Raw genomic sequence first — 57,671 nt, 5'->3', positions numbered from 1 at the left:
TAGGAGGGATCGGGCCGGTAGAAGTCGCATCCGGCGCACTGGAAGCGGATGCGGCAGTGCCCGCCGCCGGCCTTGACGTTGCTCGGCTCGGTGCAGCCGCCATAGGGAACCCCGACGCTTTCCACCTCGTAGGCGAGGGGATCGCTGAACCCGCGGGCGGCTCCGTGCCGGTCGACGGCGAGTGCCGCGACCGTGCGCACGGCCTCCTGCTTTCGACCGAGGGAAACCTTGTAGTAGCCCATGGTGACGTCCAGTGAACGATGGTCCATGAGTTCCCGCAGGACGTCGGGGCGGGTGCCCGCGTCCGCATGGCGTTGGGCGTACGCGTGGCGGAAGCCGTACGGGACGATCTGGGTGCGGTCGTGGGCGAGCCGGGCGCCGTCCTCGTCGAGACGGTCGTCCACAAGGTCAGGGATCAGTTCGTCGACCCAGTTCCGGAAGATCCGGTTGCAGAAATGCGAGGTGTTCAGATGCCCGCGGCGTGGACGATTGCGCTGTCCTGGAGAGGGAAACAGCCACTGGGCGCAAGCCGGTACGGCCGGTAGCGCATCGAGCTCCTTCTGCCAGGCTTCGATCAGTTGGGCGATGCTCTCCGAGATGGGCAGACGACGGCCGTGTCGTCGCCGCTTGTGGTTGTCGTAGATCAGCGTCGGTTTGCCGTCGACCCGCTCCAGGCAGTCGCGGCGCAGGCTGGTGACTTCGCCTGGACGTCGGCCGGTGTCCCGGAGGACCGCGTAGACCACCTGATACATCCGCGCGAAGTCGGCGGCCGTCCAGCCGCCGCTCGTGTACCCCGTCGAGGTGCCCAGCAGACCCAGGTGTGCGTCGAGTTGGACGATGATGTGCTCGGGGATCGCACGGCCGAGATCGTCCTCGGTCACCTCCACGGCGGCGATGCTGTGGAAGCGGGGGTTGAGTGCGAAGCCGCCGGGCACGTGATCCATCATCCCGGCCTGACGGGCGTAGTCCAGGAACGTGCGCCAGTGGCGGAGCAGGGCTCTGCGGTGGCTGGTGGAGTAGTCGTGACCGTCCTCGGGACGCTTGGTGATGCGGAACATGTCCACTACGGCGTTCATGTCAGCCATGGCGAGGAGCCCGGGCTCATCCCCGTGGGGGCGGCCTGCCAGCGCGGAGGACGCGATGGTCGCCGCGTAGACGGTCTGCTGTAGATCCATGACGTTGGGGCGTGCCGTGCGGCCGTACTCCTTGACCAGCTCCCGCAGCCAACGCTGCCGTACCGGACGGAAGTCGATCTCGCCGTGGACAGCGGCGTACTTGCGACCGCGTCCGGCCGTCAGCCCGATGAGAGCGCACTCCCATACATCGCCCGAGGTCGGATCGGTGCCCTCGAACTCGACGCGTGCCCGTCGGACGTGCTGGAGAACACCGTTCAGGACGCCGGAGGCCGCGGCTGGAAGCCCGGAGGAGAAGGAGGCGTCCAGGTCGAGGAGCGAGTCGAGTCCGGCGGGGAGGCCGGCCACAATGCGGCGTACCCGCTGGGGGACCAGGCTGATTCCGGCGTCGTCGCGCTGCTGTAGCCCGTACAAGAGCTCCTGGCGGACCGCGGGGCTCACACCCGCGAGCGAGAACTGGGAGACGCCGGGCATCGCCCCGTTCGCGGCGGCGTTGGGCCTGCGGCGAGACGGATCCGGGGTGTGCGTCGTGTCGAAGTCCGCAGGGTTTCTCAGGAGATATCGGGCTTTCCGGCAGGCGTCGCACCGGGAGCCGTTGCTCGCCACATGGGTGGTGCAGGAGGCCACGGAGCAGACGAACACGCTGGTCATCGGATTACCGGGATCGGCAGTGAACAGTGCCTGAACGGGGTCCCACTCATCTGCCCGCCAGCTCGACGGAATGCGCGCCGCGAGCCATGACGGCCACTCCGGTTCAGCGGAGACGGAGGCGACGACAGCCGAGCGGAGAGGTGCAACGGTCATCGCAGCAGCTCCGAGGTGAGGCTGTCGACGGCCGCGACGGCTGCGCGGAGATCCTCGTCCTGGGCGTGCAGGTATACGGCGGTGCTGGCCGAGGAGGTGTGGCCCAGGAGCGTCTGTACGACGTCCGGAGCAACTCCGTTACGGATCCAGCGGGTGGCGGCAGTGTGCCGCATCATGTGCGGCCGGGCGGTCAGACCGCAGCGCCTCCCGATCCGTTCGACCACTTGCTTGGCGTTCGAATATGACAGAGGGCGTCCCGCGTGGACGCCGACGAGGTTGACGAAGACGTAGTCACAGCCGGCGGAGCCGGCCGCCTGTTCACGCTCGGCGAGGTGATCGCGATACCGATGCACCACCTCTGGCGTCAAGGGAACCATGCGAGGGCGCCCGGCTTTGGCCCGTGCCCCGTTGACGTTGTCCTGTCGTGGCCTGACGTGCAGGTGCGCGCCACCGGTCCGGCAGCCGAGGTGGGTGGAGTCGGGGAGCAGATGCATGTCCTCGCGCCGCAGTCCGAGGGCTTCGCCGATGCGGAGGCCTGCCTCCAGGAGGACGGTCAGCAGCAGCCGGTCACGGGCGGTGCGAGCGGCGTCGAGAATCTGATCCGACTGGGCGCGGGTGAGCGTCTGGGGCGCTCGCTCGATCTCCGGCGCCTTCAGGACGCGGGCTTTGACCATCAAGTGCTGGCCGCCCTCGCCGGGATCGAAACCGGCCGGGGCGTGTGCGAGGAAGCGGGGCTCGCTGAGACGCGCGGCGACTTCGTGGGCCACGTGTCCCTGGACGGCGCAGAAGCGGAGGAACTCGCAGACCGCGGTGAGCGTGGCGTTCACCGTCTTGCCGGTCGGAGGCCGCCCGTACCGGGTCGGTGTCCGTTCGACGTGGAACTTGAACAGGCTCATGTCCCCGAGCCGGGCGGTCTTCCAGTTGGTGCCCCGTTCTGCGCACCAATTGAGGAAGCGGCCGATTCTGGGGATGTACGCGCGCTGTGTCTGCGGTGACCGCCCGGCTCCGCGCAGGTACAGGGAGAACTCACGGGCTTCGGGGTGGGGCGCGTACGTCTCTTCGTCGACCAGGAGCCAGGTGGTCTCGCCGGTGGTGGGCGAGACGGCTTTCTCCGTGCATAACGTCATGGATCTGCTTCCTGTCTCCGTTGTCACTCATGTGCCTCATGGCATGACTGATAACGGTGAGGGACAGGAGTGGGTTACGGCTGTGCCTCATGTGCATCGCGATCAGGAGAGGGATAGAGATAACCCGCAACGATCTCCTCGCCAGGGACGGCAAGGACGTGAAGTTCCGGTCCGGTTCGGACTGCGTGGTCGTGTCGATGACCCTCAAGGACCCGTACACCGGCTCGACCATCGACTGGACCAAGCAGCGGCCCACCAGGGTCCAGATCGACCACGTCATGCCGCTCTCGTACGACTGGCAGATGGGGGCCTCGCGCTGGGACCGGGACAAGCGGCAGCGGATCGCCAACGACCCGCTCAACCTCCTCCCGGTGGACGGCCCGGCCAACAGCGCCAAGCGGGACTCGGGGCCGGCTTCCTGGCTGCCGCCGTACAAGCCGATCCGCTGCTCCTACGCGGTGCGGTTCGCGCAGGTCTCGCTGAAGTACGAACTGCCCGTCACCGTCGCCGACAAGAGGGCGATGCTGGAGCAGTGCGGCGGGTGAGCCGGGGCGGGCGGCGGACGCGCGGAACCCGCCCCGGGCGGGGCGGGTTCCGGTGGTGCGGGCCGTGGGGGAGGGCGGGTCAGGGCTTTGGCTGCCGCGCCGTGAACGGCTTGCCGAACTCCGAGAACTCCACCGTCACGGGGGCCGCGCCGTGCCCCGTGCCGTCGGGGCCGGGTGCGGCGCGCAGCTCCAGGAGGTAGGGGCGGCCCTCGGTGGCGATGCTCACCGACCACTTCCGGCCGTCCGCCCCACCGGTGACGGTCAGGGCGGGTGTACCGGGGGCGGGACCGGCCGAGGAGGGTCCGGCGGGGGCGGGTGCGCCGGCGGCGGGTTCTTCGTCGGAGGGTTCGTCGGGGGAGAGCGCCGTCGCCCTTCCCTTGCGGGCCGTTCCGCTCGTCGGTGCGAGGAGGCCGAGGAACGTCTCCCGGTCGCAGTAGCGCTCGGCCGTCCTCGCCTGCCGGTCGCCGTCGGCGGGCTCCACCCAGCGGCCGGTGAGCCTTTCGACCTCGGCGTCCCCGCGCGGGCCCCGTCCGGTGGAGGTCGCCCGCAGCATCGCGGCGTCGGAGCGGGTGCGGACCGTGCCGCCCGCCCGGACCAGCTCCAGGGTGCCCGCCGCGCCCATGGAGAGCGTGACCGTGCACACGCCCCCGACGTCCGTGGCGACGTACGCCTCGACCGGGCCCTCGGGTGTCGTCGTCCGCACCGTCATGCGCACCGCCTTGGCGGCCCGGGTCGCCGCGAGGGCCTTGTCGACGACCTCGGGGCCGGTCAGCCGGGCGTAGGGGGCGGCGGCGGGTGCGTCGTCCGGAAGCAGGTCGCAGGCCGTCGCGAGGGCGAGGGCGGTCGCGGCGCTCAGGGCGGCCGCCGAGACGCGGGCGGGAAGGCGCATGGTGGATCGGCTCCGGTCGGGGCGGGAGGGGGCGGGCCCGGCGGACAGGGGACGGGGGACGGAGCCCCGGGAGGGTCAGCCCCGGGAGGGTCAGAGCTTCAGGTCCCACTGGGAGGCGTCGTACGTGAAGCCGGGGTTGACCTCGACCGTCAGGTTCTTGGCGTCGGCGGGGGCGTCGAAGGCGAACTGGACAGTGACCTTCTTGCCCGGCAGGACCGTGCCGCTGAAGCCCGCGCCGACCTTGTCGTCGAAGATCTGCTCGGCGTCCACGCCCTCCTTGCCGGCGCGGGCCGTGACGCCGACGAGCGCGGAGTCGAACTTCTCCTTGCCGGCGTTCTCGATGACGACGGCGACCCGGTAGGCCTTGTTGCCCTCGGTGTGACCGACGGCGTACTCGGCCGGGGTGTACGAGGTGGCGTCGCCGACCGTGACCGTCAGGTCGTCGTCGTACACGGCCGAGTCCCCGGCCCCCAGCGCCCCGGCGGTGTCCTTCCCCTTGTCCTTCCCGGCCGCGTCGCCGCCCTTGGCGGAGTCCCCGCCGGGCTTCGGCTTCGCGGAGGCCGTGGTCTCCGAGAGCGCCTTGTCGATGTCGTTCACCGCGTCGTCCACGGCCTTGAACGTGATCACCGCGCCCACCACCGCGAGGATCAGCGAGACCAGTCCGAGGACCGCGCCGAAGGTGGTCACGCCCTTGTTGGTGGCCTCACCGCGCTTGGCCCGGCCCCGGCCCGCCAGGCCCAGGATCAGGGCGATGACGCCGAGGATGCCCGCCAGCCAGAACAGCAGGGGGATCAGCCCCGACACGGCGCCGATGACACCCAGGACGAGTGCGGCGATGCCCAGTCCGTTGCGGGCCGGGCGCACGCCCGGCGTCTGGACCGGGCCGTACGGCTGCTGGGGCTGCGGGGACTGCGGCGACTGCGTGAACTGGGACATGGCTGTGCCCTCCGGCAAAAGCAGATGAGTGGTGAGCGGTTCCGTGCATCGCTCTGTTGCAGCGACGGGTCAATAACAGCAGAGCTTGTGAACCGAGTCAACACGGTTCATGATGGAGTGGTTGATGCACGCTGTGAATCGGTGTCTCGTGAACGGGTCGGTATGCTCGCCGACAACGACGAACCGGTGCCGGGACCAGCCGCCGGTACCGGGACGAGCGCCACGACCGACGCCAGGACCAGGGAGACAGCCAGTGCCGGAGAACGCGACAGAGGTGACCGCGGCGGGAATCGCACGGCTCGCCGGGGTGGGGCGTGCCGCAGTCAGCAACTGGCGCCGCCGCCACGCCGACTTCCCCAAGCCCGTCGGCGGCACCGAGACGAGTCCGTCCTTCGCCCTGTCCGAGGTCGAGCAGTGGCTGCGCGACCAGGGGAAACTCGCCGAGGTGCCCCTCCGCGAACGGGTCTGGCAGCAGCTCGCCGGGCACCCCCAGGGCCCCGTCCCCGCCCTCCTCCACGCGGGCTGCGCCCTGCTCCTCCTGCGGACCAGCCCCGCCGCCTGGCGGGAGATCGCCGCCGTGGCGGACGAGCCGATGGCCGGCGTGCTGTCCCTCGCCCTCGACGACCTCCTCACCACCCGCTTCGGACCGGCCTCGGAAGCGGGGCGGGCCGTGCACACCCCCGGCCGCGCCGAACTCCTCCCGTCCGTCCCGCTGCTCCGGGGCGTCGCGGAACTCGCCGCCGAGGGCGGGGCCCCGGAGACCTTCGAGTTCCTGCTCGGCCGCCAGCTGGACGCCAACCCGCGCCAGTACACGCTCACCCCGCCCGGCCTCGCCGGGCTGATGGCCGCCCTGGTGGAGACGGGCGGGCGGCCCGCCCGCACCGTCCTCGACCCCGCCGCGGGCACCGGCGCCCTGCTGCGCGCCGTCACCGGGCCGACCGCCCTGTACGCCCAGGAGAGCGACCCCGACCTCGCCGCGCTCACCGCGCTGCGGCTGGCCCTGCACACCGACACCGGCTGCGCGGTCGCGGCCCGCACCGGCGACACCCTGCGCGCCGACGCCTTCCCGCGGCTCGCCGCCGACGCCGTGCTCTGCCACCCGCCGTTCAACGAACGGAACTGGGGCCACGACGAGCTCGCCTACGACCCGCGCTGGGAGTACGGCTTCCCGGCCCGCACCGAGTCCGAACTCGCCTGGGTCCAGCACGCCCTGGCCCATCTGCGCGAGGGCGGCACCGCCGTGCTGCTGATGCCCCCGGCCGCCGCCTCGCGCCGCTCCGGCCGCCGCATCCGCGCCGATCTGCTGCGCCGCGGCGCCCTGCGCGCCGTCATCGCCCTCCCGGCGGGCGCCGCACCCCCGTACGGCATCCCGCTCCACCTCTGGGTGCTCCGCAAGCCCGGCAACGGCCTGCACCCCTCGCCCGAACTGCTGCTCGTCGACACCGCCGAGCCCGCCGAACCGGCCCCGGCGGGCGCGGGGTCCGCCGCCCCGGCCGGCGGTCGTGACCGGCTCGACTGGCAGGCGGTGCACCGCACCGTCCTCGAGGCCTGGCGATCGTTCGACGGCACAGGCACAGGCACAGGCACAGGCACAGGAACAGGAACAGGCGCAGGCAGCGCCGACACGGGGACCAACACGGCAACGGGCAGGGGGACCGGGGCCGGCCGGGCCCTCCCGGTCATCGAACTCCTCGACGACGACGTGGACCTGGCCCCCGCCCGCCACCTGCCGCCCCCCGCCGCCGCGGGCGGCCCCGCCGAACTGGCCGGCGTACGACAGCGGCTGACCGAGACGCTCGGCCTCACCGGCACCCTCACCCCGCCGGCCGTGACCCTCTCCGCCCCGGCCCACTGGCCGCTCACCACCGTCGGCGAACTCGCCCGCGCCGGCGCGCTCCAGCTCCGTACCGGCGGCTCCGGCACCGGCCCGACGCCCGTCCTCACGGAGCACGACGTCCTCGGCGCCACCGCCCCCTCGGGAAGCCTGCCCCTCGAAGGACCCCCGGAGGAGCCGGTCCTCGTCGAGGCCGGTGACGTCGTCGTCCCCGTGCTCGGCGGCGGCTCCGTCGCCCGCGTCGTCGACGGGGCGACCGCGGGCGCCGCGCTCGGCCGCAACCTCCAGCTGCTGCGCCCCGACCCGGCCGCGCTCGACCCGTGGTTCCTCGCCGGCTTCCTGCGCGGCACCGCCAACAACCGCCAGGCCAGCAGCTACGCCTCCACCGCCACCAGGCTGGACGCCCGCCGCCTCCAGCTGCCTCGCCTGCCACTGGCGGAACAGCGGCGCTACGGGGACCGGTTCCGGGCCCTGGCCGAGTTCGAGGACGCGCTCCGGCTGGCCGGCCGGCTCGGCGGGCAGCTGATCCAGGGCATGTACGACGGGCTGACGGACGGCACGGTCCGTCCGGAGTGATCCGAAGCACAACGGTTCGGTACCACTCGGGGCGGACCGTCGTTGTCGCCCCTTACGCTCGGATCTGCGCGCGCGAGTGCGTGCACGGAATCTTCAACGACCAGGTCTCCAGGAGCAGCCATGTACGCCCCGGGTCATCCGCCGACGCCGCCGCGCCGGGTTCCCAGCAGGGCCTGGATCGTCTCGATGCGCGTGCTGTTCACCGTGCTCCCGGTGTGCTCGCTCGGGCTGCTGCTGTGGACCCCGCTGCTCCGCCTCGCGATCGTGCGCCGCCGGGCCCTCGACTGGTGGCTCACCGGGGCCGGGTTCGTGTTCGTGTGCGTGCTCCTGCCGATCATCGGCAGGGAGGGCAACGACGAGCCCACCACCACCGACGGCATCCTCATCACGCTGCTCATGCTGGTGATGGCGGGCGCGATCACGCACTACTACGTCGGGGACATCCAGTACTACGACCGGCTGACGAAGCAGCACCTCGTGGGCGGGTACGCGGCGCCGGGGTACGCGTACGCGACCACGGTGCCGGCGGGGACGCCGGGCCCGGCGCTCGCCCCGCACCCCGTGCAGTCACCGCCCCCACTCGCCGCGCAGCAGCCACAGCCACAACCGCAATCACCGCCACAGTCGCAGCCGTACGGGCCGCTGCGACCGACCGGGCAGGACCCGAGGATCCATCAGACCCCGGTGGTCCAGCAGGGGCCGGTGGTTCAGCGGCCCCCGCAGCCGCAGCCGAGCCCGAGCCCGACCTCGCAGCCCCACCTCCAGCCCCAGCGCATCGACCAGGTCCGCGCCGAACTGGACGAACTGAGCGACTACCTCCGTAAGGAGGAGGGGCGGTGAACGGACGCCTCATCGGCGGGCGGTACCAACTGGCGACCATCCTCGGCCAGGGCGGCATGGGCCAGGTCTGGACGGCCTACGACCAACGCCTGGACCGCCGCGTCGCGGTGAAGCTGCTCCGCCCCGACCGGGTCACCGGACCCGTCGCCGCCGAGGCCGCGGACGAGCTGCGCCGCCGCTTCGTCCGCGAGTGCCGGGTCACCGCCCAGGTCGACCACCCGGGCCTGGTCACCGTCCACGACGCGGGCAGCGACGGCGAGGACCTGTTCCTCGTCATGCAGTACGTCGAGGGCGCGGACCTCGCCGACCACCTCGCCGAGCACGACCCGTACCCCTGGCAGTGGTCCGTCTCGGTCGCCGCCCAGCTCTGCGCCGTCCTGGGCGCCGTGCACGCGGTGCCGATCGTCCACCGCGACCTCAAGCCCCGCAACGTGATGGTCCGTCCGGACGGCACCGTCACCGTCCTCGACCTCGGCGTCGCCTCGGTCCTGGACACCGACACCACCCGCCTCACCCACACCGGTTCGCCGATCGGCTCCCCGGCCTACATGGCCCCCGAACAGGCGATGGGCGGCGCCGTCGGCCCGTACACCGACCTGTACGCACTTGGCGTGCTCCTCCACGAACTCCTCAGCGGTGACGTGCCGTTCGCGGGTTCCACCGCCCTCGGCGTGCTGCACCGCCACCTCTACGAGCCGCCGGTCCCGGTCCGCCGGATCAGGCCGGACATCCCCGAGCCCCTGGAAACGCTGGTGCTGCGCCTGCTGGCCAAGGACCCGCAGCACCGCCCGTCCGGCGCCCAGGAGGTGTACGAGCACCTCGCCCCGATGCTCCCCTCCTGGAAAACCGGTCCCTGGAACACCGATCCCCGGAACAGTGGTTCCTGGAGCAGTGGTTCCTGGGGCGCCGGCGTTCCCGTCGGGCCGCTCGACCCGACCCGGCCCTTCCTGCGTCCGCACGCCCCGTGGCCCGACCGGGCCGCCGCCCCGCCCCCGCCCCCGGCCCCGCCTGCCCCGGCGACCGGCCGGCCCGATGTGGCCGCCGCCGTCGACGACGTCAAGAAGCTGCTCGGCGAGGGCCGCATCACCCAGGCCGTGGACATCCTCGGCTCGATCCTCCCGGTCGCGGCCGAACAGCACGGCGAGGACTCCGCCGTGGTCCGCATCCTGCGCAAGCAGTACGCGGCCACGCTGATGGACGACGGGCAGTACCGCCGCGCCCTGCCCGAGCTGCGCCGCCTCGCCGATGACCGCGCGGCCGAGGCGGGCCCGGCCGACGCGCAGACGCTCCAGTTCCGCCACGACGCCGCCCAGTGCCTGGAGCAGCTCGGCGAACCGGCCGCCGCGCTCGCGGAGTACCGCGCGGTCCTCCCGTACTACGAGAACCAGTACGTCACGGGCGGCGACCCGGCCCGCGCCTTCGAGATCCGCAACCGCATCGGCCATCTGCTGCTCGCGGTCGGCGACCACGCGGCGGCACGCTCCCAGCTCCAGGCGCTGCTGTACGACACCGAGCGGGTCTACGGCCCGCATCACCCGCTGCCGGTGGAGATCCGCCGCCGGCTGGACCGTCAGGCGGAGGTCGGGGGCGGCTGATCCGAGGCCGCCGGAGATGCCCGGGCCCGCCCCTCCCGCAGCACGGCCGTCAGGAGGCGTGCACGGCCTCCGGCCGCCCGGCGCGCGCCCCGGTGCCGGTCTCCGCCTCCGCACCCGTACCTGTCCCCGTCCCGGTCTCCGCCTCCGCACCCGTACCTGTCCCCGTCCCGGTCTCCGCCTCCGCACCCGTACCTGTCCCCGTCCCGGTCTCCGCCTCCGCACCCGTACCTGTCCCCGTCCCGGTCTCCGCCTCCGCACCCGTACCTGTCCCCGTCCCGGTCTCCGCACCCGCTCCCGCGCCTGCGCCCGTGCCGGTCTCCGCACCTGCACCCGCTCCCGTCCGCCGCCGGTACGCGAGTACCGCCCCGGTGGCCACGAGCACGGCGAGCGAACCCGCCCCCGCCGCCAGGCCGGCCCGCAGGCCGGGGGGCCGGAACGTACAGCTGACGGGGGTGCCGTCGGCGGGCACCGGGACGGCGACCAGGCCCAGGTAGTCGTCGGCGGGCCGGCCCTGGCAGCGCCAGCCCGCGATCCGGGGCGCGGCGAGGACCACCGTTCCCGAGGAGCCGGCCGGCAGTTCCGCCCGGACGCCGTCCGCGGTGACGTGCACGGCGTTCGCGCCGGTGCGCCGCAGTTCCGCGACGGCGGCGGCCAGCCGGGCCCGGTCCAGGCAGCCGACCGCCCCGTGCGGCACGGTCCCCGCGCGCGTGGAGGTCAGCGTCACCCGCACCGCCCCGTCCCCGCCCACCGTGCCCAGCCGCTGCACCGGGGCGCGCTTGGCCGGCAGCTTCCCCTTGAACCAGACCTCCTCCGAACCGCCGCCGGACCGCGCCGAGCCGCTGCCGAGCCGCGCCGAACCGCCGCCGGACCGCGCCGAGTCGAGCTGTGCCGTACCGAGCCGCGCCGAACCGAACAGGCCGGGCGCCCACAGATACGCCTCCGTGCCCGCCGGACAGGTGGCGGTCAGCGTGTACGTCCCGCGCCCCACCCCGTAGTCGTCCGTGCCCCGGTCCGCGACCGCGCCGCCCCCCGCCGCGCGCAGCGCGGTCCCCGGCACCGTGTAGACCCGCGAACCGAGCAGCTTCTCCTGGTTCCGGAACGGCGACCGGCCGTACGGCACCGGCTTCCCCGGCGGACGCACCGTCACCAGCGGCGGCACCGGGGCACGTTCCACCGTCACCGGCCGGTCGTCCGGGGCGTTCCACGCCTGGTACGGGTCGCGCGGCCGGTGCACCCGGGCGCCGACCGAGAAGATCGCGTCCGTGACCGGGTTGTCGAGGCTCTGCACGGCCCGGCCGTTGGACGTCCAGCCCGCGCCGAGCGCCCGCATGGTGTCGGTCAGCACGGCGGGCGTGTGGCTGCTGTAGTACGCGCCGCCCTGTCCGCCCAGCAGCAGCGGGTCGTTGGTGGTGGTCTGCTCCCGGCCCGGGTCCGTGCGGGTGCGCGGCCATTCGTCGGCGCCCGCGACCACGTCCGCCTGCGCCTGCTGCCGCTCGCCCCAGGGCGCGTAGTGGTCCAGCCGGTTCAGCCGCGCCCGGTCGACGAACGCGGTGGTCGTGGCGGCCTGCCCGGCCTGCGCGCCGATCAGCAGCACCACGGCCGGCACCGTCCACCGCCGGCCGCGCCCGGCCAGGAGCAGCGCCCCCAGCGACGCCACCAGCCCGGCCGCGAACAGCGGGTACGTCCACTGCGTGATCAGGGCGCTGAGACCGGCCCCGGCCGCGACCGGCGCCAGTACCGCGCACCCGCCCGCCAGTGCCCGCCGGTCGGGCAGGCCGTGCGCGACCGAGACCCAGGCGGCGATCACCACCAGCCCGGCCAGCACGAACGTCTGCCGGTACGGGCTGCCGTTGGGCGTGGCGAAGGCGTGCCACAGCAGGTGCGTGGGCTCCCACTGCAACGACAGCGCGACGCCCGCCGCCAGCCCCGCCCACGTCCACCGCTCGCGCCCCGGCACGGCCCGCTGGAAGGCCAGGGCGCACGCCAGGAGCAGGGTGCCGGTGCCGAGGAAGAGCGCCGGGGTGAAGAAGGTGTACGTGGCGGGCAGCAGCCGGGCGAGCACGTCGGACCAGCCGGCGGCCGCGAACGGCCGGTCCCAACCGGGGTACGCGTGCTTCGTCCCCAGGTACACGGGGACCAGGACGGGCGCCGAGAGCCCGATGCCCAGTACGACCGCGCGGGCCGCGCGCCCCAGCGCCCGGACCGCCGTCCGCCGGTCGTCCCGCTCGGTGAACAGCCGCGCCGCCAGCACCAGCGCCGCGCCGAGCGTCGCCATGTAGGCGGTGTAGAAGTTGGCCACCCACATCACCGCGACGAGCAGCGGCGCGGCGACGGGCCGCCGTCCCGTGCGCGCCCACTCGGCGGCCAGACAGAGGACGGGCAGCGCGATCAGGCCGTCCAGCCACATCGGGTTGTACGACGCCTCGGCGAGGGACCAGCCGCACAGTGCGTACGAACCGCCGAGCATCCCCGCCGCCCACCACCGCCCGCCGCGCAGCGTCAGCAGCAACAGGGTCATGAGCGCCGCCGACGACGCCGTCTTCAGGACCGTCACCACATAGACCGCGAGATCGATCCGGTCGCGCGGGAAGACCCCCACGAGCAGGGCGAACGGGCTGGTCAAATAGGTGCCGAGGTCCGGCAGGAAGCTCGTCCCGTACCCGGACGACCAGTTGAGCAGCACCCCGCCGTCCGCGTTGCCGTGCAGCAGGTCCCACAGCCGGGCGTGGAACGGCACGAACTGGTTGCCCAGGTCGTTGACGCTCCGCGTGTGGTGCCCGAACGGGAAGGCGCGCGCCAGGGCATCGCCGGAGCAGACGGCGACGACGGCGAGCAGCGCGGCGAGCGCGACCGCACGCGGACGGGGACGGGGACGGGGACGGGAAGTCGGCATACGCGGGAATATGCCAGCTTCGGGCAAGCAAATCCGTTACGGGGCAAGGCAGTTCACGCAATGGATGCCCGTCGGCCATGAGGAGCGACAGGTTCCGACACATGCACCGGCTGGTGTACTTCTGTGCTGATCTCGCTGGTGGTGCCCTGCTTCGACGAGGAGGAGATCCTCGAACGCTTCCATGAGCGCGTCACGGAGGAGATGGCCCGGCTGGGGCCCGAGTTCCAGCTGGTGTACGTCGACGACGGCAGTGCGGACCGGACCCTGGCGATCCTCCAGGAGCTGGCCGCCGTCGACCCGAGGGTCCGCTACGTCTCCTTCAGCCGGAACTTCGGCAAGGAGGCCGCCATGCTGGCCGGTCTCCGGCATGCCGAGGGCGACGCCGTCGTCATCATGGACGCCGACCTCCAGCACCCGCCCGAGCTGGTGGGCCGGATGCTCGACGAGTACGAGCGGGGCCACGACCAGGTGATCGCCCGCCGCACCCGCACGGGCGACCGCGTCACCCGCACCGTCACCGCCCGCGCCTACTACTGGCTGATCAACCGGCTGGTGGACGTGGAGCTGGTCGACGGCGTCGGGGACTTCCGGCTGCTGTCCCGCCGCACCGTCGACGCGTTACTGGAGCTCACCGAGTACAACCGCTTCTCCAAGGGCCTCTTCGCCTGGGTCGGATTCCGCACGACGACCTTCGAATACGAGAACGCCGTCCGGGAGCAGGGGCGTTCCGCCTGGACCTTCGGGAAGCTCCTCAACTACGGGCTCGACGGGCTGCTCTCCTTCAACAACAAGCCGCTGCGGGCGGCGCTCCACCTGGGCATGCTGCTGCTGTCCGTGGCCCTCGTCCACGCGGCGTGGATCGTCGGTGTCGCACTGGTGAAGGGAGTGGAGACCCCCGGATATGTCACGCTTCTCGTCGTGGTCACCGCGCTCGCCGGGGTTCAGATGGTGATGCTCGGAGTGGTCGGCGAGTACGTCGGCCGCATCTACTACGAGGTGAAGAGGCGCCCGCACTTCCTGGTCAAGGCCACGAACACCACCACGGCGGCGCCGCACCGGACACGGGAACCCCAGGAGTTCGTACGCCGATGACGGTCCCGGCACAGATGGCCCGGTTCGCCCTCGTGGGAGCGGTGAACACCGGCACGTACTACGGCTGCTACCTCCTGCTGCTGAACGGTCTGCCGTACATCGCCGCCCATGTGGTGGCGTTCCTGCTGAGCATGACCGGCTCCTTCTTCCTGAACTCCTGGTTCACCTACCGGACCCGCCCCACCTGGCGGAAGTTCCTGCTCTTCCCGCTCACCAACCTCGCCAACTTCGTCCTCACGACCGGCGGCGTCTATCTGCTGGTGGACCTCGCCGGGTTCGACGACCGGTACGCGCCGCTGGTCGCGGCGGTGGCGGCCATCCCGATCACCTTCGTCGTCTCGCGCACGATCATGCTGCGACCGGACCCCGGGGAGTCCGTGCCCCGGCGCGTGCCCTGAACCGCACCGCCCGGCCCGGACGGCGCCGCGCGGGCCCACATCCCCAACTCCTTCCGAATCGTTGGTCGAATCGGTGGCCCCAGCCATCTCCACTGCCTACCATCGATCACCGCAAGGTCTTGTGCACTGATGCACAAAGTCTCCCCGGGAGGTTCCTTTGCACCGCCGCCGCCGCACCGCGCTCACCGTCTCCGCCGCCCTCCTCGCCGGCGTCCCACTCCTGACCGCCTGCGGCGGCGAGACCCACCCGGGCGCCGCCGCCGTCGTCGGCGGGGACCGGATCGAGGTGTCCGCGCTGCAGAGCCAGGTGGCGGCCGTGCGCGAGGCCCAGCGCGGCGCGCCGGACGCCTCCCAGCTCATCGACAAGTCCGGCCAGCTCAGCCGGGCCAAGCTGCACGGCATCATCTTCGACAAGGTGCTGGACCGGGCCGCGAAGGACGCCGGCGTCACCGTCACCCGCAACGAGATCCAGCAGCTGCGCAAGGAGGCGGCGGACCAGTCCGGGGGAGAGGCCCGGCTGCGCACGGTGATGCTCCGGCAGAGCTGGGTCGCCCCCGGCCAGATCGACGCCGTCTTCCGCGAGCAGGTCCAGCTGACGAAGCTGGCCGAGGCGCTCGGCCTCGACATCCAGCAGCCCGCCGGGCAGCAGGCCGTCGGCGAGGCGCTCAGCAAGGCGTCGAAGGAGCTGGGGGTCGACGTCAACCCGCGCTACGGCACCTGGGACGACAAGCAGACCCAGCTCGCCGGCTACAAGGCCCCGTGGATCAGCCAGGTCACCAAGCCCGAAGGCGTGGCGGCCGGGGTCTGACCCCCGGCCCTCAGGCGCCGGGCGTCCGGTGGCCGGGGCCCGGCCACCGGCCCGATCGGAGTAGATTCGAACGGTGAACGCTGAAGATCCCGGCCGTATCGTCCTGCTCACCGCCAGCCACCGCGTCGCGCCCGGACTCCTGTCCTGGCCCGCCTGGCAGGCGCTGCACGCCGCCGACCGGGTGCTCTGCGCGGAGCGGGAGCATCCGCAGCTGCCGTACCTGCGCGAGGCGGGCGTCGCCGTCGAGCACGCCGACCCCGCCGCGCAGGAGCTCGTCGACGCCTGCGCGGGCGGCCGGAGCGTGGTCGTCCTCGCGGGCGGCGAGGGCTCCGGGCCGCTGACCGACGGGCTCGCCCGGCTCGCGGGTTCGGGCCGGGTGCGGATGCCGGACCTGGAGCTGCTGCCCGGTTCGTACGACCTGCCGGGTGCCCGGTTCCTCGACCTGGTCCAGATCATGGACCGGATCCGGACCGAGTGCCCCTGGACCTCGCGCAAGACCCACGAGGGCCTCGCCAAGTACGCCATCGAGGAGGCGTACGAGCTGGTGGAGGCGATCGAGCACGGCGACCGCGACGAACTGCGCGAGGAGCTGGGGGACGTCCTCCTCCAGGTGGTCTTCCACGCGCGGATCGCCGAGGAAGGCCGCCCGGGGGATGGAGCGGAGCCGTTCTCCGTGGACGACGTGGCCGCGACCCTCGTCGAGAAGCTGATCCACCGCCACCCGCACGTCTTCGGCGACGAGACGGCCGAGACCCCGGAGGACGTGCGCGCGCACTGGCTGCGGACCAAGGCCGTCGAGAAGCAGCGCGCATCGGTCACCGACGGGGTGCCGCTCGGCCAGCCGGGGCTGGCGCTCGCGGCGAAACTGGCCGCCCGGGTCCGTACCGCCGGGCTCGACGTGACCCCGCCCACCGGCGACGGCATCGGCTACGAGCTCCTCGCCCTGGCCGTACGGGCCGAGCGGGACGGCATCGACCCCGAGGCCGCGCTGCGGGCCGCGGCCCGCGCCTACCGGGACGCCATCAGGGCCGCGGAGGGCAACGGATAACGTCGGGGCGTGAACCACAGCCCCGCCGACCAGCCCATCGACGAGCCCGCCGACCGCCCCGCCGACGAGCCCACGGCCCGCCCGACCGACGAGTCCGTCGGCGGCTGTCCTGCCGACCGGTCCGGTGCCAGTCCCGGTGTACGTCCAGCCGCGCCCGAGCTCTTCACCTGGGAGTTCGCCACCGACCCGTACCCGGCCTACGCCTGGCTGCGCGAGCACAGCCCCGTGCACCGGACCGCGCTGCCCAGCGGCGTCGAGGCATGGCTCGTCACCCGGTACGCGGACGCCCGGCAGGCGCTCGCCGACACCCGGCTCTCCAAGAATCCCGCGCACCACGCCGAACCGGCGCACGCCAAGGGGAAGACGGGCATCCCCGGGGAGCGCAAGGCGGAGCTGATGACGCATCTGCTGAACATCGACCCGCCCGACCACACCCGGCTGCGCCGGCTCGTCTCCAAGGCGTTCACCCCGCGCCGGGTCGCCGAGTTCGCGCCGCGGGTGCAGGAGCTGACGGACCGCCTCATCGACCGCTTCGCCGAGGAGGGGAGGGCGGACCTCATCCACGACTTCGCCTTCCCGCTCCCCATCTACGCGATCTGCGACCTGCTGGGCGTGCCGCCCGAGGACCAGGACGACTTCCGGGACTGGGCGGGCATGATGATCCGGCACGGCGGCGGCCCGCGCGGCGGGGTGGCCAGGTCGGTGAAGAAGATGCGCGGCTACCTCGCCGAGCTGATCCACCGCAAGCGCGAGAACCCGGGGGACGACCTGATCTCGGGGCTGATCCGGGCCAGCGACCACGGCGAGCACCTCACCGAGAACGAGGCCGCCGCCATGGCCTTCATCCTGCTCTTCGCCGGGTTCGAGACGACGGTCAACCTCATCGGCAACGGCGTCCACTCCCTGCTGTGCGACCCGGAGCAGCGCGCACTGCTCCAGCACTCCATCGAGACGGAGGAGGGCGGGCTGCTGGAGACCGGGATCGAGGAGCTGCTGCGGTACGACGGCCCGGTCGAGCTGGCGACCTGGCGGTTCGCCACCGAGCCGCTGACGCTCGGCGGGCAGGAGATCGCGGCCGGGGACCCCGTGCTCGTGGTGCTCGCCGCCGCCGACCGCGACCCGGAACGCTTCCCGGACCCCGACACCCTGGACCTCGCACGGCGTGACAATCAGCACCTCGGATACGGGCACGGCATCCACTACTGCCTGGGCGCGCCGCTCGCCCGGCTGGAGGGCCGGACCGCGCTCGCCACGCTGCTGAGACGCCTTCCCGACCTGCGACTCGCGGTGGAACCAGGCGATCTGCGGTGGCGCGGCGGGCTCATCATGCGCGGACTGCGCACCCTTCCCGTGGAGTTCACGCCGGAGTCCGGACGGGCCGGAAGTGACACTCCGTCAACTCTGTGACTTTTACGTGATCCGCGCTGCATCGACTTGTGACTCGTGTTCGGGTCCGGCTAGGTTCACCGTTCGACCCACCAGTCACACGTCAGCTACACGGAAGGCAACCCCATGGGCTCCGCGAACGGCAAACACCGTCGCCCCCGTCAGGCACCCGCCATCGTCGTCGCCGCGGGCGTGACCGGGTCCGCCATCGCCATCCCGCTGCTCGGCGCTTCCGGTGCGCACGCGGCCGACGCCACGACCTGGGACCGGGTGGCCGAGTGCGAGAGCGGCGGCACGTGGAGCGCCGACTTCGGCAACGGCTCCTACGGCGGGCTCCAGCTCTCGCCGGAGACCTGGAAGGCGTACGGCGGCGAGTCGTACGCCGAGCGCGCCGACCTCGCCAGCCGGGCGCAGCAGATCGCCGTGGCCCAGAAGGTCCTGGAGGACCAGGGGCCGCAGGCGTGGCCCAGTTGCGCGGTCATCTCCGGCCTCGCGACGGACGGTGCGCTGCCCGGCGTCGACCCGGGGACCGCGCCCGGCACCGACCCGGGGACCGTGGCCTCCGCGGACCCGGAGCGGAGCGGGAAGCCCGCCGGGGAGACGTCGAAGCCCCCCGCCGGCGAGGCCGATCCGTCGGAGGGTGCCACGGGCGGTGCGGGTGCCGTGGACGGCGAGGACGGTTCGTCCGCACCGGGCGGCGCCGACGAGCCGTCAGGGGCGGTCACGCCCTCGCCCGACCCCTCGTCCGGAACCCCCACGGCCCCGTCCTCGGAGGGCTCCACGGAGGGCTCCACGGAGACCCCGTCCGACACGCCCGAGAAGTCCGTACCGTCCGGTTCACCTGAATCGTCCAGCGGTCAGGGTGGAAAGCACCGCGGTGCGCCGGCCGTCGAGGACGGCCGCGAGGTGGGTGTCGACGAGGGTCGCGAGTCGGGCCGTCACGCCTCCCGCGGCGGTGACGGTGCGCGCGGCACGGACGTCCCGGCCGCCGGTGACCCGTACACCGTCCGCCCCGGCGACAACCTCTGGGCCATCGCCGACGAGCAGAAGGTCCCTGGTGGGTGGGTTGCGCTGTACGAGGCGAACAGGGCCGAGGTCGGCTCCGACCCGGATCTCATCCTTCCCGGCCAGCGGCTCGACCTCGAGGTGGGCGCCGAGTGAGAGCCGCGTGAGAGCGGCCTGATGGCTGGCTGAAAAAGACCCCGGAACCGGGGCAGTTCAGGGACCTATGTCCACTTATGCGTAAGTGAGACATGGGTCTCTTTGCGTCAACTGGCGTGTCGCGCGCCGGGAGCCCTCGCACATCGGGCCCGACCTGCGGAAACGATGGATCCTCAGATGCAAGTAAGGGCTTATTGTCCGATGTGTCCATCTTTGAATGTGGGGGTTGCGTATGTCTACGGTCGGAACCGCTCGCACCGCGGGCCCCGTCGACCGTCACGCCGAATCCTGCCGTCGGTCGGAGGGAACAGACGCGTAAAGCGCCGTAGGCAGGAGCGGGGGACCCAGGTAGGCGCCGGCCCCGATCGTCGAAGGACGCATCAGGACCGGCTTGGGGTGAAGTCGCGTGCTAGGACGTGCGACCGGGCAACTCACTTGGCCCGAACCCGACAGCTCACCTCGTAGGCGTCGGTGAGGAGAAGTTCCATGCTGTTTTCCAGCAAGGGCAAGCACCGCCGCCCGTCCAAGGCGGTCCGCATCGCCACGCTCGCCGGTGTCACCGGTGCCGCCGTCGCCGCCCCCCTGATGGGTGCGAGCAGCGCCTCCGCCGCCTCCGTCGCCACCTGGGACGCCGTCGCCCAGTGCGAGTCCGGTGGCAACTGGTCGATCAACACCGGCAACGGCTACTACGGCGGCCTGCAGTTCTCCCAGTCCAGCTGGGCCGCCGCCGGCGGTCTGCAGTACGCCCCCCGCGCCGACCTGGCCACCAAGGCCCAGCAGATCGCCACCGCCGAGCGCCTCCTCGACATGCAGGGCCCGGGCGCCTGGGGCTGCGCCCGCGCCGGCGGCCTGACCAACGACGGTGTCGACCCGGGCGTCGACACCGGCTCCTCCGCCTCCACCGGCTCCACCGAGAAGTCCGGCTCCACCCAGCAGCAGAGCGCCCCGGCCGCCCCGAAGCAGCAGTCGCAGCCGACCCGCCAGGCCCAGCCGAAGCAGGAGCGCACCGAGGCCCCCGCCGCCTCCCGCTCCGAGCGCTCCGCCGCCCCGCGGGCCGAGGCGAAGAAGACCGTCACCACCCCGACCGGCAAGAAGGTCAAGAAGGGTGACGGCGAGTACGAGGTCGTCGCCGGCGACTCGCTGAGCAGGATCGCCGCCGAGCAGGGCGTCAAGGGCGGCTGGCAGAAGCTGTTCGAGCTGAACAAGGACATCGTCGAGAACGCCGACCTGATCTACCCGGGTCAGCAGCTGCACCTGACGAAGTAACCGGGACTCTCTCCTCCCCCGGCAGCCCCGGGCCGCGCGACCCTCCGTACGCGCGGCCCGGGGTTTCCGCCTTCCCGCCGCACGGGCGGGCCCCGGCCCTCCCTGCACGGCCCTCTCCTCGCCGGAGCCCTCCTCCCCGTAAAGGGGAGGGACTGTTCAACTCCTGTAGTTACTGACCGGTAAAAATCTGGTCTTTCCTCCCGGATTGTCCGCCCCCGGGTCCTTTTTCGTCCCAGGGGACGGGCGGTCGTCGGGCTGATCGGGCCGGGCCGGTTAGGCTCTTGTCGCAAGGCCAAAGCGACCCTGCACAACCAGCGTCATATCCCAGAAGGAGATGCCTCGTGCCGTCCATCGACGTCGTCGTAGCCCGGGAAATCCTCGACTCCCGCGGAAACCCCACGGTCGAGGTCGAGGTCGGCCTCGACGACGGCAGCACCGGCCGTGCTGCCGTCCCGTCCGGCGCCTCCACCGGTGCGTTCGAGGCCATCGAGCTTCGTGACGGTGACCCCAACCGCTACCAGGGCAAGGGCGTCGAGAAGGCCGTCCTCGCCGTGATCGAGCAGATCGGCCCGGAGCTCGTCGGCTACGACGCCACCGAGCAGCGCCTGATCGACCAGGCGATGTTCGACCTGGACGCCACGGAGAACAAGGGCTCGCTCGGCGCCAACGCCATCCTCGGTGTCTCGCTGGCCGTCGCCCACGCCGCGTCCGAGGCCTCGGACCTGCCGCTGTTCCGCTACCTGGGCGGCCCGAACGCGCACCTGCTGCCCGTTCCGATGATGAACATCCTCAACGGCGGCTCGCACGCCGACTCCAACGTGGACATCCAGGAGTTCATGATCGCCCCGATCGGCGCGGAGTCCTTCTCCGAGGCCCTGCGCTGGGGCACCGAGGTCTACCACACGCTGAAGAAGGTCCTGAAGGCCAAGGGCCTGTCGACCGGTCTCGGCGACGAGGGCGGCTTCGCGCCGAACCTGGACTCGAACCGCGCCGCCCTCGACCTCATCCTGGAAGCCATCAAGGAAGCCGGCTACGTCCCGGGCAAGGACATCGCGCTCGCGCTCGACGTCGCCGCCTCCGAGTTCTACAAGGACGGCGCGTACGAGTTCGAGGGCAAGTCCCGCTCGGCCGCCGAGATGACCGAGTACTACGAGGAGCTCGTCTCCGCGTACCCGCTGGTCTCCATCGAGGACCCGCTGTACGAGGACGACTGGGCCGGCTGGAAGGCCATCACCGACAAGCTCGGCTCCAAGGTCCAGCTCGTCGGCGACGACCTGTTCGTCACCAACCCGGAGCGCCTGGCCCGCGGCATCGAGGAGGGCTCCGCCAACGCCCTGCTCGTCAAGGTCAACCAGATCGGTTCGCTGACCGAGACCCTGGACGCCGTGGAGCTGGCCCAGCGCAACGGCTTCAAGTGCATGATGTCGCACCGCTCCGGCGAGACCGAGGACGTCACCATCGCCGACCTCGCCGTCGCCACCAACTGCGGCCAGATCAAGACCGGCGCCCCGGCCCGTTCCGAGCGCGTCGCCAAGTACAACCAGCTGCTGCGCATCGAGGAGATCCTCGACGACGCCGCGGTGTACGCGGGCCGCTCGGCGTTCCCCCGGTTCCGTTCCGCGAACTAGGACGCGCGCCGGAAGTAGCGTCGGCCGTCCCGCCGCGCGTACGGGGCCACGGCGCCCGTCCGTCCGTCCCCGCACTCGGTCCCGTACCGTGTGCGGGGACGGACGTGCGTATCGGGTGCGTATTGGGGAGGCGGAGAAATGGCCGCGAAGGACCGGGACCGGTTCTCCACCGCGACCCGGCTGCGACTGCTCGGCGAGCAGACCGCCGCCCGCGTCTACCGGTCCCAGAACCGCCGCCAGGCCCGCCGCTCGCGGCTCACCGGCCGGGCGGCGTTCCTCGCCCTCGTCGTCTGCTCCCTGGTGGTCGCGCTCGCGTACCCGATGCGCAGCTATGTCTCGCAGCGGGACGAGATCGCCGAACAGGAGCGACTGGCGGAGGAGGCGCGGATCCGCACCGAGGAGCTGCGCGACGAGAAGGCGCGCCTCCAGGACGACGCGTACATCAGGCAGCTGGCCCGTACGCATCTGCACTACCTTCTTCCCGGGGAGACCGGTTACACGGTGATCGACCCCGACGCGGTCGAGGAGCGCAACGGCAGGGCGGGCGAGTCCGGCCGGCCGTGGCACTCCAACCTCTGGGACGGCATCGACAGCGCCGACGGCGCCGGCGGCACCGACCGCGACTGACCCTCTCCACCCTCTCCACCCCTCTGCAGAACCGCAGTTCGAGCAGCCCGACCAGAACCTAGGCAGGCATGGAAACGCCCCCTCCCCAGACCGAGCCCACCGCCCCCACCGAGGCGGACATCGCCGCGTTCCAGCAGCAGCTGGGCCGGCCGCCGCGCGGCCTGCGCGCGATCGCGCACCGCTGCCCGTGCGGCAACCCCGACGTGGTCGAGACGCAGCCCCGGCTGGAGGACGGCACGCCGTTCCCGACGACGTACTACCTGACGTGCCCGCGCGCCGCGTCCGCGATCGGCACGCTGGAGGCGAACGGGGTCATGAAGGAGATGACCGAGCGCCTCGCCACCGACCCCGAACTGGCCGCCGCCTACCGGGCCGCCCACGAGGACTACATCGCCCGGCGCGACGCCATCGAGGTGCTGGAGGGCTTCCCGAGCGCGGGCGGCATGCCGGACCGGGTGAAGTGCCTGCACGTCCTGGTCGGGCACTCGCTGGCCGCGGGGCCCGGGGTGAACCCGCTGGGCGACGAGGCGATCGCGATGCTGCCGGAGTGGTGGCGCAAGGGGCCGTGCGTCTCGCCGTGCGGCGAGCCGGACGAGGGCTGACCGGTCCCCTTCCCGGGGGCTGACCGGTCCCCTTTCCCGGGACGCCGCCCCCGGACCCCCGCTCCTCGGCCGTCGGAGGGGCACGATCTGCTCCTCGTTCCCCGGAGGGGCTCGGTTCGCTCCTCCGTTTCCGTTTCCCGGAGGGGCTCGATCTGGGAGTACTTCATGACCCGCGTGGCCGCCATCGACTGCGGTACCAACTCCATCCGCCTGCTCGTCGCCGACGCCGACCCGGCCACCGGCGAACTCGTCGAGCTCGACCGCCGGATGGAGATCGTCCGGCTCGGCCAGGGCGTCGACCGCACCGGGCGGCTCGCCCCCGAGGCCCTGGAGCGGACGTTCGCCGCCTGCCGCCGGTACGCGGCGGTGATCGAGGAGCACGGCGCGCGGAGGATCCGCTTCGTGGCCACCTCCGCCTCCCGCGACGCGGAGAACCGGGACGAGTTCGTCCGCGGCGTGCGGGAGATCCTGGGCGTCGAGCCCGAGGTGATCAGCGGCGACCAGGAGGCGGAGTTCTCCTTCACCGGCGCCACCAGGGAACTCGCGGACCACGACCACCTCGCGAAGCCGTACCTCGTCGTGGACATCGGCGGCGGCTCCACCGAGTTCGTCGTCGGCGACGACCACGTCCGGGCCGCGCGCTCCGTGGACATCGGCTGTGTCCGGATGACCGAACGTCACCTGGTGCGGGACGGCGTCGTGACCGACCCGCCGTCCGCCGGCCGGATCGACGGCATCCGGGCCGACGTCGAGGCCGCCCTCGACCTCGTCGAGGAGAGCGTCCCGCTCGCCGGGACCGCCACCCTCGTCGGCCTCGCCGGGACGGTCACCACGGTCGCCGCGATCGCCCAGGGCCTCGACGCGTACGACTCGGAGGCGATCCACCACTCCCGGATCTCCCTCGACCAGGTGCAGGAGATCACCTCCCGGCTCCTCGCCTCCACCCACGCCGAACGGGCCGCGATCGGCGCGATGCACCCGGGCCGCGTCGACGTGATCGCCGCCGGGTCGCTGATCCTGCTCGCCGTGATGAAGCGGACCGGGGCCGAGGAGGTCGTCGTCAGCGAGCACGACATCCTCGACGGCATCGGCTGGTCGATCGCGTAGGAGCACCCGGCCGGAGCGGGGGCGTCGGGTCGGGCCGGGGGAAGCACTACAGGGTGCGATGGGCGTCCCGTCGGGCACCCGTCTCGGCGACGAGGATGACGAGTTCACCGTCGTCGACCCGGTGGGCGACCCGGTGGCCGCCGACCCGGAGCCGGTGGAGCCCCGACGGGCCGGTGAGCTTTTTGACGTCTGTGTCCTCGCGGTACGGATCGTCACCGAGCGCCGTCAGCGCGGTCAGGATGCGCATGGCGTCGGACCGACTGATGGACCAGAGCTGCCGCTGTGCTGCCGTGGTGAACCGGAACGTGTACTTCACGCCACGTCTTCGCCGCGCTCGCTGAACAGGTCCGCCAGCAGCTCGGCCATCGAAACGGTGGGTTCGCCGTCGGCCAGGACCGCTTCCGCCTCGCGGGCCAGCATCACGTCGGCGGCCTCCTCCAGCGCCTCGAAGTCGGCGATCGGCACGACCGCGGCAACGGGGACACCGTTGCGTGTGATGACGGTCGGAGCGCCTTCCTCGGCCCGGTTGATGTGTTCCGCCAGATGCGCACGCGCTTCCCTGACGGTCACGACGTGGTCGGTCATGAGCGGAGTGTACGCACCTGCGTGTACACGCGGTCAGGGGTGGGAGTCGCGCTTGCGCGACATCCCCGACGGCCTCGGCCGGGCCGGGGGACGTGGGACCGGGAGGGGGCTCATGCGCGCTTCTGCCTGCGTTTCTGAGCCTCCGTCGGGTTTCCGGGGAGGGGTTCGGGCGGCCCGGCACGGCAAAGTTCGTGAACTTCTTCACAAGGAATTCGGCCCTTCGGAGGGCGGTTCCGGTCCGTACGGACGCCCGAAGCCCCGGAGGGGCGCGTTCCGCGCCGTCCGGGGGGCGCTCCCGGAGCGCGCCCGGGACGCGTTGCCAAGGGCCGATCGGCCCCTCGTTCGGGGCCAAGGGCCAGCTCACAAGCGGTGAACAACGTTCGCGACCGCCTTGTGGTTCCCCCGGGCACCCATGACCTGGGTCACGCGGGCGGCGAAGTGTAGCAGAGGGTCGCCCATACCTTGTGAAGGGGCTCACGAGGCCCCCTCCGGAGGGGGGTGGATACTCGATGGCATGAGCACCACGGAGCGTCCCAGGATCCTCGTAGTAGGCGGTGGGTACGTAGGCCTGTACGCAGCTCGACGCATTCTGAAGAAGATGCGCTACGGAGAGGCGACCGTCACGGTCGTCGACCCGCGCTCGTACATGACGTACCAGCCCTTCCTCCCCGAAGCTGCTGCCGGCAGCATCTCGCCTCGGCATGTCGTCGTCCCGCTGCGACGCGTCCTGCCGAAGGCCGAGGTCCTCACCGGCCGCGTCACGACTATCGATCAGGACCGCAAGGTCGCCACGGTCGCGCCGCTCGTCGGCGAGGCCTACGAGCTGCCCTTCGACTACCTGGTCATCGCGATGGGCGCGGTCTCCCGCACCTTCCCGATCCCCGGCCTCGCCGAACAGGGCATCGGCATGAAGGGCATCGAGGAGGCCATCGGCCTGCGCAACCACGTTCTCGAGCAGCTGGACAAGGCCGACTCGACGACCGATGAGGACGTCCGCCGCAAGGCTCTGACGTTCGTCTTCGTGGGCGGCGGCTTCGCCGGCGCGGAGACCATCGGCGAGGTCGAGGACATGGCCCGCGACGCGGCGAAGTACTACACGAACGTGAAGCGCGAGGACATGCGCTTCATCCTCGTCGACGCCGCCGACAAGATCCTTCCCGAGGTCGGCCCGAAGCTGGGCGCCTGGGGCCGGGAGCACCTGGAGTCCCGTGGCGTCGAGGTCTTCCTCTCGACCTCCATGGACTCCTGCGTCGACGGCCACGTCGTCCTGAAGAACGGTCTGGAGGTCGACTCCAACACCATCGTGTGGACGGCCGGCGTGAAGCCGAACCCGGCACTGGCCCGCTTCGGTCTGCCGCTCGGCCCCCGCGGCCACGTGGACTGCAACGAGAAGCTCCAGGTCAACGGCCTCGACTACGTGTGGGCCGCGGGCGACAACGCCCAGGTCCCGGACATGGTCGGACGCAGGGCCGGCAACCCCAACGCCTGGTGCCCGCCCAACGCCCAGCACGCGCTGCGTCAGGCCAAGGTCCTCGGCGACAACGTCATCTCCGGGATGCGCGGCTTCCCGCAGGGCGAGTACAGCCACGCCAACAAGGGTGCCGTCGCCGGTCTGGGGCTGCACAAGGGCGTCGCGATGATCGTCATGGGCAAGATGAAGATCAAGCTCAAGGGCCGTCTCGCCTGGTACATGCACCGTGGTTACCACGGCATGGCGATGCCGACCTGGAACCGCAAGATCCGGGTCTTCGCCGACTGGACGCTCGGCATGTTCCTCAAGCGCGAGGTCGTCTCGCTCGGCGCCATGGAGACGCCGCGCGAGGAGTTCTACGAGGCCGCCAAGCCGGCCCCGGCACCGGCCGCCGCCAAGGCCGAGGGCGAGAAGGCCAAGGCCTCCTAGCCCGCTCGCGGACCCACTCGTCCGCGAGACACCCGCACGACCCCGAAGGGGCCGTCCGCCATCCGTGGTGCGGACGGCCCCTTCGGCGTATCCGGCCCCGTGCGACGAGGCGCGGCACGGGGTCCCGACGGTCGCCGCAGCGGGGGATGCGTGCAATGCGCAGCTATTTTGCCCTTCCATTGCGCGGTAGCGGGATGGGCCGTGCTTCGCCGACTGTTGACGGGTATGCGGCTCGCCGCGGTGCCCCCCCGGCACCCGGTGCGGCCGCGGCATGCCCGGGCGTGCCCGGGCACATCGGGAACACCACCACGGAGGTGTGTGCCATGGCAGACGCCGCGCTGCGGCTGACCGCTCTCGTCGAGGAGTTGCTGGGAGAAAGGCTGCCGGTCCGGATCCGGGCCTGGGACGGCAGCGAATCAGGACCGCCCGGTGCACCCGTGCTCGTCGTCCGCAGCCGCCGCGCGCTGCGCAGGCTGCTCTGGAAGCCGGGCGAACTGGGCCTGGCCCGCGCCTGGGTGGCGGGCGAGATCGACATCGAGGGCGACCTCTACGAGACCCTGGACCTCCTGGCCGCACTGATCTGGGAACGCCCCGACACCGCCGGGGACCGGGTCCACCCGGCCCGCGACCCCCGGGTCCGGGCCTTCGCCAAGGGGCTGCTGCGACTGGCCGGCCCCTGGCCCCCGCCGCCCCCGCCGCCCGAGGAGGTCCGCCGCCGCGCCGGCGCCCTGCACACCAGGCGCCGTGACAAGGAGGCCATCAGCCACCACTACGACGTGGGCAACGACTTCTACGAACTGGTCCTCGGCCCGTCCATGGTCTACTCCTGCGCCTACTGGGCGGACGGCGCGGACCTGGAGGGCGCCCAGCGCGACAAGCTGGACCTGGTCTGCCGCAAGCTCGCGCTGAAGGAGGGCGACCGCCTCCTGGACGTCGGCTGCGGCTGGGGCTCGATGGCCATCCACGCGGCCCGCGAGTACGGCGCCAGGGTCACCGGGGTGACGCTCTCCGCCGAACAGGCCGCCTACGCCAGGAAACGCGTCGCGGAGGAGGGTCTGACCGACCGGGTGGAGATCCGGGTCCAGGACTACCGGGACGTCAGGGACGGCCCGTACGACGCCGTCTCGTCCATCGGCATGGCCGAGCACGTCGGCGCGGCCCGCTTCCGGGAGTACGCCGACGGCCTCTACGCGCTCCTCAAGCCCGGCGGCCGGCTCCTCAACCACCAGATCGCCCGCCGCCCGGAGCGGGACGAGTCCGCGTACCACGTGGACGACTTCATCGACGCCTACGTCTTCCCGGACGGCGAACTGGCCCCGGTCGGACGGACCGTGACGGCCCTTGAGGAGGCCGGTTTCGAGGCCCGCGACGTGGAGTCGATCCGCGAACACTACGCCCTGACCCTGCGCCGGTGGGTCGCCAACCTGGAGAAGCAGTGGGACCGCGCGGTCCGGATGACCTCGTACGGGCGGGCCAGGGTCTGGCGCCTCTACATGGCCGCCTGCGCGCTCTCCTTCGAGCACAACAGGATCGGCGTCAACCAGATCCTCGTGGTGCGTCCGGCGGAGGGCGGGTCCTCCCGCATGCCGCTGCGGGCCCGCGACTGGACGGCGTCCGCGACCGGCTGACCGGTCGGTACCGCTGGAGGCCCCACGACGGAACGGGGGCCGGTACGCGCAGCACCGTGCTGCGCGTACCGGCCCCCGGCCGTGTGCGGGCCCCGCCGCTACTCGGTCTTGATCGCCGTCAGCATGTTCAGCTTCGCGGCGCTGCGGGCCGGCCAGAGCGCGGCCAGCACGCCCACGGCACCCGCCAGCACCAGGAAGACCGCGATCCGGTCCCACGGGATGACCAGCGCGTACTCAGGGATCTCCGACGACAGGGTCTGCCCGATCGCCCAGCCGAGGAACATGCCGAGCGCGACACCGATCACCGCGCCGAAGAGCGAGATGACCACGGCCTCCAGCCGGATCATGCGCTTCACCCTGCGCCGGTCCAGGCCGATGGCCCGCAGCATGCCGATCTCCTGCTGGCGCTCGAAGACCGACATCGCCAGGGTGTTGATGACCCCGAGCACCGCGATGATCAGGGCCATCGCCAGCAGCCCGTACATGATGTTCATCGCGAGGTTGACCGAGCCGCCGAACATGTCACGGATGTCCTGACGGTCCATGATGCTCATGGCCGGGTTGTCGCCCAGCGCGTCCACCACGGCCTGCTCGTTGGCCTCGGTCGCGCCGCCGTCCATCTTCAGCCAGACCTCACGGATGTTGGCCAGGCTGCCGTGCTGGTCGGCGATGTCCTTCGGGAGCAGGACCGGGGAGAGGAACTCGTTCCCCTTGTAGAGGGCGCCGACCTTCAGCTTGCCCTTCTTCTCGTCCTCGAACGTCACCGGCAGGGTGTCGCCGGTCTTCCAGCCGTTGGACTTCGCGGTCTTCTCGGCGACGGCGATCTCGCCCTTGCCGAGCGAGTCGAGCGAACCGGAGACGGTCTCGATCGCGAAGACCTGCTGCAAGGCACCGGGGGTGACGGCGGACGCGGAGTGGTACTCCTCCTCGACCTGGATCGAGGTGGCCTGCTGCGGCGAGACCGCCGAGGCGCCCTTGGTCTTCTCCAGGGCGGCGAGCGCCGACTCGTCGAGCGCGTCGCCGCTCGCCATCGTCACCATGTAGTCGGCCCGGACGTTGTCCGTGGTCATCCGGTCGACCGCCTGGCCGAGGGTGACGCCGAGCACCGAGATGCCGGTGACCAGGGTGAGGCCGATCGCCAGCGCGGAGGCGGTGGCGCCGGTACGGCGCGGGTTGCGGACCGCGTTCTGCGCGGCCAGCTTGCCGGAGACCCCGAACAGCCGCTTCAGCAGCGGGCGGACCAGTGCGATCACCGGCCGCGACAGCAGCGGGATCAGCACGATGACACCGATCAGCGCGAGGAAGGCACCCGCGGCGATGAGGGTCCGTCCGTCCGACCCGGACTTGGCCGCGCCCGCCACGATCCCCGCCGAGCCCAGCAGGGTGAGCACCGCGCCGATCGAGTTGCGCAGCACCAGGGACTTGACGGTGGCCGTCGCGTGCACGCTGCTCATCGCCGCGACCGGCGGGATCTTCGCGGCCCGGCGGGCGGGCAGCCAGGCGGCCACCACGGTGATCAGGATGCCGACGGCGAAGGCGGAGCCGACCGCGGTGGGCGAGACCACCAGCGGACCGGCCGGGATCTTCCCGCCGAACATGCCCATCATGGAACGCAGCCCGGTGGCGAGGCCGAGACCGAGGGCGAAGCCGATGACCGAGGCGATCGCGCCGACCACGGCGGCCTCGATGAGCACCGAGCGCTTGACCTGGCGGCGGGAGGCGCCGACGGCGCGCATCAGGGCCAGCTCCTTGGTGCGCTGGGCCACCAGCATCGTGAAGGTGTTGGCGATCAGGAAGACGCCGACGAACAGGGCGATGCCGGCGAAGGCGAGCAGCATGGTGTTGATGGTGCTCAGACCGCTCTCGATCTGCTTGGCCTGCTCGTCCGCGAGGTCCTGGCCGGTCTTGGCCTCGGCGTCCTTGGGCAGCAGCGGCTTCACCGCGGACAGCAGCTCGTCGGCGGAGGCGCCGGAAGCGGCGGACACGGTGGCCTCACGGAACACGCCGGGCCTCAGGTACAGCTTCTGGGCGACCTCGGTGTCGAAGAGGACCAGGCTGCCGCCGGCGTTGACCGCGCCGTCCTCGGTGGTGAAGACGCCGGAGAGGACGTACTCCTTCACCGGGCCGTTCGTGGCGACCCGGACCCGGTCGCCGACCTGGTACTCGCCCTTCTTGGCGGTCTCCTTGTCGAGCGCGATCCGGTCGGCCGAGGTCGGACCCGTGCCCTCGACGAAGGTGTACGCGTGGTCCTTGCCGTCCTTGCCGGGGAAGTAGTTCCCGCCGGTGTTGGACCAGCCGTTGCCTATCAGCTTGCCGTCGGGGTCGGCGACCCCGGCGAAGCCGGAGACCCGGCCGGTGGCGGTGTCGACGCCGTCCAGGCCCTGAAGCTTCTTCAGGGTGGCGGTGGTGATGCCGGAGACCTTCTCGTCCCGCTGGTCGGCGTAGGTGGTGACGGCGACGGCGACGTCGTCGTAGCTCTTGGCCGACTGGTTGCGAAGGGCGTTGCCGAGGGTGTCGGTGAAGACCAGCGTGCCGGAGACGAAGGCCACGCCGAGCATCACGGCGAGCACGGTCATCAGCAGCCTGGCCTTGTGCGCGAGCACATTGCGCAGGGCGGTACGGAACATGTCTGTCAGTCCTGGGATGGGGAGGGATTCCGGGGGAGGACGCGGAGGAGGGCGGGGCTCAGCTGGTGCGGCCCTTGGCGTCGAACGCCTTCATCCGGTCGAGGACCCCGTCCGCGGTGGGGTGCAGCATCTGGTCGACGATCCGGCCGTCCGCGAGGAAGATGACCCGGTCCGCGTAGGAGGCGGCGGCCGGGTCGTGGGTCACCATCACCACGGTCTGGCCCAGCTCGCGCACCGAGTTGCGCAGGAAGCCGAGGACCTCGGCGCCGGAGCGGGAGTCCAGGTTCCCGGTGGGCTCGTCACCGAAGATGATCTCCGGCTGCGAGGCCAGGGCGCGGGCCACCGCCACGCGCTGCTGCTGCCCGCCGGAGAGTTCGGTGGGCCGGTGGCTCAGCCGGTCGGAGAGCCCCACCATGTCGATGACCCGGCGCACCCATTCGGCGTCGGGCTTGCGGCCCGCGATGTCCATGGGGAGCGTGATGTTCTCGTACGCCGTCAGCGTGGGGAGCAGGTTGAACGCCTGGAAGATGAAGCCGATCTTGTCCCGGCGGAGCTGGGTGAGCTGCTTGTCCTTGAGGGAGCCCAGCTCCGTGTCGCCGATCCGCACCGAACCGCTGCTGAAGCTGTCGAGACCGGCCACGCAGTGCATCAGCGTGGACTTGCCGGAGCCGGACGGGCCCATGATCGCGGTGAACTCGCCGCGGGGGAAGTCCACGGTGACCCCGTCCAGGGCGGTCACCCGGGTCTCGCCCTCTCCGTAGACCTTCGACAGATCCGTGGCGCGGGCAGCCACCGTGGTGGCGCGGGGTGCGGTGGAAATGGTGGTCACGGGAATCTCCTGGTTCGGGCTCCGGCCGAGGCATCGTCCGGGGGTGGATCGGAACCCTTCCATCGTCACCGCCGGTCCGCCGCCGGACGTCAGCCCCCGTGCCCGTTCCTGGGGCAGTCTTGAGTCGCACCGGAGCGCCCGCGGTCTCCTCCTGCGGTATGACACGGACCCCTAGGCCACCCGTCCCGAGGACCACGCGACCGGGTCTCCGCCCGGTGTTTCCCCCGGTCCTCCGGCCGCCCCGGCGGCGCCCCCGTCGCGCCCCGGCGGATGCGCCGTCCGGGTGCGGCGACTTTACGTCAATCCGGAATCACGCCCGGCGCGCCCGCTACCCCGCCCAGGCATGTGGCAATGTCCTTTGACGAGTGCTGACGCACCCTCAAACGATCAATAAAATAAGACAACATCGCGCCACTGATCCGCTGTTCGGGGGAAGTCCCCGGCTAGGGTCATGTGCCAACGCGGAGCCGCGCGCCAGGCCCGGATGGTGGAATGCAGACACGGCGAGCTTAAACCTCGCTGCCCCTCGGGGGCGTACCGGTTCGAGTCCGGTTCCGGGCACCACTACGCACATGGCGCGGGGCAGGGCGGATCCGCCCCGGCCCTCCGGCCCCCGACCCACCCCCGACTTCCCACCCTCATGGACCCCTCATGGACGGGCGACGGGAATCCTCCTCGTACGGCGCGTGCCCGGTCGGCGACGCACGAAACCCACGCCCCATCCACACCGCACGTACGACCCATGCGGCACGGGCCCCCGCGGCGGGTGCCCGGGGCGTCGTCCACTTCGGCTTTCGTCCCGGTTTCCGTCCCGGCTCCGGTCCGGCTCCGGTCCGTCTTCCGCCGCTTCCCTCGCACGGTGGCTGAGCTGCCGGGGCGGGGGCGCGGGGGGACGATGGGAGGACGGCTGCGCGGAACGGACGAGGCGCGGAGCCGCCCCGCTCCGGAGGGTCGCCGGTGCGGGCAAGGAGGTCCGTTCGATGGTTGCGTCGGATGCGTGGCGGGTGGAGGCGGAGCGGGACGCCCCGTCGGCTCCGGGCGGCCTGCTCGACGCGCTGAGCGTGGCCGCGGTGGTGCTCGGTGCCGACGGGCGGATCGCGCTGTGGAGCCCGCAGGCCCAGGACCTGTTCGGCTGGAGCGCCGAGGAGGCGCTGGGACAGTACGCGGCCACGCTGATGGTCGCGGAGGAGCACGTGGACCAGGTCGTGGAACTGTTCGCGGCCGTCATGGCCGGGAAGGGCAGCTGGGCCGGGGTCTTCCCCGTACGGCACAAGGACGGCTCCACCCGCCGGCTGGAGTTCCGCAACATGCGGCTGCTGGACGAGCACGGCGACGCGTACGCGCTGGGGATCGTCTGCGAAGAGGCCACGGTGCGCAGCGTGGAGCACGATCTGGCGCTCCACGCCCGCCTGGTGGTGCAGGCGCCCTTCGGGCTGGCCGTGCTGGACCCCGGGCTGCGCCTCCTGCTGGTCAACCCGGCGCTGGAACGGATCACCGGCCGGCCGGCCGCCGAACACCTGGGCCGCGGCCCCCGCGAACTGCTGCCGTTCCTGGACGGCGAGGGGATCGAGTCCGCCATGCGCCGGGTGCTGGCCACCGGCGTCTCCGTGCGCGACCGGTTCATGACCGGCCGTTCCCCCGCCGACCCCGGCCACGAGAGCGCCTGGTCGATGTCGTGCTACCGGCTGGAGGACGCCGCCGGGCGGCTGCTCGGCGTCACGATGATCATGTCGGACGTGACCGAGCAGCACCGGGCGTCCCTCGAGGCCGCGGAGGCCCGGCGGCGGCTGGCGGTCATCGCCCGCGCCTCCGAGCGGGTCGGCACCGCCCTGGACCTGGAGCTCACCGCCCGCGAACTGGCGGAGGTGGTGGTGGACGAGCTGGCCGACATCGCGGCGGTCGACGTCCTCGACTCGGTCCTGGCCGCCTCCGAGCCGGTCGCCCCGCTCGACCGGGGCCCGCACGCCTTCCGGTCCCTGGCCGTGGCCGCCGGCCACGAGAGCCCCGGCATGCTCGCCGCCGACCCGCCGGGGGAGACCGCCCTCTACGCGGCGGAGCGCCTGGTCACCCGCTGCGTGACCACCGGCCGCCCGGTCCTCGTGGCCGAGGTCGCCGACCGGGACCTGCACCGCATCGCCCGCAACGAGAAGGCCGTGCACCTGATGAAGGAGGCGGGCGCGCACTCCTACCTGGCCGTGCCGCTGACCGCCCGCGGCCAGGTCCTCGGCGTGCTCGACCTCGTACGCACCCGCGATCCGCGGCCGTTCGACGACGACGACGTCGCGATGGCCTGCGAGCTGGCCTCCCGCGCCGCCGTGTGCATCGACAACGCCCGCTGGTACCAGCACGTGCACGGCACCGCCCTGACCCTCCAGCGCCACCTGCTCCCGCACCGGCCCCCGCAGCCGTCCGGCCTGCGGATCGCCTACCGGTACCAGCCGGCGGAGGCGGACAGCGGGATCGGCGGCGACTGGTTCGACGCCATCCCCCTCCCGCAGGGCCGCACGGCCCTCGTCGTCGGCGACGTGATGGGCCACGGGATCAACGCCGCCGCCGCGATGGGACAGCTGCGCACCGCCACCCGCGCCCTCGCCGGCCTCGAACTCGCCCCCGCCGAGGTGCTGCACCACCTGGACCGCGTCACCGCCGACCTGCACGAGACGACCGCCACCTGCGTCTACGCCGCCCTCGACCCGCACCGCCGCACGTACCGCGTCGCGCTGGCCGGCCACCCGCCGCCCGTCCTGCTCCGGCCCGGCCGCGCCCCCCGGCTGCTGGACCTGCCCACCGGGGCGCCGCTGGGTGTCGGCGGCGTCCCCTTCCGCACCGCGAACCTGGACCTGCGGGCCGGGGACAGCCTCGTCCTCTACACCGACGGGCTGGTGGAGACCCGTGACGAGCCCATCGACGTCCGCCTGGGCTCCCTGCTGCGCCTCCTCGCCGAACCCTTCGACTCCCTGGAGGCGATCTGCGACCGGGTGCTGACCGTGCTGCGCCACCCCGGCCACGACGACGACGTCGCCCTGCTCATCGCACGGCTCACCCCCGACCGGGGCTGAGCGGCCCGACCCCGCCGGGCGTGGGCCCCGGTATGAGCGAATTGCAAAATTATGCAATTAATTACATGCTGTGTTCGGTGTGTCTGTAAGTATCCGCGGGCGTGCCGGTGTCCAGCGACGCCCCGGAATCCCGGGGTCGAAGGGGGTCCGTGGTCGTGCCGGTTCCGCTGTACCAGGCGAAGGCCGGGTTCTCCCGACGAGCGTTCGGCTCCCGGCGAGTCCCCGGTTCCCAGCGGGTCTCCGACTCCCGTCGAGTCCCGGGCTCCCGGCAGGTGTCCGGCTCCCGGCGGGGGTCCGAGTCATGACGGAGCGGCTCGAAGCCCTGCCCCTGCGCCACGTGCTGACCCTGCCCGCGATGGGCGCCGCCGTCCGCACGGCGCGCGAGACCACCGAGCAGGTGCTGGTCGAGTGGGGCATCGGCCTGAACCACCCCAGCGTCGGCCCGACCCTGCTGATCCTCAGCGAGCTGGTCACCAACAGCGTCCGGCACGCGGCCGTGCTGTCCCCCAACGTGACCGTGCTCTACGCGGCGGGCCCGGACACGTTCGCGTTCGGCGTCCACGACCGACACCCGTACCGGCCCGCCCTGCACGCACCGGCCGTCGGCGCGGCCGGCGGCGGCCTGGCCACGGTCACCGAACTCACCCTGGCCCTCGGGGGCACGGCCGTCGTGCGCGACGACGCGGACGGACTGGGCAAGAGCATCTGGATCACCGTGCCCCTGCAGTGAGGACGGAGCGCGGCCGGCACCCGGGAACGCTTCCGGCCTTCCGGCACTGGCACCCGGGAACGCTTCCGGCCTTCCGGCACCGGCACCCGGGAACGCTTCCGGAACCCACGCCCGGCCCTTCCCGCACCGGCTCCGCCGTACTCCCTCCCGCACCTGCCACCAGGGCATGACGAATTGTTAATGTCGGCAATTCACGAGGCCTGCGCATTGGAGCGGGCGCGCGAGGATGGCCCCATGGCGAAGAGTTTTGGGTGGACGCGATGCACGGAACACGTACGACCGCGGCGGACCGGCCGGACGGCCGGGGCCGAGTGCGTGAGGCCGCTGCGATGAGCGCACCGCTGTACCAACTGAAGGCCGAGTTCTTCAAGACGCTCGGTCACCCCGTGCGCATCCGGGTGCTGGAGCTCCTCAGCGAGCGGGAGCACGCCGTTTCGGAGATGCTGGGCGAGATCGGCGTCGAGCCGGCCCACCTCTCGCAGCAGCTGGCCGTGCTGCGGCGGGCGAACCTGGTGGTCACCCGCCGGGAGGGCTCGGGCGTGTACTACTCGCTGGCCAACGCGCAGGTGGCGGAGCTGCTGAGGGTCGCCAGGACCATCCTCTCGGGGGTTCTCGCCGGCCAGGCCGAGCTGCTGGCCGACCTGCGCGCAGCCGACCCGGACCGCCGCTAAGGTCTTTCGTCCGGATCGGGCCGGACCGGTGAGCGGGCCCGCCACGCGCACGGCGGCCGTTCATCGTTTCCGTAAAGATCCTCCCCAAGCACTAGTCTGATTCTTTTGCCTACCCATTACTCTTGTGGGAAGGCCACGCAGGGTGGCCATGGAGGAGTGAGATGAGGAGCAGCAACCCGGTCTTCTCGCGACGGGGCTTCAGCCGCGACAACGGATACGCGGGCTTCAACGCGGCGCCGCAGGCCGGGGCCCCCGCAGCGGGCACCAACCCGTACGCGCAGGGCGCCGCCGCGAACCCGTACGCCACCAACCCCTACGCCCAGCCGGACACCCAGTACGGTGCCCCGCAGGCGCCGGCGCGCTCCGGCGCGATGACGATCGACGACGTCGTCACGCGGACCGCGATCACGCTCGGCACCGTGGTGCTCGGCGCGACGGCCGCCTGGTGGCTGCTGCCGGTCGACGAGGCCAACCTCGGCAAGTCGTACGGCATTGCGATCGGTGCCGCGCTGGTGGCGTTCGTCCTGTCGCTCGTCCAGTCCTTCAAGCGCAAGCCGGTTCCGGCGCTGATCGTCTCGTACGCCGCCTTCGAGGGCGTCTTCCTCGGGGTGATCTCCAGCGCGGTCAGCACGTACATCGGGCCGGGCGTCGTGATGCAGGCGGTGATGGGCACCATGTGTGTCTTCGCCGGTGTGCTCCTGGCGTACAAGATGCGCTGGATCCGCGTCACCCGCCGCTTCTACGGCTTTGTGATGGCCGCCGCCATGGGCTTCATGCTCCTGATGGTGGTGAACCTGCTGTTCGCCGTCTTCGGTGGCGGTGACGGCCTGGGCTTCCGCAGCGGTGGCCTCGGCATCCTCTTCGGTGTCATCGGGATCATCCTCGGCGCCTGCTTCCTGGCGCTGGACTTCAAGCAGGTCGAGGACGGCATCGCGTTCGGCGCCCCGCGCGAGGAGTCCTGGCTGGCCGCCTTCGGCCTCACCATGACCCTGGTGTGGATCTACCTGGAGATGCTGCGTCTGCTCTCCATCCTGAGCGGCGACGACTGATCGTCGCGGCACCACGGCAGCACCCGTACGACGGGAAACGGGGACGGCCCGCAGGCACAGCGCCTGCGGGCCGTTCCCGTTTCCCCGCCTCTTGTGAGGGTTTCCGTTTCCTCGCCTCCCGTGCGGGAAGGAGGCGGCCCGTTGGCGGCCACCCGGCCGGGGCGCGTAGGGTCGGCGGGTGCTCGATACGACCCCGCTGATCACCGCCGTGGACCGCTTCGCCGACCGGCTGCGCGCCGCCCCGCAGAGCCGTCTCCAGCGCGGAGCCGCCGCCGAGGCGCTCGCCGCGGCCAGGGAACTGGCGCTGCGGGCCCAGCGGATCGAGGCGCCGGACCGGGAGCCCCGGATCATGCCGGACGCGGGGGTCTTCGCGGTCGGCGACCAGCTTGCCGTGGCGGGGCGCGATCTGGCGGTGGCACTGGAAACGGCCTCGTCGACCGAGCTCGACGAGGCCGTGCGATTCGTCACGGAGGCGGCTGAGCGGGCATTCGCCTAGCCGACAGCCGGGGGTGGCCGGTGGTGGCGGTGGCCGGGGGTGACCGGGGGTCGGAAGTCGGTGACCGTGGAGGGCGGGACCGGGGATCGACCGGGGCGGTGGCGGGCGGGAGCCGTTCCGCCCGTGTGTCGCGGTGTCAGAACGAGGCTCAGAACGAGGCGATGACGCGGTCGGCGAGGATGTAGACGTTCTCCTTGCCGCAGGAGAACGTCAGCGCGTACGCGCCGGAGACGCCGGAACCGCCCAGCAGAACCGGGTGCTCACCCGCCAGCAGGGATTCGGACAACCGCTCGGCCGTCTCGCGGTGCCCCGGGGTCATACAGAGCGTGGTGCCGTCGGCGAAGACGTAGACGTCGAGCGTGCCGAGCGGGCCGGGGCGCACGTCGGCCAGTTCCGTACGGCTGTCGGCGAGTTCCTCGAGGCGGTTGACGGTGCGTTCGTGATCGGTGACGACGGGGGTCTGCACCGGTACGAAGTCGGGGTGCGAGGGGTGGCGGCGGCGGGCCGCGGCCAGCTCGGGGGAGTCCTCCGCGAACTCCGTGGGCCCGGTCAGCTCCGTCATGTCCGAGAGCCCGGTCAGCTCCGCCAGCTCCTCCAGGGCCTCGGTGGCGTCGAGGTCCATCGCGTCCAGCCCCGTGAAGTCCGCCTGGCGGGGCATGAAGAACGGCCCCTCCTCGCACGCCCCGACCGGACCGCCCAGCAGGGACGGGGCGTCGGCGGCGTCACGGGCCTCCTGGGAGGCCCAGAAGGCGCGGGCCTCGGCGAGTTCGCGCTCGCGCTCCTCGGCGAGCGCCTCGGCGACGGCCGCACGTATCTCGGCGACGGGGGTGGCGATGTCACCGCGGTTCTGCGCGGGCACGGCGGCGCCGTGGACGCGGGCTGCGGCCAGCTCCGTACGGAGGGCCGAGACCTGCTTGCGCAGCCCGTGAGCAGCATGCAGAGCAGCAGCGCCCACGGCCGTGGCGGCGGCGGTGGTCAGCAACAGGGCAAGAGGCATGGCGCTCACACATACTCCCGGTTTCAATCGATTCCCCGACTTCCTACCTCAGCTTGTCCCCTGCCTGCGCCCTGTGTCAGTGCATTACGTCACGAATTGGACAGGTCTTTGGGCCCGGGGTTTAACCCTGGGGTGGGTGTGACCTGCGGAAATGACTCTCCCCCAGGAGATAGGTCACATCCTGGGGGAGATTCGGTCACGGTCGGGGCTCGGAAGCAGCCACTTCGCGGTCCGGAGATCGGCCGAAAGCCGTGCCCCCCGGCGACAACGGGTGCCGGGCCCACTAAAGGCGGGCCCGGCACCCCGACCGGTCGGCCGCGGCCCGGCTCAGCCGCGCGTGTGTGTCGGTCGCGTTCGCTTCGTTTCCGCTGCGGGCAGGTGCCGTCCTCGTTCCTCGGGCGACCCCTCCCCTCCGCTGCACCTCAGCTCAGCCGCTCGATGACCATCGCCATGCCCTGGCCGCCGCCCACGCACATGGTCTCCAGGCCGAACTGCTTGTCGTGGAACTGCAGGCTGTTGATCAGCGTGCCGGTGATCCGGGCGCCGGTCATGCCGAAGGGGTGGCCGACGGCGATGGCGCCGCCGTTGACGTTGACCTTCTCCAGCGGCAGGCCGAGGTCGCGGTAGGAGGGGATCACCTGTGCGGCGAACGCCTCGTTGATCTCGGCCAGGTCGATGTCGTCGATGGTCAGCCCGGCCCGCTTCAGCGCCTGCTTGCTGGCCTCCACCGGGCCGTACCCCATGATCTCGGGGGAGAGGCCCGAGACGCCGGTCGAGACGATCCGGGCCAGCGGGGTCAGGCCCAGCTCGCGCGCCTTGGTGTCGGACATGATCACGAGCGCGGCGGCACCGTCGTTGAGCGGGCAGCAGTTGCCCGCGGTGACCAGACCGTCCGGGCGGAACACCGGCTTCAGGCCCTGGACGCCCTCCATGGTGACGCCCGCGCGCGGGCCGTCGTCCTTGGCGACGACCGTGCCGTCCGGGGTGGTGACCGGGGTGATCTCGCGCTCCCAGAAGCCGTTCTTGAGGGCTTCCTCGGCGAGGTTCTGCGAGCGGACGCCGAACTCGTCCATGTCCTGGCGGGTGATGCCCTTGAGGCGGGCCAGGTTCTCCGCGGTCTGCCCCATCGCGATGTACGCGTCCGGGACCAGGCCGTCCTCGCGCGGGTCGTGCCAGTCGGCGCCCTCCTGCTCGGCGCGGGCCGCGGTGCGGGCCTCGGCGTCGGCGAACAGCGGGTTGTGGGTGTCCGGCCAGCTGTCGGAGTTGCCCTTCGAGAAGCGGGACACCATCTCGACACCGGCCGAGATGAAGACGTCGCCCTCGCCGGCCTTGATGGCGTGCAGCGCCATTCGGCTGGTCTGCAGGGAGGACGAGCAGTAGCGGGTGACCGTACAGCCCGGGAGGTGGTCCATGCCCATCTGCACGGCGATGATCCGGCCCAGGTTGTTGCCCTGCTCGCCGCCCGGCAGACCGCAGCCGAGCATCAGGTCGTCGATGTCCTTCGGGTCCAGCTCGGGCACCTTCGCCAGGGCCGTCCGGATGATCGTGGCGGTCAGGTCGTCCGCGCGCAGCTCCTTCAACGAACCCTTGAAGGCCCGGCCGATGGGGGAACGGGCGGCAGAGACGATCACGGCTTCGGGCATCACGCGGCTCCATGAGGGCTGGAAGGCGGGTTCTGGCAGGTGCTGACTTGGAAGTTACCTGTACGTAGGGGCTGGGTCACCGGGCAGCGCATGTGATGCCGACCTCTTTTCTAAGCGACCGCTCAGTCGATCAGTTGGCCGGGAGATTGCGCGGTTCTCCGTACGGTTCCCCGCCTTGCTCCCCGTCCTTCTTCCCGTTCGTTCCGCGGTCCGTTCCCCCGTCCGTTCCTCCGGCCGAGGCGCCGACGCTCGCACTGCTGCTCGTGTCCTGCGGGACGTTCTCGGTGCTCGTGCTCCCGGCTGCTTCCGCTTCCTCGTGCGTCTCCGGCTCGGGGTGGGGCTCCGTGGTCGCGGGCAGACGACGCCGCCTGCGCTGCTTGAGGAGCGCCCAGGGCGCCCGGGCCCCCGTGACCTCCGTACCGGCCTCCTTGGCCGCCTGGGAGGCCGCCTCGGCCACCGGCAGCATGTCCTCGCGCCGGGCCCCGTCCAGCCGCTCGGACTCCGGCCACAGCCCCAGCGCCGCGCAGAGCGTGGGCAGCACCGCCATCGCCGCCGTGGCGTAGCCCTCCGCCGACGGGTGGTAGTTGTCCGGCCCGAACAGCTCCCGGGGGTTCTCCTCGAACTCCGGCCCGAGCAGGTCGCCCAGCGACACCGTGCGCCCGCCCTGTTCCACCGAGCCGATCGTCTGGGCCGCCGCCAGCTGCCGGCTCACCCGCCGGGCCAGCCAGCGCAGCGGCTGGTAGACCGGCTCGATCGTGCCCAGGTCGGGGCAGGTGCCGACCACGATCTCCGCACCCGCGGTGCGCAGCCTGCGCACCGCGGTGGTCAGACAGCGCACCGACTGGGTGGCCGGGATCCGGTGCGTGACGTCGTTCGCGCCGATCATGATCACGCACACGTCGGGCGTACGGGAGGTGTCGGCGAGTAACAGCGAGACCTGCCGTTCGAGATCGTCCGACCGGGCACCCGGCTGGGCGACGTTGCGCAGGTCCACCGGCCGTTCGGAGACCGCCGCGAGCCCCGACGCGAGCAGCGCGCCCGGGGTCTGTCCGGCCCGGCGCACCCCCTGTCCGGCCGCCGTCGAGTCCCCCAGCAATCCCAGGCGCAGCGGTTCCGCGGGCCCGGCGAACGCCACCCCGTACCGCCCGTCGGCGCTCGGCGGAACCGGTGCGACACCACCCCCCACCTGCCGTTTCGCCAGCTGGACCTCCGCCAGCAGGACGCCCACCGCCGCCGCACCGAGCAACCCGATGCTGCCGCCGCCGTAGGCCGCGCCCGCCGCGATCCGCCGTGCCACCCTTGCTCTTGACACAGTCCGGTCCACCTCCTCGTCGCCGTACCGCCGTACATACAGCTAACTGCCCCGAGGTGACCGTCGCTCAATCGCTTCGCCCAATCCCGTTCCCGTACGCATACCCTTGCCGGACCATTACGGAGACCCCGGAGTACACGGTGCAATTCCACGATTCGATGATCAGTCTCGTAGGCAATACCCCGCTGGTGAGGCTGCGCAATGTCACGGCCGGCATCCAGGCGACGGTCCTGGCCAAGGTCGAGTACTTCAACCCCGGAGGTTCGGTCAAGGACCGGATCGCCCTGCGCATGATCGAGGCCGCCGAGCAGAGCGGCGAGCTGAAGCCGGGCGGCACGATCGTCGAGCCGACCAGCGGCAACACGGGCGTCGGCCTGGCGATCGTCGCCCAGCAGAAGGGGTACAAGTGCATCTTCGTCTGCCCGGACAAGGTGTCCACGGACAAGATCAATGTGCTGCGCGCCTATGGTGCCGAGGTCGTCGTCTGCCCGACGGCCGTTGACCCCGAGCACCCCGACTCCTACTACAACGTCTCCGACCGGCTGGTCCGGGAGACGCCGGGAGCCTGGAAGCCCGACCAGTACTCGAACCCCAACAACCCGCGCTCGCACTACGAGACCACCGGTCCCGAGCTGTGGGAGCAGACGGACGGGAAGATCACCCACTTCGTCGCGGGCGTCGGCACGGGCGGCACGATCAGCGGCACCGGCCGTTATCTCAAGGAGGTCAGCGGCGGTGCGGTGAAGGTGATCGGCGCGGACCCGGAGGGCTCGGTCTACTCCGGCGGCTCCGGGCGTCCGTACCTCGTCGAGGGCGTCGGCGAGGACTTCTGGCCGAGCGCCTACGACCGCACGGTCACGGACGAGATCGTCGCCGTGTCCGACAAGGACTCCTTCCAGATGACCCGCCGCCTGGCCAAGGAGGAGGGCCTGCTGGTCGGGGGCTCCTGCGGGATGGCCGTGGTCGGCGCGCTGGAGGTCGCCAAGCGGCTGGGCCCGGACGACGTGGTCGTCGTCCTGCTGCCGGACAGCGGACGCGGCTACCTGAGCAAGATCTTCAACGACGAGTGGATGGCGGACTACGGGTTCCTGGAGGACACCGGTCCGTCGGCCCGGGTCGGGGACGTGCTCGACCACAAGGAGGGCCCGATCCCGGGGCTCGTCCACATGCACCCCGAGGAGACCGTCGGCGAGGCGATCGACGTCCTGCGCGAGTACGGCGTCTCGCAGATGCCGATCGTGAAGCCGGGGGCCGGCCACCCGGACGTGATGGCCGCCGAGGTCATCGGTTCCGTGGTGGAGCGGGAACTCCTCAACGCGCTGTTCGCCCAGCGCGCCTCGCTCTCCGACCCGCTGGAGAAGCACATGTCGCCGCCGCTGCCGCAGGTCGGCTCCGGCGAACCGGTCGAGGACCTGATGGCGGTGCTCGGCGGCACGAACGCGGCGGACGCGGCGATCGTGCTGGTGGAGGGCAAGCCGAAGGGTGTCGTCAGCCGTCAGGACCTGCTGGCGTTCCTCGCCAAGGACGCGTCGACCGGCAAGGCGTAACGCGGAGCCGCCGCAGGGCGGGGCTTCGTAGGGCCCGGCTTCACGCGGGAACGGACCTCGCGCGGAACGGACCTCGCGCGGAACGGCCTTTGCGCGGGCCGGCTTCGCGCAAACGGTACGAGCGCGACACATGCGCGCAGCACCGGCTTAACACGGGTCCGGCAGATTGATGGGTGTCGGCGGGGGAGACCCGTCGGCACCCGATACGGCGACACCGGACTACGGAGCGGCTCCCGGACCTCCACCGTCGCCAGGGCGCGGCGGACCGGTACTGATCCGGGCCGCGTCCCTCGCGGGGACCGCCGTCGTCCCGCCCCCTGGGAAACCGGGGGTGCGGCGGTCCCCGCGACACACGGGACGGCCGGCCACGTCGGCCCTTCCGGTTCCCCGGGCCCGCTCAGTCCTCCCAGTCGGAGACCGGGTGTCCGGAACGCCGTTGGAGGAACGGCCAGTTGCGGGCGGCGTGCACCGCGTTGACCGCGACGATCCCGAGCCAGGCGATGAGCAGACCACCGGTGTGGGCCGTCTCCGCGCCGATCGCCGACAGCGGCACGGCCAGGACCAGCGAGACGATCGCGAAGCCGTAGCGCTCGGCGAAGCCGCCCAGCGGATGCTCCGGGCGCGTACCCCTGGCGAGGCTCCCCCGCTGTTCGGCCAGGTGGCGCCGGACGCGACGGTCGAGCGTGGAGTCGAGCCGGTGCTCGACCTTCTCCAGGAAGGATTCGACGAGCGCGGACTCGTACTCCGAACCCAGCTCGCTACGGGCCCGCAGGGCGGCGTCGAGCTCGTTCCTGAGCTCGGAGTCTCCGGCTTTCATGCCCCTCAGGCTAGGAACCGGCGGTCCCGCGCGCAGTGGGGCTGTCCCCCCTCTTTTCCGGGGGAACGCCTCACGGGGGGAGTCGGCGGGAGTCCCGGAAAGTCGTCCGTAACATCCGCCACCGCCGGTGCGTGTACCTGGTGAGGGAAGAGCTGAGAACAGCGTCCGGGCGATGAACCGTTCCCGGGCGATGACAGTTTCCGGGGGATGAACGGACGGAGGACCATGCCGACGGGGGCCGAGGATTTTGACGCGTTCTACACGGCCACGGCCAAGCGGTTGGTCGCCACCGTCTACGCGACGACCGGTGATCTGGCGGAGGCGGAGGACGCGGTGCAGGAGGCGTACGTACGGGCGTGGCAGCGCTGGGACCGGCTGGTGCGCGAGGGCGATCCGCTGCCCTGGGTGCGGACGGTGGCGGTCCGGCTGGCGATCAGCACCTGGCGCAGGACGCGCAACCGGGTGCGCGCGCACTTCCGGCACGGGCCGCCCGCGGACGTGCCCGGCCTCTCGGCGGACCGGGTGGCGCTGCTGGACGCCCTCGGCGAGCTGACCGCCGAGCAACGCCGGACCGTGGTCCTGCACCACCTGCTGGACCTGCCGGTGGAAGACGTGGCGCGTGAGACGGGAGTGTCGAACGGTGCGGTACGGACCCGGCTCCACCGGGCCCGCAAGGTGCTCGGCGAGCGGCTGGCCGATCCCCTTGTCACCGCCGGGCGAGTGAGGAGTGCGGACCATGGCTGAGGTCGAGGAACTGCTGGACGGGGTCGCGGTGCGGCTGCCCGCCGCCGAGGAGATCCGACGGCGGGGGCAGCGGCGCCGGGCGCGCCGCAGGGCGGGTGCGGCGGCCCTGTGCACGGTCGCGCTGATGGCTGCCGGGGCGTGGGCCCTGTTGCCGGGCGGCCCGGACCGGCCGGACGGGCGGGGCACCGTGGCCGCCACGCCGGACAATCCGTTCCACGAGAACGGTGCGGTGGCCCTGCCCGCGAAGGAGGTACCGCTGTACGGAACATGGCGCTGGAAGGACAACGAGGGGCGGCCCGTCGACTCCGACGCCCGCGGCGACCTCCTGAACCGGGCGGGACTCGGCACGTTCTGCCCGGGCACCTCTTTCGAGACGAGCCCGGTCGACCGGATCGGCTACACCAAGGAGTACCGGGGCGTGCGCAAGGCCGTGGCCCGGTGGTGCCTCGTCGAGTACGACGACGAGGCCACGGCCCGGGACGAGCTGCGGACGGTGCTCGCCGGACTGGATGCGGACGGCCTGAGCCGTACGCCGGGCGCATCGCAGGACGTACGGGAACGGGAGGATGCCCGGGGCGGCGCCCCGGAAGACGTGGCGGGCCCGGAGGAGGTCACCGCCTGGTCCGGGAAGATGCCGGGCGGCCCTACGCTCCGGGTCTACACCCAGCGCTGGAAGTCCTGGGTCTCGGTCGTCGAGGTCCTGGACGGCGAGTCCTGAGCGCCGGGTCCGGGTCCGGGTACGGGGCGGGGTACGGGGCCGTGCCCGGAACCCGTACCCGTGCCCGTGCCCGGAACCCTCGTACCCGGACCCGGACCCGGGGTCCGGTGGCCCGGCTGCATATGGACATGCAGATGCCATGCTGGCTGAATGGATCTGTCGGCGCCGGATCATGGTGCGCCGGATCGACCGAGGGGACAGCATGAGCGGGAGCGGCCCGGCCGCGCGGTTGCAGCAGCTCTTCGAGGGGCGCCGGCTCACACCCACCCAGCGCCGGATCGCGCACTCGATGGTGCGCAGGGCCGGGGACGTGCCGTTCCTGTCGAGCGTGGAGCTGGCCGAACTCGCCGGGGTCAGCCAGCCGTCCGTCACCCGGTTCGCCGTGGCGCTCGGCTTCGACGGCTATCCGGCGCTCCGCAAGCACCTGCGGGAGGTCGCCCCCGCCGAAGCCGCGCCGGGGGACGGGGACGACACGTACAACGAGTACCAGCAGGCGGTGCTCGGCGAGATCGAGAACCTGCGGCACCTGGCAGACCTGCTCGCCGACCCGGGGCCCGTCGAGCGCGCGGGCAGGCTGCTGGCGGCCTCGCGCCCGCTGCCGGTGCTCGGGCTGCGGGCCGCCTCCTCGCAGGCGCGCGGCTTCGGGTACTTCGCGGCCAAGGTCCACCCCGACGTCCGGGTGCTCGACGAGGGCGGCAGCATGCTGCCCGACCGGATCGACGCCGCCCGGCGCGCGGGCGCCACCGCGCTGATCTGCTTCGCGCTGCCCCGGTACCCGAGGGAGGTCGTGGACGCCCTCGCGTACGCGCGGGAACAGGGGCTGACCGTCGTGTCCGTCGCGGACTCCGCCTTCGCGCCCGTCGCCGGGCACAGCGACCTGCTGATCCCGGCCGCCGTCGGCACCGGGCTCGCCTTCGACACCGCGTGCGCGCCCATGCTGCTGGGCCGGGTGCTGCTGGAGGCGATGTGCGACGCCCTGCCCGACGCGCAGGCGCGGCTGGAGGAGTTCGACGCGCGGGCGGCGGCGCGGGGGCTGTTCGTGGAGTGAGGCCGCCGCCGGGTGGGCAGGGGCGGTGATCAGGGCCCAGGGCAGGCGTCGGCGGTGAACCGGCGGGTCCAGGGCAGGCATCGGCGCCGGGCCCAGGGCAGGCATTGGCGGTGATCCGGGTGCCGGGTGGGCGTCGGCGGCCCCGACAATGGGGCCGTGCTGGAACTGCTGCCGGGGATCGGTGTGGAGCTGCCGGGCGGGGCCGGGACGCTCCGGTTCGGGGCGGGGGCCGAGGAGGCCCGTGCCCGGTTGGCGAGGGCCGCGTCCCGGACGCTTGAGGGGATGCGGTGCGGGGCGTTGACGCTCGCGGACTACTCCGCACCGCGCCACGCCCATGACGCCTGGTGCTTCGGCTACCTCCACCAGCCGGAGTGGAACGTCGTTGCCGAGTTCGACGGAGTGCGGGTGACCCTGGACGGCGGGGGACCGGACGCGGCGGACCGGCTCGCGCAGATCAGGATCATGGAGAGGCAGCCGGGGGCCGGCGCGCGGGGCCCGGGAGCGGTGTGGGACGGCGTCGACCTGTTCGGGCACCCCGCCGAGGACACCCTCGCCGTGCTCCCGGAACCAGTCCGGCCGCCGGAGGCCCGGGGGTGGGTGGTCGTGCCGCAGCTCTCGCTCCGTCTGGACCGGCAGAACGTCCCGGCCGGTGAGCCGTGGCGGGAAGTGGTCCTGGCGGGGGACGAGCACGGGGGCTGGGAGCGCTGCTGCCGGGGACGGTTCGGCTGTGTCGCGGGCGGAAACGGCATGGTCGGGATCGTGCTCTGACGGCCGGGGCGCCTCCCCGCCGGGACCGTCGTCCCGCATCGGTCATTTCGCCGTTTCTCAGACCCCGCTCATCTGCGGCCACTACCCTCCGGCCCCGACAGCCCGGCCGGTGGCCGGGGACGCCGTGGAAAGAGAGGTACGGACGTGGGGCGCGGAGCGCAGTCGTTGGCGAGGGTGGCCGTGATCGTACGGGCCGGGGCCGCGCCGCTGTGGTGGCCGGGGCTGCTCGCGGCGGCGATCGGTGCGCTGGTGCCGGGGCTCACCGGGCGCCGGATCGGGCTGCTGGCCGGAGCGGCGCTGTTCCTGATCACCGCCGCCGCGGTGGCGCTGGTGCGCGGCCGGCGGTACACGGCGCTGGCCACTGCCGCCACCCGCGCCGGGCGGTCCGACTTCCTCCAGGACCGGGCCGTGACCGTGCGCAACTGGCGGCGCGGGCATCGGTGGTGGCTGCTGGGGGCGTTCCTGGCCGCCGTCGCCAGCGCGTTCCTGCTGCCCGGCGCGGGCGGGCTGGCGCTGGCCGGGGCCGGGGCCGGGCTGTGGATCAAGGCCCTCCGGATCGGCCGGGCCGAGCACCGCAACGACGTCCTGTACTGGGTGCGGACCGACTGGACGGAGCGCGGGCGGCCCGCGGGCAAGCAGGTCAAGGGCTACCGGACCACCGGGCCGATGGCGGGGGACGCCGCGTTCGGCGGGGCGCCGCGCCGGAGCTGAGTCCCGGCGCGGGCGCCGAGCCGTTTCCCGGGCGGGCCCGGACACGATCCGCGCCGCGTCCGGGCGGCAGCGGCGCGGGGCTGTTGACTACGAGTATTCAGACCTTCAGGATGTGAATAGGAGACTTACAGTCGCGAGGAGGCGCCGCCATGTCAGGACCCCGCCCCGTACGGGCACCGCGCGGTACGGAACTGAGTGCCCTGGGATGGCAGCAGGAAGCCGCCCTGCGCATGCTGCAGAACAACCTCGACCCCGAGGTCGCCGAGCACCCCGACAAGCTCGTCGTCTACGGCGGCACCGGGAAGGCCGCCCGTGACTGGCGCTCCTTCGACGCGATGGTGCGTACGCTCAAGACGCTCAAGCAGGACGAGACGATGCTCGTCCAGTCCGGGCGCCCGGTCGGCGTCATGCAGACGCACGAGTGGGCGCCGCGGGTGCTGATCGCCAACTCCAACCTGGTGGGCGACTGGGCGAACTGGGAGGAGTTCCGCCGCCTGGAGGCGCTCGGGCTCACCATGTACGGCCAGATGACCGCCGGTTCCTGGATCTACATCGGCACCCAGGGCATCCTCCAGGGCACGTACGAGACCTTCGCCGCCGTCGCCGCGAAGAAGTTCGGCGGGACGCTGGCCGGGACGATCACCCTGACCGCCGGGCTCGGCGGCATGGGCGGCGCCCAGCCGCTCGCCGTGACCATGAACGACGGCGTCGCGATCTGCATCGACTGCGACCCGCGCGCCATCGAGCGCCGGATCGAGCACCGCTACCTGGACGTGCGCGCCGACTCCCTGGAGCACGCCCTCCAGCTGGCCACCGAGGCCCGGGACGCCCGCCGCCCGCTCTCCATCGGGCTGCTGGGCAACGCGGCGGAGCTGCTGCCGCGGATGCTCGCCGAGGGGGCGCCGATCGACATCGTCACCGACCAGACCAGCGCGCACGACCCGCTCTCGTACCTTCCGCTCGGTGTCGACTTCGACGACATGGCCTCGTACGCCGCCGAGAAGCCCGCCGACTTCACGCAGCGCGCCCGGGAGTCGATGGCCAGGCACGTCGAGGCGATGGTCGGCTTCATGGACGCCGGGGCCGAGGTCTTCGACTACGGCAACTCGATCCGCGGCGAGGCGCAGCTCGCGGGCTACGACCGGGCCTTCGACTTCCCCGGCTTCGTGCCCGCCTACATCCGGCCGCTGTTCTGCGAGGGCAAGGGCCCGTTCCGCTGGGCCGCGCTGTCCGGCGAGGCGTCCGACATCCACAAGACGGACAAGGCGATCCTCGACCTCTTCCCGGAGAACGAGTCGCTGCACCGCTGGATCAGGATGGCCGGCGAGCGCGTCCACTTCCAGGGGCTGCCCGCCCGGATCTGCTGGCTCGGCCACGGCGAACGCGACCGGGCCGGCGAGCGCTTCAACGACATGGTGGCGAGCGGCGAACTGACCGCCCCGCTGGCCATCGGGCGCGACCACCTGGACTGCGGCTCCGTGGCCTCCCCGTACCGGGAGACCGAGGCCATGCTCGACGGGTCCGACGCGATCGCCGACTGGCCGCTGCTGAACGCCATGGTCAACGTGGCGTCCGGGGCCTCCTGGGTCTCCATCCACCACGGCGGCGGCGTCGGCATGGGACGGTCCATCCACGCCGGACAGGTGACCGTCGCCGACGGCACGGAGCTGGCCGGCGAGAAGATCCGCCGGGTGCTCACCAACGACCCGGGCATGGGCGTCATCCGGCACGTCGACGCCGGGTACGACATCGCGGAATCGGTCGCCGCCGACAGGGGCGTACGGGTGCCGATGAAGGAGGACGGCCAGTGAGCCTGCCGACCGGGGGCGGTACGGGCGCCGGCTCCCGGTCCGGGGCGTCGTCGTTCCAGGAGATGTGGCGGGAACTGCTGCCGGTCGGCCGGAACCGGGACAGCGGCGGCTACCGCCGCTACGCCTGGACCGGGGCCGACGCCGACTGCCGCGCCTGGTTCCGCGCCCAGGCCGAGGCGCGCGGGCTCACCTACGAGGTGGACCGCAACGGCAACCAGTGGGCCTGGCTCGGCGACCCGCTCGCCGGGGACGCCGTCGTGGCCGGATCGCACCTCGACTCCGTGCCCGACGGCGGCGCCTTCGACGGTCCGCTCGGGGTGGTCTCCTCCTTCGCCGCGCTCGACGAACTCCGCCACAGGGGAGCGGAGTTCGTCCGGCCGCTGGCGATCAGCAACTTCGGCGACGAGGAGGGGGCCCGGTTCGGTCTCGCCTGCGTGGGCTCCCGGCTCGCCGCCGGACAGCTGACCGCGGAGGCGGCCCACCGGCTCCGCGACGGCGCCGGGATCACCCTGCCGCAGGCCATGGAGGCGGCCGGGTACGACCCCGGCACCATCGGCCCGGACCCCGAACGGCTCGCCCGCATCGGCGCGTTCGTCGAACTCCACGTCGAGCAGGGGCGCGCCCTCGACCTCACCGGCGACCCGGTCGGCATCGCCTCCGCGATCTGGCCGCACGGACGCTGGCGGTTCGACTTCCGCGGCGAGGCCAACCACGCGGGCACCACCCGCCTGGCCGACCGGCGCGACCCCATGCTCACGTACGCCGAGACCGTGCTGGCCGCCCGCCGCGAGGCCGAACTCGCCGGAGCCGTCGCCACGTTCGGCAAGATCTCCGTCGAACCGAACGGCGTCAACGCGATCCCGTCCCTCGTCCGGGGTTGGCTCGACTCCCGCGCCGCCGACCAGGCCGCCCTCGACACGGTGGTCACCGGCATCGAGCGGGCCGCCAGGGAACACGCCGAGCGGGCCGGGATCGACCTCGACGTCGTACGGGAGTCCTTCACGCCCGTCGTCGAGTTCGAGCACGCCCTGCGCGACGAGATCGGCAGGATCCTCAAGGACCGCGACGGCAGTGGCCGTGGCCGTGGCAGCGACGGCCGCAGTGGCAGCGGCGACGGCCGGCCGGTCCCCGTCCTCGGCACCGGCGCCGGACACGACGCGGGTATTTTGTCCGCCTCGGTCCCCACCGCCATGCTGTTCGTACGGAACCCCACCGGCGTCTCGCACTCCCCGGCCGAACACGCGACCGAGGACGACTGCGTGGCCGGAGTGGTCGCACTCGCCGACGTACTGGAAGGTCTCGCGTGCAGCTGACAACGGAACCGGCGGGCCGGTCCGCCACCGTGACGTACTGGCTGTCCCACGCCTGGCTCGGCACCCATGTCGAGCCGGGCGTCGCCCTGGACGTCTCCGACGGGATCATCGCGGGCGTCCGCACCGGCGTCACCACCCCGCCGCCGGGCGCCACCGTGCTGCGCGGACTCACCGTCCCCGGCCTCGCCAACACCCACTCGCACGCCTTCCACCGTGCCCTGCGCTCCACCGTCCAGGTCGGCTCCGGCACCTTCTGGACCTGGCGCGAGACCATGTACCAGGTCGCCTCCCGGCTCACCCCCGACTCGTATTACGACCTCGCCCGCGCCGTGTACGCCGAGATGGCGCTGGCCGGCATCACCGCGGTCGGCGAATTCCACTATCTGCACCACGCGCCGGGCGGCACCCCGTACGACAACCCGAACGCCATGGGCGAGGCCCTGATCGCGGCGGCGGGCGAGGCCGGCATCCGGATCACCCTGCTGGACACCGCCTACCTCTCCGCCGGATTCGGCGAGCGCCCCACCCGGTACCGGCTGCCGGACCGACACCAGCTGCGGTTCTCCGACACCACCGCGGAGGCATGGGCCGAACGCGCCTCGCTCCTCAAGGGCGGCGACCACGCCCTGATCGGCGCCGCCGTCCACTCCGTGCGCGCCGTGCCCGCCGACCAGCTCGCCACCGTGGCCGCCTGGGCCGAGGAACGGCAAGCCCCGCTCCACGTCCACCTCTCCGAGCAGACCGCCGAGAACGAAGCCTGCCTCGCCGTCCACGGCCGCACGCCCACCCGGCTCCTCGCCGACCACGGCGTCCTCGGCCCGCGCACCACCGGCATCCACAACACCCACCTCACCGACGAGGACATCGCGCTGATCGGCTCCTCGGCGACCGGCACCTGCATGTGCCCCACCACGGAACGCGACCTCGCCGACGGGATCGGCCCGGCCGTCGCCCTCCAGCGGGCGGGCTCGCCGCTCTCCCTCGGCAGCGACAGCCACGCCGTGATCGACCTCTTCGAGGAGGCGCGCGCGATGGAACTCGACGAGCGCCTGCGCACCCGGACCCGGGGCCACTGGACGGCGGCGGCCCTGCTGCGCGCCGCGACCGCCGACGGTCACGCCGCCCTCGGCCGGCCGGAGGCGGGCGTCATCGAACCCGGCGCCCCCGCCGACCTGGCGACCGTGGCCCTGGACTCCGTCAGAACAGCGGGGCCGGTGCCCCGACTCGCCGCCGAAGCGGTCGTATTCGCCGCCTCCGCGGCCGATGTGCGCCATACGGTCGTGGCGGGACGGCACGTCGTCCGCGACGGCCGGCACACGCTGGTCGAGGACGTCCCCGCAGCACTCGCCTCGGCCGTCGCGGCCCTGCACCGCTGAGAGCCCGGCGGGCGGCCTCCGACCGGACGGCCACCCGCCGGACCCCGACACCCGCCCCCCGCAAGGAGAGCAACCACCCGATGACGACGACCGCCATCACCAACATCGCGAGCCTGGTCACCAACGACCCCTCCCTCCGTGCGGATTCCCCCCTGGGCCTGGTCCGGGACGCGGCCGTCGTCATCGAGGACGACCGGATCGTCTGGGCCGGTGAATCAAGCAAAGCACCCACCACTGACAACGCCGTCGACGCGGGCGGCCGGGCGGCGATCCCCGGCTTCGTCGACTCCCACTCCCACCTCGTGTTCGCGGGCGACCGCACCGAGGAGTTCAACGCCCGGATGTCCGGCCGCGCCTACAGCGCGGGCGGCATCAGGACCACGGTCGCCGCGACCCGCGCCGCCACCGACGACGAACTCTCCGCCAACGTCGCCCGCTACCTCGCCGAGGCGCTGCGCCAGGGCACCACCACCCTCGAGACCAAGTCCGGCTACGGCCTCACCGTCGAGGACGAGGCCCGCGCCCTGCGCATCGCCGCCCGGCACACCGAGGAGGTCACCTACCTCGGCGCCCACATCGTCTCCCCGGACTACGCCGACGACCCGGCCGGCTACGTCGAGCTGGTCACCGGGGCGATGCTCGACGCCTGTGCCCCGTACGCCCGTTGGGTCGACGTGTTCTGCGAGCGCGGCGCCTTCGACGGCGACCAGGCCCGCGCCGTCCTCACCGCGGGCCGGGCCCGGGGCCTGCACCCCCGCGTCCACGCCAACCAGCTCGGCCACGGCCCCGGCGTCCAGCTCGCCGTCGAACTCGACGCCGCGTCCGCCGACCACTGCACCCACCTCACCGACGCCGACGTGGACGCCCTGGCCCAGGGGAACACCGTCGCCACCCTGCTCCCCGGCGCCGAGTTCTCCACCCGCGCCACCTGGCCGGACGCCCGCCGCCTCCTCGACGCGGGCGCCACCGTCGCGCTCTCGACGGACTGCAACCCGGGCTCGTCGTTCACGTCCTCGATGCCCTTCTGCATCGCCCTCGCCGTGCGCGACATGGGGATGACGCCGGACGAGGCGCTCTGGTCGGCCACCGCGGGCGGTGCGGCGGCCCTGCGGCGCACGGACATCGGCCGCATCGCCCCGGGCGCCCGCGCCGACCTGGTGCTCCTCGACGCGCCCAGCCACGTCCACCTCGCCTACCGGCCGGGCGTCCCGCTGGTCCACGCGGTCTGGCGGCGGGGCGAGCGCGTCCTCTGAGAGCGGCCGGGGCCGCCGCCTCGGGGAGTTCATCAGGCGCCCGCGCGTGGTTCGGTGATGGAACGTCAGGTGCAGTGGAGCGTCGGGCGTGGCGGGGTAGCGGACGTGACGGGGCGTCGGACATGACGGGCAGCAGGAATGCGGAAGGACCCGCCCCTGCCGGGACGGGTCCTTCGACGAGGAGTGGCGCTCACTCCTCCAGCGTCAGCCCCCTGCGGAGCTTGACCAGGGTGCGGGAGAGCAATCGCGACACGTGCATCTGGGAGATGCCCAGCTCCTCGCCGATCTCCGACTGCGTCATGTTGGCGACGAACCGGAGCGAGAGGATCGTCCGGTCGCGCCGGGGCAGCGAGGCGATCAGCGGTTTCAGGGACTCCACGTACTCGATGCCCTCGAGCCCGTGGTCCTCGTAGCCGATGCGGTCCGCCAACGCGCCCTCGTGCTCGTCCTCCTCGGGCTTGGCGTCCAGCGAACTCGCGGTGTACGCGTTGCTGGCGGCCATGCCCTCGACGACCTCGTCCTCGGTGATGCCGAGGCGCTCGGCGAGTTCGCCCACGGTGGGCGAACGGTCCAGTTGCTGGGCGAGCTCGTCGCCGGCCTTGGCCAGGTCGAGCCGCAGCTCCTGCAGGCGGCGCGGGACGCGCACGGACCAACTGGTGTCGCGGAAGAAGCGCTTGATCTCGCCGATGATGGTCGGCATCGCGAACGTGGGGAACTCCACGCCCCGGCTGAGCTCGAACCGGTCGATCGCCTTGATCAGGCCGATCGTGCCGACCTGGATGATGTCCTCCATCGGCTCGCTGCGGGAGCGGAACCGGGAGGCGGCGAACTTGACCAGGGCCAGGTTCAGTTCGACGAGCGTGTTGCGGACGTACGAGTACTCGTGGGTGCCCTCTTCGAGGGATTCGAGTCGTGCGAAGAGCGTCTTCGACAGTGCCCTGGCGTCCAGCGGCCCCACTTCGTCGTAGGGCGGGATCTCGGGAAGTCCTTCGAGGCCGTCGCCGTGGTCGGTGGCGACGGGGCGGCTGCCGGGGTCATCGGGGTGACCGGAGCCGGTGGTGCCGACAGCGGTGCCGACAGTGCTGACGGTGGTACTGGTGCTGCTGTCGCGCGGGCCGTCTGCGGCGTGCGCGGCAGGGGAGTCTGAGGGGGTCAGTCCTTGAGGACCTGCTGACGTCGCGTCGGGGGTACGCGGTCCGTCGAGCCGGGGTGACATGGTCTCCTCCATCGTTCTCGGCATATGGCTGCCGATGCCCATACGTGTTCCTGCGGTGAAGCGGCGCCTCCGAAGCCGGCCGTGTTTTTTGAGGTCCCTCTACCCTTACCCGCTACGGATGGACAGTTACAAGCGCCAATTGATGCCATATGTCCGGTTTGTTGAGGTCTTCGGGTATCGCGTGGCGCACAGAGCGCGTACTGTTCCAAGAACGTCAGAGACAGCACATACGGATCTGTGCACGCGGCGACGCGGCCAGTGACGAACGGCGAAGAGGGACGGGCATGGACCGCGGGACGGTCGGCAGTGCGAACCGGGGACGACTTCAGGTCGAGGTCCGGACCGAGGGGCGCAGCGAGGTCGTGACACCGGTGGGTGAGCTGGATCACCACACGGCGGACCTGTTGCGAGAACCCCTGGAGCACGCGGTCGAGCAGGGGCGGGCGCGCCTGGTGGTCGACTGCTCGCGCCTCGAATTCTGTGATTCCACCGGGCTCAACGTGCTGCTCGGTGCCCGCCTCAAGGCGGAAGCGGCCGGGGGAGGGGTCCATTTGGCCGGAATGCTGCCGGTGGTGGCGAGAGTCTTCGAGATCACCGGGGCCGAGGCGGTCTTCACCGTCCACGACTCCCTCGAAGCCGCTCTGGACGGGTGACCGCGCCGCGCGATCGCGACCCGGGCACGCCGGCTGTTGCCAGTGTCACGCGATCCGCGCGGACGAAGTGGGTGTTGTCACGATTCGGCCGGGCAGAAGACATCCGGCGGAGCCGCGGGCGACCGGCGCGCTTCCCATCCGTACTGGTACCCGTACCTGTATCTGTATCTGAAACTGCGACTGTCACATTGTTTTGATGGCGACATGGTGAATCGGTGAGGTGAAGCGCTGATGAGCACCACCCGGCAGCACCCGCCGGGCGACCTCGGCCGCGAGCCGGAGGACGTCGGCGTGGACGCACACCTGGACGCGGGCGCCGGTGCCGCCTCCTCCTCCGGACCGGCCGAGTGGCAGTGGCACACCCTGTCGCTGCGCGACATCGGCGGCACCGTGCCGACGGCCCGCGACTTCGCCCGCCAGGCGCTCCACGAATGGGGCTGGCTCCCCGCGTCCGGCGCCGACGGCCGGGCCGCCGCCGAGGACGTCCTGCTGGTCGTCTCCGAACTGGTCACCAACGCCTGCCTGCACGCGGACGGCCCCGAGGAGATGCGCATCGCCTGCACGGCGAAGGTGCTGCGGGTGGAGGTCGTCGACTCGGGCGCGGGACAGCCCGCACCCCGCACCCCGCACCGGGCCGGCCGGCCCGGCGGCCACGGCATGTTCATCGTGCAGCGGCTCTGCCTGGACTGGGGCGTCCTCCGGGTACCGGGCCGGCCCGGCAAGACCGTCTGGGCGGAGCTGGCCGCCCCCGCGTAGGGCACCTTCCGTACGTACCACCCCTCAGGAGCGCGCCGGATCGGCGCGCTCTTTGTCTTCCCTCCTCAAGTTGCCGGGCGTACCTTGAGCGCCGATCTGATGTGTCGTCAGTAACGTGCGCCGGTGCGCCGCGGCGCGCGACGGCTCCCGAGGATTTCCGGCGACCTCCGGCGCCTTCCGGTGGCTTCCGGCGACCTTCGGCAACTTCCGGCATGAGGGGAACTCAGAGGTGTCCTACCAGAAGCGAACAGCTCTCGCGCTGGCGTCCGCGCTGGCGGGCACGGTGGTGCTGATGGCCGCGCCCGCCGCCCACGCCACGGTCGTGGACGTCGACTACAAGTGCAAGACCCCGATCGGCGACAAGAGCGCCGTGTCCCCCATCGACATCAAGAGCGTCCGGAGCGGCAACGGCTACCGGCTCACGATGTCCTTCCAGAAGGGCGTCTCGTCCAGCCCCGTCGAACTGGGCAAGGGCGCGATGAACCCCAGCGCGGTGATCGAGGTGGGCGGCGCCGATCCGGGCCGGGTCCAGGTCTCCGGCCCGTCGAACTCCGCGGCGATACCCGCCAACACCCCCATCAAGATCAGCGACTTGTCGGGCACGTACACGCCGAAGAAGAGCGGCAAGGTCGACTTCACCGCCGGGGTGCTCACCATCAAGGCGCTGGGCACGACCACCACCTGCACCCCCGCCAACAACCCCGGCCCGTCGCTCCGGCTCGACGTGACGGCCGCCGGGGGCGGGGGCGGCACGGCGACCGGCGGCGGGAACGACGACCCGGCCGGCGGGCAGCTGCCGAAGACCGGTCCGCTCGACTCGGCCGTGGCGCTCGGCACGCTCGGCGGCACGGTGCTGCTGACCGGTGCGGCGGGGGTGCTCTGGCTGACCCGGCGGGGACAGCGGCAGGAGGCGGGGGCGGTGGGCCGCTAGGCGTTTCCGCCGGTACGCCCGTGCCTGTGCCCGGTACGCCCGCGCCGGAGGAGCCGTGACCGGTACGTCCATCCGCCCCGGGGAGCCGTGGCCGGTACGTCCGGGCCCGCGGTCCACGAGACCCAGCCGCCGCCGTCACGCACCAGGGAGCCGCCCATGCCGCCGCCGACGACCGGCCGCGCCGTCCG

The 57,671-nt window shown here is 72.2% G+C and carries 49 protein-coding genes, 1 tRNA gene, 1 pseudogene and 1 riboswitch (2 of these 52 cut by a window edge); of the genes and pseudogenes, 37 read left to right on the top strand and 14 right to left on the bottom strand.

Translation table 11 applies throughout. From position 1 onward, the window contains the following. Both OCT49_RS12655 and OCT49_RS12650 read right to left on the bottom strand, forming a co-directional pair. Window positions 1–1,784, bottom strand: partial view of a tyrosine-type recombinase/integrase gene (locus OCT49_RS12655; RefSeq protein WP_283851979.1) — the 5' portion only. 268 nt of this gene lie to the left of the window's left edge; the window shows 1,784 of its 2,052 coding nt (coding positions 1–1,784); its start codon is at window positions 1,782–1,784; the stop codon falls past the left edge of the window. A gap of 149 nt (window positions 1,785–1,933) precedes the next feature. Beyond that, window positions 1,934–3,064 (bottom strand): tyrosine-type recombinase/integrase, encoded by a 1,131-nt coding sequence (locus tag OCT49_RS12650; protein ID WP_283851978.1) that lies wholly within the window; start codon window positions 3,062–3,064, stop codon window positions 1,934–1,936. Window positions 3,065–3,186: 122 nt separating this feature from the next. Here OCT49_RS12650 and OCT49_RS12645 point away from each other — a divergent pair. Further along, window positions 3,187–3,609, top strand: a pseudogene (locus tag OCT49_RS12645) (HNH endonuclease family protein); the annotation flags it as partial. 79 nt (window positions 3,610–3,688) lie between these two features. Here the strand turns inward: OCT49_RS12645 and OCT49_RS12640 are convergent. Both OCT49_RS12640 and OCT49_RS12635 read right to left on the bottom strand, forming a co-directional pair. Further along, complete coding sequence (locus tag OCT49_RS12640) at window positions 3,689–4,498, bottom strand: hypothetical protein (protein ID WP_283851977.1); 810 nt, start codon at window positions 4,496–4,498, stop codon at window positions 3,689–3,691. Window positions 4,499–4,588: 90 nt separating this feature from the next. Beyond that, window positions 4,589–5,434, bottom strand: a complete 846-nt coding sequence (locus tag OCT49_RS12635) for a DUF4190 domain-containing protein (RefSeq protein ID WP_283851976.1) — start codon at window positions 5,432–5,434, stop codon at window positions 4,589–4,591. 253 nt (window positions 5,435–5,687) lie between these two features. On the opposite strand from OCT49_RS12635, the gene OCT49_RS12630 reads away from it, so the two are divergent. From OCT49_RS12630 to OCT49_RS12620, 3 genes are all read left to right on the top strand, one after another. Beyond that, window positions 5,688–7,844 carry an N-6 DNA methylase gene (locus OCT49_RS12630; protein ID WP_283851975.1) on the top strand — a complete coding sequence of 719 codons (2,157 nt, stop codon included), beginning with the start codon at window positions 5,688–5,690 and terminating at the stop codon, window positions 7,842–7,844. Window positions 7,845–7,964: 120 nt separating this feature from the next. Continuing rightward, window positions 7,965–8,684, top strand: coding sequence for a hypothetical protein (locus OCT49_RS12625; RefSeq protein WP_283851974.1), 720 nt, complete (start codon window positions 7,965–7,967; stop codon window positions 8,682–8,684). Then, entirely contained in the window at window positions 8,681–10,279 is a 1,599-nt protein-coding gene (locus OCT49_RS12620; protein WP_283851973.1) for a serine/threonine-protein kinase, read from the top strand. Before OCT49_RS12625 ends, OCT49_RS12620 begins: the two co-directional genes overlap by 4 nt. A gap of 49 nt (window positions 10,280–10,328) precedes the next feature. Here the strand turns inward: OCT49_RS12620 and OCT49_RS12615 are convergent, their stop codons facing one another. Then, entirely contained in the window at window positions 10,329–13,172 is a 2,844-nt protein-coding gene (locus OCT49_RS12615; protein ID WP_283851972.1) for a YfhO family protein, read from the bottom strand. Between the two features lie 123 nt (window positions 13,173–13,295). Here OCT49_RS12615 and OCT49_RS12610 point away from each other — a divergent pair, with 123 nt between their 5' ends. From OCT49_RS12610 to OCT49_RS12560, 11 genes are all read left to right on the top strand, one after another. Beyond that, window positions 13,296–14,264 (top strand): glycosyltransferase family 2 protein, encoded by a 969-nt coding sequence (locus OCT49_RS12610; RefSeq protein ID WP_283851971.1) that lies wholly within the window; start codon window positions 13,296–13,298, stop codon window positions 14,262–14,264. Beyond that, window positions 14,261–14,662: a GtrA family protein gene (locus tag OCT49_RS12605; RefSeq protein WP_283851970.1), complete on the top strand. Its 402-nt coding sequence runs from the start codon at window positions 14,261–14,263 to the stop codon at window positions 14,660–14,662. Before OCT49_RS12610 ends, OCT49_RS12605 begins: the two co-directional genes overlap by 4 nt. Before the next feature lie 157 nt (window positions 14,663–14,819). Then, the gene (locus OCT49_RS12600) at window positions 14,820–15,470 is read left to right on the top strand and encodes a SurA N-terminal domain-containing protein (RefSeq protein ID WP_283851969.1); all 651 of its coding nucleotides are present in this window, start codon (window positions 14,820–14,822) and stop codon (window positions 15,468–15,470) included. Between the two features lie 73 nt (window positions 15,471–15,543). Then, entirely contained in the window at window positions 15,544–16,518 is a 975-nt protein-coding gene (locus OCT49_RS12595; RefSeq protein ID WP_283851968.1) for a nucleoside triphosphate pyrophosphohydrolase, read from the top strand. Between the two features lie 9 nt (window positions 16,519–16,527). After that, on the top strand, window positions 16,528–17,925 hold the full coding sequence (locus OCT49_RS12590) for a cytochrome P450 family protein (protein WP_283851967.1): 1,398 nt from the start codon (window positions 16,528–16,530) through the stop codon (window positions 17,923–17,925). Window positions 17,926–18,030: 105 nt separating this feature from the next. Further along, window positions 18,031–19,065 (top strand): transglycosylase family protein, encoded by a 1,035-nt coding sequence (locus tag OCT49_RS12585; protein WP_283851966.1) that lies wholly within the window; start codon window positions 18,031–18,033, stop codon window positions 19,063–19,065. A 311-nt stretch (window positions 19,066–19,376) separates the two neighbouring features. Next, window positions 19,377–19,548, top strand: a riboswitch (cyclic di-AMP (ydaO/yuaA leader). 3 nt (window positions 19,549–19,551) lie between these two features. Next, entirely contained in the window at window positions 19,552–20,331 is a 780-nt protein-coding gene (locus OCT49_RS12580; protein WP_283851965.1) for a transglycosylase family protein, read from the top strand. Window positions 20,332–20,672: 341 nt separating this feature from the next. Further along, window positions 20,673–21,959, top strand: coding sequence for a phosphopyruvate hydratase (gene eno, locus OCT49_RS12575; RefSeq protein ID WP_283851964.1), 1,287 nt, complete (start codon window positions 20,673–20,675; stop codon window positions 21,957–21,959). A 138-nt stretch (window positions 21,960–22,097) separates the two neighbouring features. Next, complete coding sequence (locus OCT49_RS12570; protein ID WP_283851963.1) at window positions 22,098–22,586, top strand: FtsB family cell division protein; 489 nt, start codon at window positions 22,098–22,100, stop codon at window positions 22,584–22,586. Between the two features lie 68 nt (window positions 22,587–22,654). Then, window positions 22,655–23,188, top strand: a complete 534-nt coding sequence (locus OCT49_RS12565; protein WP_283851962.1) for a DUF501 domain-containing protein — start codon at window positions 22,655–22,657, stop codon at window positions 23,186–23,188. Window positions 23,189–23,353: 165 nt separating this feature from the next. Further along, entirely contained in the window at window positions 23,354–24,295 is a 942-nt protein-coding gene (locus tag OCT49_RS12560) for a Ppx/GppA phosphatase family protein (protein WP_283851961.1), read from the top strand. Window positions 24,296–24,341: 46 nt separating this feature from the next. Here OCT49_RS12560 and OCT49_RS12555 read toward each other — a convergent pair whose 3' ends face one another. Further along, window positions 24,342–24,611, bottom strand: a complete 270-nt coding sequence (locus tag OCT49_RS12555) for a type II toxin-antitoxin system RelE family toxin (RefSeq protein ID WP_283851960.1) — start codon at window positions 24,609–24,611, stop codon at window positions 24,342–24,344. Beyond that, on the bottom strand, window positions 24,608–24,880 hold the full coding sequence (locus OCT49_RS12550) for a type II toxin-antitoxin system Phd/YefM family antitoxin (RefSeq protein ID WP_283851959.1): 273 nt from the start codon (window positions 24,878–24,880) through the stop codon (window positions 24,608–24,610). Before OCT49_RS12550 ends, OCT49_RS12555 begins: the two co-directional genes overlap by 4 nt. Window positions 24,881–25,394: 514 nt before the next feature. Here OCT49_RS12550 and OCT49_RS12545 point away from each other — a divergent pair. Both OCT49_RS12545 and OCT49_RS12540 read left to right on the top strand, forming a co-directional pair. After that, window positions 25,395–26,780 carry an NAD(P)/FAD-dependent oxidoreductase gene (locus OCT49_RS12545; protein WP_283851958.1) on the top strand — a complete coding sequence of 462 codons (1,386 nt, stop codon included), beginning with the start codon at window positions 25,395–25,397 and terminating at the stop codon, window positions 26,778–26,780. A gap of 323 nt (window positions 26,781–27,103) precedes the next feature. After that, on the top strand, window positions 27,104–28,408 hold the full coding sequence (locus OCT49_RS12540) for a class I SAM-dependent methyltransferase (RefSeq protein WP_283851957.1): 1,305 nt from the start codon (window positions 27,104–27,106) through the stop codon (window positions 28,406–28,408). Window positions 28,409–28,506: 98 nt separating this feature from the next. Here OCT49_RS12540 and OCT49_RS12535 read toward each other — a convergent pair whose 3' ends face one another. Continuing rightward, window positions 28,507–31,035, bottom strand: coding sequence for an ABC transporter permease (locus OCT49_RS12535; protein WP_283851956.1), 2,529 nt, complete (start codon window positions 31,033–31,035; stop codon window positions 28,507–28,509). Window positions 31,036–31,093: 58 nt separating this feature from the next. Continuing rightward, on the bottom strand, window positions 31,094–31,864 hold the full coding sequence (locus OCT49_RS12530; protein ID WP_283851955.1) for an ABC transporter ATP-binding protein: 771 nt from the start codon (window positions 31,862–31,864) through the stop codon (window positions 31,094–31,096). A gap of 478 nt (window positions 31,865–32,342) precedes the next feature. Here OCT49_RS12530 and OCT49_RS12525 point away from each other — a divergent pair. The 6 genes from OCT49_RS12525 (at window position 32,343) to OCT49_RS12500 (ending at window position 37,869) form a co-directional block, all read left to right on the top strand. Beyond that, window positions 32,343–32,428 (top strand) — tRNA-Leu (locus tag OCT49_RS12525). A gap of 416 nt (window positions 32,429–32,844) precedes the next feature. Further along, a complete protein-coding gene (locus OCT49_RS12520; protein WP_283851954.1) occupies window positions 32,845–34,923 on the top strand; it encodes a SpoIIE family protein phosphatase in 2,079 nt (692 codons plus the stop codon). A 301-nt stretch (window positions 34,924–35,224) separates the two neighbouring features. Then, window positions 35,225–35,653 (top strand): ATP-binding protein, encoded by a 429-nt coding sequence (locus OCT49_RS12515; RefSeq protein WP_283851953.1) that lies wholly within the window; start codon window positions 35,225–35,227, stop codon window positions 35,651–35,653. A 329-nt stretch (window positions 35,654–35,982) separates the two neighbouring features. Next, window positions 35,983–36,324: an ArsR/SmtB family transcription factor gene (locus OCT49_RS12510; protein ID WP_283851952.1), complete on the top strand. Its 342-nt coding sequence runs from the start codon at window positions 35,983–35,985 to the stop codon at window positions 36,322–36,324. A 161-nt stretch (window positions 36,325–36,485) separates the two neighbouring features. After that, window positions 36,486–37,373 carry a Bax inhibitor-1/YccA family protein gene (locus OCT49_RS12505; RefSeq protein WP_283851951.1) on the top strand — a complete coding sequence of 296 codons (888 nt, stop codon included), beginning with the start codon at window positions 36,486–36,488 and terminating at the stop codon, window positions 37,371–37,373. 178 nt (window positions 37,374–37,551) lie between these two features. Beyond that, on the top strand, window positions 37,552–37,869 hold the full coding sequence (locus OCT49_RS12500) for a hypothetical protein (protein ID WP_283851950.1): 318 nt from the start codon (window positions 37,552–37,554) through the stop codon (window positions 37,867–37,869). A 148-nt stretch (window positions 37,870–38,017) separates the two neighbouring features. Here OCT49_RS12500 and OCT49_RS12495 read toward each other — a convergent pair whose 3' ends face one another. From OCT49_RS12495 to OCT49_RS12485, 3 genes are all read right to left on the bottom strand, one after another. Next, complete coding sequence (locus OCT49_RS12495; protein WP_283855774.1) at window positions 38,018–38,851, bottom strand: hypothetical protein; 834 nt, start codon at window positions 38,849–38,851, stop codon at window positions 38,018–38,020. Window positions 38,852–39,288: 437 nt separating this feature from the next. Further along, window positions 39,289–40,509, bottom strand: a complete 1,221-nt coding sequence (locus OCT49_RS12490) for an acetyl-CoA C-acetyltransferase (RefSeq protein ID WP_283851949.1) — start codon at window positions 40,507–40,509, stop codon at window positions 39,289–39,291. A gap of 130 nt (window positions 40,510–40,639) precedes the next feature. Next, window positions 40,640–41,806 (bottom strand): SGNH/GDSL hydrolase family protein, encoded by a 1,167-nt coding sequence (locus OCT49_RS12485; RefSeq protein ID WP_283851948.1) that lies wholly within the window; start codon window positions 41,804–41,806, stop codon window positions 40,640–40,642. 155 nt (window positions 41,807–41,961) lie between these two features. Here OCT49_RS12485 and OCT49_RS12480 point away from each other — a divergent pair, with 155 nt between their 5' ends. Beyond that, on the top strand, window positions 41,962–43,368 hold the full coding sequence (locus tag OCT49_RS12480) for a cystathionine beta-synthase (RefSeq protein ID WP_283851947.1): 1,407 nt from the start codon (window positions 41,962–41,964) through the stop codon (window positions 43,366–43,368). Window positions 43,369–43,765: 397 nt separating this feature from the next. On the opposite strand, the gene OCT49_RS12475 is transcribed toward OCT49_RS12480, so the two are convergent. Then, entirely contained in the window at window positions 43,766–44,185 is a 420-nt protein-coding gene (locus OCT49_RS12475) for a hypothetical protein (protein ID WP_283851946.1), read from the bottom strand. Window positions 44,186–44,392: 207 nt separating this feature from the next. Here OCT49_RS12475 and OCT49_RS12470 point away from each other — a divergent pair, with 207 nt between their 5' ends. The 9 genes from OCT49_RS12470 to hutI all read left to right on the top strand — a co-directional run bounded on the left by OCT49_RS12470 (window position 44,393) and on the right by hutI (window position 53,927). Then, window positions 44,393–44,929, top strand: a complete 537-nt coding sequence (locus OCT49_RS12470; RefSeq protein WP_283851945.1) for a SigE family RNA polymerase sigma factor — start codon at window positions 44,393–44,395, stop codon at window positions 44,927–44,929. Then, window positions 44,922–45,647 (top strand): hypothetical protein, encoded by a 726-nt coding sequence (locus OCT49_RS12465; protein WP_283851944.1) that lies wholly within the window; start codon window positions 44,922–44,924, stop codon window positions 45,645–45,647. Before OCT49_RS12470 ends, OCT49_RS12465 begins: the two co-directional genes overlap by 8 nt. Before the next feature lie 202 nt (window positions 45,648–45,849). Continuing rightward, window positions 45,850–46,695, top strand: coding sequence for a MurR/RpiR family transcriptional regulator (locus OCT49_RS12460; protein ID WP_283855773.1), 846 nt, complete (start codon window positions 45,850–45,852; stop codon window positions 46,693–46,695). 156 nt (window positions 46,696–46,851) lie between these two features. Beyond that, window positions 46,852–47,463, top strand: a complete 612-nt coding sequence (locus OCT49_RS12455; RefSeq protein WP_283851943.1) for a hypothetical protein — start codon at window positions 46,852–46,854, stop codon at window positions 47,461–47,463. Window positions 47,464–47,607: 144 nt separating this feature from the next. After that, on the top strand, window positions 47,608–48,174 hold the full coding sequence (locus OCT49_RS12450; RefSeq protein WP_283851942.1) for a hypothetical protein: 567 nt from the start codon (window positions 47,608–47,610) through the stop codon (window positions 48,172–48,174). A gap of 149 nt (window positions 48,175–48,323) precedes the next feature. Beyond that, window positions 48,324–49,985 (top strand): urocanate hydratase, encoded by a 1,662-nt coding sequence (hutU, locus tag OCT49_RS12445; RefSeq protein ID WP_283851941.1) that lies wholly within the window; start codon window positions 48,324–48,326, stop codon window positions 49,983–49,985. A gap of 62 nt (window positions 49,986–50,047) precedes the next feature. Then, window positions 50,048–51,298 (top strand): allantoate amidohydrolase, encoded by a 1,251-nt coding sequence (locus OCT49_RS12440; RefSeq protein ID WP_283855772.1) that lies wholly within the window; start codon window positions 50,048–50,050, stop codon window positions 51,296–51,298. Next, a complete protein-coding gene (locus OCT49_RS12435; RefSeq protein ID WP_283851940.1) occupies window positions 51,289–52,674 on the top strand; it encodes a formimidoylglutamate deiminase in 1,386 nt (461 codons plus the stop codon). The genes OCT49_RS12440 and OCT49_RS12435 overlap by 10 nt, the downstream gene beginning before the upstream one ends. Window positions 52,675–52,754: 80 nt before the next feature. Continuing rightward, window positions 52,755–53,927 carry an imidazolonepropionase gene (gene hutI, locus OCT49_RS12430; protein ID WP_283851939.1) on the top strand — a complete coding sequence of 391 codons (1,173 nt, stop codon included), beginning with the start codon at window positions 52,755–52,757 and terminating at the stop codon, window positions 53,925–53,927. 190 nt (window positions 53,928–54,117) lie between these two features. Here the strand turns inward: hutI and OCT49_RS12425 are convergent, their stop codons facing one another. Next, window positions 54,118–55,143, bottom strand: coding sequence for an RNA polymerase sigma factor SigF (locus tag OCT49_RS12425; protein ID WP_283855771.1), 1,026 nt, complete (start codon window positions 55,141–55,143; stop codon window positions 54,118–54,120). 284 nt (window positions 55,144–55,427) lie between these two features. Between OCT49_RS12425 and OCT49_RS12420 the strand changes: the two genes are divergently transcribed. From OCT49_RS12420 to OCT49_RS12405, 4 genes are all read left to right on the top strand, one after another. Further along, window positions 55,428–55,796, top strand: coding sequence for an STAS domain-containing protein (locus OCT49_RS12420; RefSeq protein ID WP_148838307.1), 369 nt, complete (start codon window positions 55,428–55,430; stop codon window positions 55,794–55,796). Window positions 55,797–56,027: 231 nt separating this feature from the next. Then, window positions 56,028–56,552 carry an ATP-binding protein gene (locus OCT49_RS12415; protein WP_283851938.1) on the top strand — a complete coding sequence of 175 codons (525 nt, stop codon included), beginning with the start codon at window positions 56,028–56,030 and terminating at the stop codon, window positions 56,550–56,552. Window positions 56,553–56,781: 229 nt separating this feature from the next. Then, window positions 56,782–57,483, top strand: coding sequence for a peptidase (locus OCT49_RS12410; protein ID WP_283851937.1), 702 nt, complete (start codon window positions 56,782–56,784; stop codon window positions 57,481–57,483). A gap of 156 nt (window positions 57,484–57,639) precedes the next feature. Then, window positions 57,640–57,671: the start of a COG1470 family protein gene (locus tag OCT49_RS12405; RefSeq protein ID WP_283851936.1), read on the top strand. Its footprint extends 997 nt past the window's final position; only the first 32 of its 1,029 coding nucleotides appear in the window; it begins with the start codon at window positions 57,640–57,642; its stop codon lies off the right edge, out of view.

The sequence above is a fragment of the Streptomyces sp. ML-6 genome (assembly GCF_030116705.1).
In the GTDB taxonomy this organism is placed as follows: domain Bacteria; phylum Actinomycetota; class Actinomycetes; order Streptomycetales; family Streptomycetaceae; genus Streptomyces.
Note: the sequence above shows the minus strand (reverse complement) of the source record. Positions and strands in the feature narration are given on the sequence as shown.

Excerpts from the sequence above, each read along its gene's own strand:
- OCT49_RS12650 (WP_283851978.1), bottom strand. The coding sequence starts at position 3,064 with ATGACGTTATGCACGGAGAAAGCCGTCTCGCCCACCACCGGCGAGACC.
- OCT49_RS12640 (WP_283851977.1), bottom strand. The coding sequence starts at position 4,498 with ATGCGCCTTCCCGCCCGCGTCTCGGCGGCCGCCCTGAGCGCCGCGACC.
- OCT49_RS12635 (WP_283851976.1), bottom strand. The coding sequence starts at position 5,434 with ATGTCCCAGTTCACGCAGTCGCCGCAGTCCCCGCAGCCCCAGCAGCCG.
- OCT49_RS12625 (WP_283851974.1), top strand. The coding sequence starts at position 7,965 with ATGTACGCCCCGGGTCATCCGCCGACGCCGCCGCGCCGGGTTCCCAGC.
- OCT49_RS12615 (WP_283851972.1), bottom strand. The coding sequence starts at position 13,172 with ATGCCGACTTCCCGTCCCCGTCCCCGTCCCCGTCCGCGTGCGGTCGCG.
- OCT49_RS12605 (WP_283851970.1), top strand. The coding sequence starts at position 14,261 with ATGACGGTCCCGGCACAGATGGCCCGGTTCGCCCTCGTGGGAGCGGTG.
- OCT49_RS12585 (WP_283851966.1), top strand. The coding sequence starts at position 18,031 with ATGGGCTCCGCGAACGGCAAACACCGTCGCCCCCGTCAGGCACCCGCC.
- OCT49_RS12580 (WP_283851965.1), top strand. The coding sequence starts at position 19,552 with ATGCTGTTTTCCAGCAAGGGCAAGCACCGCCGCCCGTCCAAGGCGGTC.
- OCT49_RS12570 (WP_283851963.1), top strand. The coding sequence starts at position 22,098 with ATGGCCGCGAAGGACCGGGACCGGTTCTCCACCGCGACCCGGCTGCGA.
- OCT49_RS12565 (WP_283851962.1), top strand. The coding sequence starts at position 22,655 with ATGGAAACGCCCCCTCCCCAGACCGAGCCCACCGCCCCCACCGAGGCG.
- OCT49_RS12560 (WP_283851961.1), top strand. The coding sequence starts at position 23,354 with ATGACCCGCGTGGCCGCCATCGACTGCGGTACCAACTCCATCCGCCTG.
- OCT49_RS12550 (WP_283851959.1), bottom strand. The coding sequence starts at position 24,880 with ATGACCGACCACGTCGTGACCGTCAGGGAAGCGCGTGCGCATCTGGCG.
- OCT49_RS12545 (WP_283851958.1), top strand. The coding sequence starts at position 25,395 with ATGAGCACCACGGAGCGTCCCAGGATCCTCGTAGTAGGCGGTGGGTAC.
- OCT49_RS12540 (WP_283851957.1), top strand. The coding sequence starts at position 27,104 with ATGGCAGACGCCGCGCTGCGGCTGACCGCTCTCGTCGAGGAGTTGCTG.
- OCT49_RS12535 (WP_283851956.1), bottom strand. The coding sequence starts at position 31,035 with ATGTTCCGTACCGCCCTGCGCAATGTGCTCGCGCACAAGGCCAGGCTG.
- OCT49_RS12520 (WP_283851954.1), top strand. The coding sequence starts at position 32,845 with ATGGTTGCGTCGGATGCGTGGCGGGTGGAGGCGGAGCGGGACGCCCCG.
- OCT49_RS12515 (WP_283851953.1), top strand. The coding sequence starts at position 35,225 with ATGACGGAGCGGCTCGAAGCCCTGCCCCTGCGCCACGTGCTGACCCTG.
- OCT49_RS12510 (WP_283851952.1), top strand. The coding sequence starts at position 35,983 with ATGAGCGCACCGCTGTACCAACTGAAGGCCGAGTTCTTCAAGACGCTC.
- OCT49_RS12505 (WP_283851951.1), top strand. The coding sequence starts at position 36,486 with ATGAGGAGCAGCAACCCGGTCTTCTCGCGACGGGGCTTCAGCCGCGAC.
- OCT49_RS12490 (WP_283851949.1), bottom strand. The coding sequence starts at position 40,509 with ATGCCCGAAGCCGTGATCGTCTCTGCCGCCCGTTCCCCCATCGGCCGG.
- OCT49_RS12475 (WP_283851946.1), bottom strand. The coding sequence starts at position 44,185 with ATGAAAGCCGGAGACTCCGAGCTCAGGAACGAGCTCGACGCCGCCCTG.
- OCT49_RS12470 (WP_283851945.1), top strand. The coding sequence starts at position 44,393 with ATGAACGGACGGAGGACCATGCCGACGGGGGCCGAGGATTTTGACGCG.
- OCT49_RS12465 (WP_283851944.1), top strand. The coding sequence starts at position 44,922 with ATGGCTGAGGTCGAGGAACTGCTGGACGGGGTCGCGGTGCGGCTGCCC.
- OCT49_RS12460 (WP_283855773.1), top strand. The coding sequence starts at position 45,850 with ATGAGCGGGAGCGGCCCGGCCGCGCGGTTGCAGCAGCTCTTCGAGGGG.
- hutU (WP_283851941.1), top strand. The coding sequence starts at position 48,324 with ATGTCAGGACCCCGCCCCGTACGGGCACCGCGCGGTACGGAACTGAGT.
- OCT49_RS12440 (WP_283855772.1), top strand. The coding sequence starts at position 50,048 with ATGTGGCGGGAACTGCTGCCGGTCGGCCGGAACCGGGACAGCGGCGGC.
- hutI (WP_283851939.1), top strand. The coding sequence starts at position 52,755 with ATGACGACGACCGCCATCACCAACATCGCGAGCCTGGTCACCAACGAC.
- OCT49_RS12425 (WP_283855771.1), bottom strand. The coding sequence starts at position 55,143 with ATGTCACCCCGGCTCGACGGACCGCGTACCCCCGACGCGACGTCAGCA.
- OCT49_RS12420 (WP_148838307.1), top strand. The coding sequence starts at position 55,428 with ATGGACCGCGGGACGGTCGGCAGTGCGAACCGGGGACGACTTCAGGTC.
- OCT49_RS12415 (WP_283851938.1), top strand. The coding sequence starts at position 56,028 with ATGAGCACCACCCGGCAGCACCCGCCGGGCGACCTCGGCCGCGAGCCG.